We start from the raw sequence: 55,269 nt of genomic DNA on the forward strand, positions 1-55,269 counted from the left end.
GGCGGCGGCCTGCTGGGCGTGACTGCGCTCATGACAACCGCATTCTTCACAGATTTCGCCGACCTCGAAGCTCAGGTAGACGGCTCGCAGAACACCTTCGACATTGTTGTGGCGGGAAGTGTCGAGCCTGGGTGGCGACCAGCGGACGCTGACTGGGCGCAGGGAGACGACGAACCCTTCCTCATTGACCTCGGCGGTTCGACTGAGCTGCCGCCCGGCGGGACGAAGCACGTTCGAATCGCCGTGCAAAATGCGAGTCCACGGATCGCCGGTGGGCTCGAGCTCGAACTCAGCGATCCTGACCCGCAGGGAAACGCAACCGACCCGGCGACGGGCCGGTACCTGGAACTCTTCGACCAGCTCGAATTTGAGCTTGCTGCCGACGGTGCGACATTTTTTCGCACCGCGGGATCAGGCACCGCTGCTGACCGCACATACACGTGGCCGATACCGCTCGAACCTGGCGAAGTCCGCGAGATTGACGTGGCGATCTCGTTACCGCGCGACGTCGACGACCGGTGGCAGCAAGCAAGTACACAGATCCAATTTGGTTTCAAGGCGGTGAGCGAAAGTGGAAAGTAACACTCCTGCAGCCCAGGGAGCGGGCCGCACTGGCAAACTCCGGGTGCTGATCGCTGCCGGAGCGCTTCTGGGTGCCGGGGTGGCTGCGACAGCCGCCGCCTACCTCGATCAAGCAACGGTGAATTTCGCACCTGCTGGAGCGACCTACGACATCGCGTTTGCCGACGGCGACGGAACCACGCAGCAGGGCAACCCCGAACCCTTCGAACTCGACGTGACTGACGCCCCGCCAATCAACGAAATCGGCAGCGAGCCGCTACACCGCACTGAGCTCACCCTCAGAAACGCGGGCACCTCAGAGAGCGGGACGGTGACGTTGCACCTCACCTCGCTCCTTCCGCCCCCGCCCCCTGACGACGACGGGGTGCAACGCGACCCCTTTGAAGTCTTGCTCGTTTCGGCATGGGACACCAACGGGGTCTTGGTGGCGGACCAGGTCGCTGCAGCGGATCTCACCATGACACTCGATGCGTGGCCAGCAGGGGAGGATCGCACGGTAGTGCTGCAGCTCGCGTACCAGTCAGACCTTGGAACTCCGTACTACTTCGGTAAGGACACGAGAATCGGATTCCACATCGAAGGAGTCTCGTCATGAGGTATGCAGCTGTGCGGTGCTCTGCCGCCGTTGCCTGTGCGGGTGCGCTCACGCTGATCGGTCAGGCCGCAGCGGGAGCCGTCACGCCCAGAGACCCCGAGCTGTTCGTGCTCGAGGAACGGGTCATCACGGTGGAGGCACCGGCGCCCGGCGAACACTCGGACTGGGCGTTCAATGTGGGGAACGCGACCGGTAACGAGGCAGAGGTGTTCGTGCGGCTCTCGGACGCCGAGGGCCCGCTGTTCGCCGGGGCAGACCCCGGTGAAGTTGCGATCGGTGTCGATTCCGGCTCCCCGGTTCTGGCGGGTCCCGTGCAGGATCTCGTAGGCGACGCACACGTGCCGTTGGCGGTGCTGCCGGCGGCCGGAGAACTCAGAGTCACCGGCGAGATCTCGTTGCCGCGCGCCGCGGGTAACGAGTACCAGGGTGCTTCTGGGAAATTCACGATTGAGATCGCCTCGGCCCGCCAAGAGGTTGGTCCCGGCGGCGGCTCGGTTGCCGAGACCGGCGGGACGAGCCCGTGGGTCTGGGGCGTCGCAGCAGCCGCGCTCACTGCAGGCGGGATTCTCGTCGCACGTCGCGCGCGCAGTCAGGCTGAAGATCAGGGGAGGCAATCATGAACCGGCGAACCGCGAAGATCGTGCGGGCTGTCGGTGCGGCGGCGGTGGTTGCTGTCGCAGCGACTGCCACCGGCGGGGTCATTCTCAGCGATCCAACTGCGGCCGCGTACACCGACTCGGCGACTGCCGTCGAAACCACGTACACCGCCCCGGCTGTCTACCTCGCAGTCTCGTCGCAGTTCACTGCGACTTCGGCCGCGCTCTCGGGCGGTTATGTGTGGGTGTGGGGGTACAAGGGCTACGGTATGAGCGGAAACGGGCAGGAGACGGTCAGCGATGAGAGCCCGAAACCGGTGTTCGGTCTGCGCGACGTGACGAAGGTCGTCGGCGCCTCCGACCTGGGCGAAACCTATGGGACATTCGGCGCGCTCACAGAGCAGGGCGAGGTGTACACCTGGGGTTCGAACAAGCTCGGGCGGCTCGGCATCGGCTCTACGACAGGCAGCCGCGACTATCGGGCGACCCCGCAGAAGGTTGAGTTCCCAGACAACGAGCGGGTCATCGACCTCGGGTCGATGCGCGCAACGATGGCGGCATTGACTGAGAGCGGCAAGGTCTACACCTGGGGTTCCGGGCAGTACGGTCAGGCAGGCAACGGATCGACGAGCGAGTCGCGTGGCCCGGACGCACCGTACCTCGTGATGGACAACGCGCACTCGATGCATGTGGGGCAGCGGCTCACATGGGTAGTGACCCGCGATAACGAGGTCTACTGGTGGGGCCGGAGTTATCAGGGTGAAAACGGTGCGGCAACGGTCGTCAACAACCCGACGCCCGAGCTGGTCACGCAGATGGCCCCGTTTGCTGTGGGGTGCGAGGGGCCCGCGATCGCGGTTGATGACCCGGCCGACACCTGCGGTATCCAGACGATCACGTCGAGCAGGCAGGCGGGGGCGCTCATCACCGCGGCCGGCGAGGTCTACACGTTCGGTAACCGAGCCGAGGGGCAGATTGGCCGACCTGCGAGCAACACGGCTGAGGCGCGCGAGATCAAACAGGTCGAGCTCCCCGCCGCTGTCCACCAGATATCGGCTGGCAACTATCACTTCACGGCGCTCGACGAGACAGGCACCGTGTGGGGCTGGGGAGACAACGCGTCGTGGCAAGCCTCCGGCAATATCCGGCCGAACGGGCAGACGGGGCAGGGCCAGACCGATGCGACAGCGCCGATCCGCCTGCCGCTGCGGGACATTATCGCCGTGGGTGGCTCGCGCGACACGAGTTACGCCACGCGAGCCGACTCCGTGCTTATCGGGTGGGGGTCGACGAGTGAGGGAGCCATTTCTGGCTCGACCGAGCGGCGGGCAACGTTCACTCCGCTCGTGCTTCCCGGCATCCGCGTGACGGAGGTGTACTGATGTGCACGGCCGCATGCTCCCTCCGGGAGAGTCCAGGTAATCAAGTTATCGATTCAGGCAAGGGAAGATCATGAAACCGTTCCGTCACGCCGCAACTGAACGCGGTGCGCACATGGCCAGCCGGCGCCCTACACCTAAGGGCCTCGTCAGGGTGGCGCTTGCTGGCGGGGTGCTGCTTGGCGGCGGTGCGCTGTTGACCTGGGCGACGTACTCTGACTTCGCGAACGTGAACCTTGGCGGTGGCGGCGAGGGTATCGGCTCGTCATCCAAGTTTGATATCGCCCTCGTCGATGCCGACGGAACCGTCCAACAGGCTGACGATGATGCCGGTATCGACTGGCCGATCCCAAACGCCGAGAGCTTCGTGCCTGGCCGCACCATTTCGGCGGCAGTGCCAGTGTTCAATAATTCCAAGACCTACACTGGTGAACTGAGTCTTGTCGTGGAGGCAATCGGCGACGGCGCGGTCGGAAGCGCGCCAAACATTACGAAGTTCATCCGATTCTCGGCAGTAGATTCAGACTCGGGCGACGTGATATTCGGCGACCCTGAAGCCCCGCAAGACGGAGTGCCGCTCGCGCAGGCCGCGGCCGCCGTGGGCGAGCTCGCCGCACGCGGAGCCGATGCGCTCGAACAGGGAGACGCATACGTGGCTGGTGCTGCCGGTGCTGAACGCACAATCGAGGTGTTCCTGCACTACGTCGACGCAGCCGAAACCGCCGACTACAACGGCGGCCAAACAGCGCTTCGTGTTCGATTTGCCGCGCAATCGAAGTAGCGGGGTGCGCCGCCAGGCGCACCCACGGGTGACATCGCCCGAATTGAGGGGAAAGTAGACACATATGATGGTACGGATTCGCTCGGCGATCCTGACAGTTGCCGCGCTCGTTGGGGCCTTCTGTATTCTCGTTTTCGGCGCCTCGCTGGCATTCGGTCTGAAGCCGCAGATCGTTGTGTCTGGTTCGATGGAGCCGACGATCCCGACAGGTGCTTTGCTCATGGCGAAGGAGGTCTCAGTGGCCGAGATCGCCGTCGGAGACATCGTGACTGTCCAGCGACCGAACGACGCCGGTCTCGTCACGCACCGCGTGACTTCGATCGAGCAGCAGTTTAAGAATTGGGAGATCACGATGCGGGGCGACGCGAACGCGGCTGATGACCCGCAACCGTATACGGTGCGCACGGTGGGGAAGATCGTTGGAACGATCCCGGGGGCCGGGTACGTCGCTGGCGTCTTCAGAACGCCGTTCGGCATTACTGGAATTGTCGTGTTTGGACTTGCGGTGACCGTCGCGTTTCTGTGGAATCCAGAGCGCCGGGCAGGCACCGGGAAGGCGGACCAGACCGGGGCGGAGGACGACGGGCTGCCGCAGCGCCAGAGCGAGCCCGGCGAGACGGATCTCGATGGGTCGTCCGCGCGGGATGTCGACCCGCGGGCCACTCGCGTGTAGCTGGGGTGGCCCGCCGGCGATATCGGGCGCAGTGAGGGGTCGCCCCCGCGTCGAATTTGGTATACCATCGGTGCATGGATCTCGTACTCACTCAGGTCCGCCCCTGGGGCGGCGCTCCCGTCGATATCGAAATCTCGGGCGACACGATCACCGGCGTGGTTGAGAGCTCGACTGGTAGCGAAGCGCGCACCATCGACGGACGAGGGCTTCTCGCCCTGCCGGGGTTTGTGAACGCCCACGCGCACATCGACAAGAGCTGGTGGGGCAAACCGTGGGTCTCGTACGGCGGAGAAGCGGGCACCCAGGGCCGCATCGCCCACGAACGTGCAGAACGCGACAGCCTGGGAATTCCCAGCCTCGACTCGACAGTGCTCGTGCTTCGTGAGTTCCTCAGGCACGGCACAACGCGGGTTCGCACACACGTCGATGTTGACCTCGGCACAGGGCTCCGGGGCATCGAGACCGTGCAGCGGGCGGTCGACGTGCTCGGCGGAGCCGTCGACGTCGAGATCGTCGCGTTCCCGCAGGACGGAGTGCTCCGGCGGCCGGGCGTGCGCGACCTGCTCGACGCGGCTGCGGCGAACGGGGTCGCGCACATCGGAGGCCTCGACCCGGCGGCGATCGACCGTGACCCTGCGGGCCAGCTCGACGAGCTGTTTCGCATCGCCGCCGATCGTGACTGCGGCATCGACATCCACCTCCACGATGAAGGGTCGCTCGGCTGGTTCGAGTACGAGCTCATCATCGACCGCACGCGAGAGTTCTCCCGCGAAGGGCGGGTGAACGTGTCGCACGGGTTCGCGCTGGGCACCCTGCAGGCAGACAGGGTTGAGCGGACGGTGACGGAACTCGCAAGCGCTGGGATCACCTGGACGACAGTGGCCCCTGTTGGCTCGGCCCCGCTTCCGCTCGCGCAGATGCGGGCTGAGAACCTGAGGTTCGGCCTTGGCACAGACGGGATTCGCGACCTGTGGTCGCCCTACGGTGACGGCGACATGCTCAGGATCGCGCAGAACTTCGCGAGGCTTCACGGACTGCGAAGCGACGCCGAACTGGAGTACGCGGTCGAGGTTGCGTCGAGTCGGGCGGGTGGATTTGTCGGTGCGGTTACCCACGACATTGCTGTAGGAGCCCGTGCCGACATCGTGCTGCTTGACGCCGAGAACCCACAGGACGCGCTCATGCGCAGCCCGCGCCGCGAACTTGTCGTCGCAGGCGGGGTCGTCGCTGTCGAGGGCGGAGAGGTGCAGATCTAACCGCGGGCGACTGGCCCGCTGACCCGCACCTCGCCTCCGCGCTAGTTGTCTGTCGGGCTCGGGTCGGGCACCTCGTGACGTTTCACGTTAGGGAGGCGGCTCGCCGGCACGATCGCGATGGCGCTCACGCCGGCGAGGATGAGCAGACCGAGCTTCAGCGCCTGCAGCCGTGACTGCTCGTTGACCTCGATGAATGCCTCGACCTGCGCATCCGTCGCATCGGTGCTCTCGAGTGCGGCAGCGAGTTGGTCGTTCGGCACGAATGTTCGTGAGTCGATGTCTGCCTGCGCCACGAGCTCGGGGGTGAGCTCGACGTTGCTCGCGATCGCTGCGGTCACGTTCGCGCTCAGTATCCCGACGAGCAGTGCACCCGCCACGGCCGTGCCCACCGCGCTCGCGAGGTTCTGGGTCGTGCCGCGCACCGAGCCGACGTCGCCCGCGAGCTCCTTCGGCGCCGCGGTGACGAGCACGTTGAAGACGAGCGTCACGAGGGCGCCCTGCCCGACGCCGAAGACAAACAGGCCGAGGATCGTGGGGAGGGTCTCCCAGTTGTTCGTGACGACGAGCGCGAGCCAGGCGAGGGCGACCGTGGTGAGCACGAACGAGAACACCCCGATTGTGCGCGGCGAGAACCTCGTGTAGAACCTGACGACGAGGGTCGCTGTGACGAACACCGTGAGGTTGAACGGAAGCATCGCGAGCGAGGTGTCGAACGGGGTGCGACCCTGAACGATCTGGATGTATAGCGGAACCGTGAAGTTCAGGGCCGCCTCGAGGGCAACCACGATAAACATTGCGTAGATCGCAGCGCGCTCACGATGCGACCCAAACACCGCGAGACTTACGAGGGGTTCCCTCCCAAGGCTCGTGCGTCGCCGGGTCCAGACGAAGAACCCCTGCACGAACATGATTCCCGCCACGATGAGCACGGGCGCGGGGGAGAGGCCGAGGATCGACATCGGTGCGTCGTCAGTTGCGCGGACGAGGCCCCACCGGTTGAGGTTGTTCACACCGAGAGTGAGCGAGACGATGCCAGCGCCGATGAGTAGCGCGCCGACAACGTCGACGGCGATACGCGCGTCGCCGCGGTCAGACCGCAGTCTGAAACTCAGCGCGAACACCACGACGGCGATGAGCAGCACCACGCCGAATACCGGCCGCCACCCGACGAACGTGGCGAGGGTGCCGCCGAGCAGAAACGCTGTCACTCCGGCGAGCGCGCGTGCCGAGCCGAGGGAGCCAATGGCTGTCGCCTGCTGTGCGCCCCTGTAGTTCTCGGCGATGAGCGCGACAAGGCTTGGCACGATGATCGCGGCGGACGCACCGGCGAGGGCCTGCGCAAGAATCACCCAGCCGACGCTCGGCGCGAGAATCATTGTGAGTGCCGACGCCGCGAAGACCGCAACCACGATCCTGAACATTGTCACCCAACCGACCCGCTGCCCGATCTTCGCGCCGACCATGACGAGCGCGGCGACGACGAGACCGTACGTCACGATGGCGGTGCTCACGTCGGTCGCGGGCACGCCAAAGTCGCTCACCATGCCGCCGAGCGTGACGGGGAGCGCCGCGACGTTGTACGACATGAGGATCTGGGCAAGGAAGAGCCCGATCATGGGCACCCACGAACTCCGCTCGTCGGGTGCGTCCGCCAGCTGCGAGTCGGGGAGCCCCTGGGTGGCGTCGTCGGGGGCAGCGTGGGCGGGGGTGTGTGCTGCGGGTGCTGACATTGTGTTACTCCTTCGGTGTGAAGTGAGAAGCAGACGCGAAGAGGTTGAGCCCAAGCGCGCGAGAGAGGTATGCGGTGGCGATCTGGCCGCGGACGCTGTTGCCTGCGGCGTCGAGCGGTGGCGAGAACGTTGCGATGCCGCCCTTGCCCGGTGCGACGCACACGATTCCGCCAGCGACACCCGACTTGCCGGGGAGGCCGATCTCGAAGAGCCATTCACCGGAGTTCTCGTACATCCCTGACGCAGTCATGACTGCGAGCGTGTCGCGGGCGACCTCTGCCGACACGACGCGTTCGCCAGTGACAGGATTGACGCCGCCGTCGGCCAGAGTTGCACCCATCACCGCGAGGTCGTGCGCGCTCACCAGGATCGAGCATTGTCTCGTGTAGACATCGACAACCTCGGCGGGATCTTGCCTGATACGACCGTAGCTCTCGAGGAGCTGCGCGATGGCCGCGTTTCGCTGATTCGCCGCCATCTCAGACTGGTAGACGGCCTCGTCGAGCTCGAGCCGCCTGCCCGCGAACCGGGACAGGCCGTGCTGAATCGTGAGCCACCGTGCTTCTGCGTCGGCACCCGGAATGAGGGCGGTTGTGGCGAGCGCGCCGGCATTCACCATCGGGTTTCGCGGGTGCCCGTCGTTGAGCTCAATGGCAACGACCGAGTTGAACGGCAATCCTGTGTTATTGACTCCGACTGTCGCGAGCGCTTCTTCATGGCCGACTTCGTCGCACAACAGGGCGTACACGAACGCCTTCGAGATCGACTGTATTGAGAACTCGACCCCCGAGTCGCCGGCCTCGTGAGCCTCACCATGCACGTCAACGAGGCTCAGGCCGAAGAGGCTAGGGTCGGCGCTCGCGAGGGCAGGGATGTAGTCCGCGACAGCACCCTCAGAGTGGGCCGCAGCGTGTGCAAACGCGTCGGCGATGAGCGCGTCAACCCGTGAGTCTTCAGGCAGGAGCCCGGTTGCTGCGCGCTGTGCGACGTGTGCAATGTCGAGCTTCATCGCTCTCCCTCGAGTCAGGGCGCTGCACGCTCAGTGTCTTGACTGTGCACTCGCGCCGTGAAGCTAAATGTAGACCCAATGCGCTCACTGTGTCATCGAAATTCTTCCCCGTGGCGATGATTGCGTGCGGCGCCCACCATATTCAGTGGTCTCAGGAAACTGCCAGAACTATAGATTCAAAAGTAACTATACTTTCGATAGTAAGCACGATGAAAGGGAAGCAATGTCAAGAGTTGTAGTGTTTGGGTACTCGGGGTACGCAGGCGGAGCCATCACGCGCGAGCTTGCCGAGCGCGGGCATGACGTGCTCGGAGTCTCGCGAGGCGCCGACGGTGAGGCGGCTGCGGTCGCTGTCCGCGCGGGGTCGATCTTCGATGCGCAGCTCGTCGAGGAAGTCGCAGCAGGCGCCGATCACCTCGTTGTTGCGCTGCACGCTCAGGGCGAGCCCCCGCTGGCAACCGCCCTTCCGCATCTGAGCGCGAGCGCGGTCGCGCACGGGGCAACACTGAGCTTTGTTGGAGGCGCCGGCTCACTTCGAGTTGGCGAGAACGGCCCGAGGGTGTTCGATACTCCTGATTTCCCAGAGGCGTACCTGCCCGAGGCGCAGGCACACGGTGCGATCCTCGATTCGCTCCGCGAAGCCCCCGCCGAGCTCGACTGGTTCTACGTCAGCCCCGCCGCAGAGTTTGGGTCGTGGAACCCGGGTGAGCGCACAGGTGAGTTCCGCATTGGCGGCGACGTGCTCCTCACCGCACCCGACGGGTCGTCGACAATCTCGGGTGCCGACTACGCTATTGCCTACGTCGACGAGATCGAACGCGGCGAGCATCGCCGCGAGCGCTTCGGCGTCGCATACTAGATTCACCGGAGAGGGCGCCAAGATGAACGAGCCCCAGTTCGACCCATACGACCCGAATTGCCCGAGCAGGCAACTCGTGGATCGGATCGGCGATCGCTGGACTGTGCTGATCATTGGCGCCCTCGCCGACGGGCCCGCACGCTACGGGGAGCTCTCGCAGAGTGTCGCCGGCATCTCCCCGCGCATGCTCTCGCAAACGCTGAAGGCGCTCGAGCGCGACGGGCTCGTGCAGCGGCAGGCCTTCGCCGAAATCCCGCCGCGTGTCGTCTACAGTCTGACCGGTGCGGGGGAGAGCCTTCGCCCAGTCGCCCTCGCGGTCGAGTCCTGGGCGCGCCAGCATGCGTCGGACGTGCTGGCTGCGCGGGAACGCTTTGACGCGACGTAAGCCCGAGTTCAGATCGAGAACGTCTATCGCGCTGAAAGCGCTGCCCTGGTTAAGCTGGCGTCATGGGGAGATCGGTTCGCTCGGCAGGGCTGTCAGTTGCCGCATGTGCGGTGGTACTGGGAATCGTTGCATGCGCCCCAGAAGCTCCGGTGCAAACAACAGTTGATCGACAAGCAGCTTCTGCGACAACGCCTGCCCCCTCGGAAGCGGGGAGCGTTGAAGGTGTGGATGAAGCCGCAGGCGTGGCTTTCGTTCTGCCGTCTAACTGTGCCGAGATTCTGGCACCCGATTTGGTCAGGAGTTACGAACCGCGCCTTGAGCAGATGCCCGACGGGGAGGACGCGGCCGCGATAGTGATGCCGATGCTTGGGCCCGTGACTGCCTCTGTTTTTCGGGCCGCTTCGCAACAACGCTACTGCGGATGGGGGATCCCGCAGACGGATGGGTCGACTTATCTTGCCGTCGCGGTCATTGATGACGGAGCCAAAGCTGAGTTGCTAAGTGCGCTTCGTGAATCAGTTTATGAGGAGGTGGAGTCGGAGGCAGCCGAAGCAGTGTTTACTCAGACTCCATCTGTGACGCACCAATACACCGACACTCTTATTGTGGATGGCGACCTTCTGATCGTCTCCCTTCAACGCGTTACCGGTGACTATGCGTGGGACGCCTTGAGTGCGCTCCGCGCCTAGGATGACCCGCCCGTCGAGATGCCTGAAAGCCAGATCGTTGCGAGTGTCTTGCTCGCCTCGTCGAGAGGCCGGCCGGCGACGCTTGGATCGCGCAGCACGAATCGCTGAAAGGCGTAGAACTCAGTCATGCTGCCGAGCATCTCTGCCGCGAGGGCGAGGTCGAGGTCGGCTCTGATGTGTGCCGAAAGCGATGCCCTCGAGAGTGCACCGCTGATTCTGTCGTAGAACGCTCGCCTCGACGACGTCCAGATCTCGGCGATCTCGGGGTCTGTCTGTGACAGCTCGACGATGACGCCGAAGAGCGCGCGGTGGCGTTCGTAGAACGCGAAGTACTTCTGCGTCGACTCGGTGACCGAGGCGACGAGGTTTGCCGCATCGAGCGGTATCCGAATGAACTCGAAGACCTCGACCGTGAGGTCGCGCAACAGCTCGAGCGTGAGCTCGTGCTTGTCGGTGAAGTAGCGGTAGAACGCGCCAGTCGTGAGACCCGCCCGCGCGGTAATGTCTGCGATGCGCACGTTCGCGTAGCCGCGCTCGTCGAACAGCGCCTCGGCAGCGGCCGTGATTCGGGCCCGCGTATCGCGCCCCTTCGGTGTCGCTGGAAGCGGCGTTGGCGTCGCGGCCTGATCGGCCTGGCTGTCGCCCGGGTGCTGCGCCATGTGTTGCCCGCTCTCACTCGTTGAGGGTGTGCCGCGACTTACGGCACGAGACATCGTACCCGGCGTGCACACACGTCACGTGTCACCATTCCGCATAAATAAAAGTGACGTCAACTTTACTTTTGTGTAGGGTGGGTGCGTAACGCAGTGGTTGCAGTGGACGGAGCGCGGCATGGAGCATAAGAAATCGCTGATTCTTGATCAGGCCGAAATCGACTTTTGCCTCTACGACTGGCTCGATGTCGAGTCGCTGAGCCGCTTCGAGCGCTACGCGGAGCACAGTCGCGAGACGTTCGAGGGCCTTACCGGCCTCGCCCGAGAGCTCGCCGAGGAGTACTTCGCGCCCCACAACCGGAAGGCTGATCTCAACGAGCCAGCGCTCGTGGACGGCAAGGTGCAGCTCATCCCCGAGGTTGAGGCCGCACTGGGTGCCTTCGCCGAGGCCGGGTTTCTCGGCGCGACGATGGACGCCTCACACGGTGGCTTTCAGGTGCCGGCCGTCGTCTACCGGGCAGCGTTCATGTGGTTCCAGGCGGCGAACGTTGGAACAGTCTCCTACGCACTGCTCACGACGGCGGCAGCGAACCTGATTCGCGAGCACGCCTCAGAGGAACTCGCGTCAAAGTTTCTGCCGCCCATGCTCGAGGGGAGCTGGTTTGGCACGATGAACCTGTCCGAGCCTGGCATCGGCTCCGCGCTTGGCGACCTCACTACGGGCGCGACTCGATCGGCCGACGGCAGTTACAGGGTGCGTGGCGACAAGATGTGGATCTCGGCGGGCGACCACGAGCTCTCGGAGAACATCGTGCACCTGGTACTCGCCCGGACGGGTGGCCCGGGCGTGAAGGGCCTCTCGCTCTTCATCGTGCCGCGCTGGCTCGGTGAGTCAGGCGCGCTCACCGAGCGCAACGATGTGGCGCTCGTCGGCGTGAATCACAAGATGGGCTACCGCGGCACGGTGAACACCGCGCTCGCTTACGGCTCGGGCGCGTTTCCGGTCGGCGACGAACCGGGGGCCGTCGGGTACCTCATCGGGAAAGAGGGGCGCGGCCTGCACTACATGTTCCTCATGATGAACGAGGCACGCCTCGGCGTCGGCGCCTCCGCGGTTGCACTCGCGACGACGGGTTTCCTACACGCCCGCGACTATGCGCGTGAGCGGATCCAGGGAAAAGAGATTGGCGCGAAGGACGCCGCAGCCCCAGCAGTGCCGATCATCAGGCACCCTGACGTCAGGCGCATGCTTATGCTCGCGAAGGCATATGCGCAGGGCGGCACGGCCCTGATCCTCTACGCAGGCAAACTCCTCGACGAGAGCGAGGCCGAGACCGATCCGCACAGGAGCGCCGCGCTCGCGCTCCTACTCGATGTGCTCACGCCCATCGCGAAGAGCTGGTCGTCGCAGTGGGGCCTCGCGGCGAACGACATCGCGATTCAGGTGCTTGGAGGCAGCGGCTACGTGCGCGACTTTCCCGTCGAGCAGTTCTATCGCGACAACAGGCTGAACCCGATTCACGAGGGAACCCACGGGATCCAGGCGCTTGACTTGCTCGGACGCAAGGTGCTGCTTCACGGCGGGTCGGGGTTTGCCGATCTCATCGGCCGGATGCGCGAGACGTGCGAGAGGCTAGCGGCGACTGAACCCGAACTTGCGGCGCTCGTCGCAGCCAGAGTCGATCGGGTGGAGGGTGTCACCCGCGAGCTCTGGGCCGACGGCGACCCGACGACAGCGCTCGCGAACGCCGCCAACTATCTGGAGGCGGTGGGCGACATCGTCGTCGCCTGGTTGTTCCTCGATCAGCTCGGGGCGCTCGGTGACGCCACCCCGGCGTTCGCCGCGGAAAAGCGGGCGACGGCGCGGTTCTTCATCACGCACGTGCTGCCGCGGGTTGACGCAGACCTCGAGCTGCTCGCATCCAAAGACAGGCAGCTCGTCGACCTCGACGAGGCACTGATCTAGCTGTCGGCAGCGGGGAGCTCGTCAGCGGGTTCCACCGCGCGGCCCGGCCGCAGGATGAAGAACCCGAGCACGATTGCACCGAGCGTGAGCACAGTGCCGCCAAAGAGCACAGATCCGCGGAGGCCGAACAGGGAGCCGAGCACCGCGACGCTGAGACCGCTGAACGTCATCATGCCTGGACCGAACATTGTGTAGGCGCCGATCACGCGCCCGCGCTCGTCGTCGGGGGCTCGTAGCTGCACGATGCTCATCTCCGTCGCATCCGCGGTGATGCGGGCGACACCCCCGACGAGGAGCGCGGCGACAGAGAGCGCGTAGATCGAGCTCGCCGCGAACACCACGGTTGTGATGCCGAGAATGGCAGCGGCAACCACCGCGGTGCGAGCGGTTGTTGGGACGCGGCCGGTGGCCTCGAGCAGGAACCCGCCAAGCACTCCGCCGGCTCCGTTCGCGAACAGCAGGACGCCGTAGGCGAGGCCCGCGGAGCCTGCGCCGAGCCCCTCTGCGAACTCTGGCATTGCGTTCTGGATCACGGCGCCGATCGTCGCAGCGCTGAGTGCCGAGAGCAGGATCATGCCGAGCAGTTCGCGGTCACGCCGAATTGTGCCGAGGACGCTGAACGCTGAGAAGAACGTCATCGGCTTCTCGGTCGCGCGGGGTGCTTCGGCTTCGGAAGCCGCCGCCTCGGGGTCTCGCCTGTCAATCTTCACGAACCACAGGAAGAGTGTGAGCGGCAGATAGAACAGGATGTTCACGAACATGCCGGCGGCCGGACCGATGCTCAGCAGGAGCGCCGAGCCGACGACCGGGCCGGCGAGGAACGCAAGCGACCTGAACGTCGCATTCATGCGGATTGCGCCGGGCAGCTCCTTGGGGCCGGCGAACCTGTAGAGCAACAGTTGCTCGGCAGGCATCCACAGGCAGCCGGCAATGCCGTGCAGCACGAGCAGCACGCATGCGTGCCAGAGCTCGAGGCTGCCGGTGAAAAAGAGGACGCCCCAGGCTGCAGAGACCGCCATGAACAGCCCTTGGCCCACCTGGATGACGCGCCTGGGGTCGAAACGCTCAGCGAGCGCTCCGGCCGCAACTGAGAAGAGCAGATATGGCAGCCAGTGGCTGACGATCTGGAACCCGACGAGCCAGGGGGAGTGGAATGTCTGCCAGAGCACCCAGTAGGCGAGCACGTGCTCGACGTTGTCGGCCATCATCGAGAGGGCTCCGCCGCCGATGTACGGCCCCGTCCGACGATCGAGGAGGGCCCCGAACTTCCGTGGCTTGTCTTCAGGCACCTCGACGCTATTCATCAGACCACACTTTATCAATGCGCCAGCTATGCCCAGGGGGCATGGGCAGGCGCCCTTCCTTGGAGAATTCTTGGCGCGCACGGGGGAACCTGGATCAGTGGCGGGGACGAAAGCCCCGGAGGGCGGCCCCGCCACGTGATTTCTGCTCCGAGTACCGAACGGATCCACATGCACAACGCACCCCTGCTTGAGACACCCGCCCGCTCGGGCAGACCTCGCATGAGCCGGCGTCGGCGCAAGCGCCTGACGATCGTGATCGCGGCAACCGTCGCGGGAGCGCTCGTCGCGACGGGCGGTGCGATCGTCTTCGCCTATCACCAAGCAACCGACAGTATTGTGCGCTCTGACTTCGTACTGCCGCAGGTCGAAGAGGTCGCACCAGAGCCGGGCGAACAGAACATCCTCATCATGGGTATGGACAGTCGCGTTGACCAGAATGGCAACCCGCTCCCCGACGGCGTCTACGAGGCGCTGCACGCTGGCGGCGCAGACGATGGCGGCTACAACGCCAACGTGCTCATGCTGCTGCACATCCCCGAAGACCGATCGAAGACAGTTGGTATCTCGATCCCACGCGACGACTACGTCGAGATTGCTGGCGCGCCGCTCGGCGTGACCCACTCGAAGATCAAGGAGGCCTACGGCCTCGCCATGCAAGAGAAGATGAACGAGCTGTCGTGGGGCGAGGAGCCGCTCTCGGACGACGAGCTGTATCAGCAGGCGCGCGCTGCAGGCCGCCAAGCCCAGATCGAGACAGTCTCACACTTTCTCGGTGACGTGCGCATCGATCACTTCGTCGAGATGACAATGGGTGGCTTCTACCACGTCGCTGAGGCCGTCGCACCTGTCTCGGTGTGCCTGAACCAGGCGACAGAGGACTCGTTCTCTGGCGCAAACTTCGACGCCGGGGTGCAAGAGATCGACGCCAAGCAGGCGATGAGCTTCGTACGGCAGCGTCGCGACACCGGGTACGACGGCCCGTTTCTCACCGACCTCGACAGGTCGCGCCGCCAGCAGGCGTTCATGATCTCGCTCACTGACAAGCTGCAGCAGAAGAGCACGCTCATGAACCCGAAGACTGTGTGGTCGCTTGTCGACGTGACGCAGAAGCATGTGGCCCTCGACTCCGAGTTCGACGTGCTTGGCTTTCTGAAGATCGCCCACCAGGTGTCGCAGACGGGAGCCGAGTTCGTGACACTGCCAATCGTCGGGTTCGAGAATATCGGCGGCGCCGACGTCAACATCGTCGACATCGACGAGGTGCAGTCACTCGTCGCCTCGATCCTCGATGGCAGCTACTTCGAGTCAGAGGTGCAAGAGGCAGCAGACGGCACAGCTGAGGCAGCGGGCGAGGTGGCCGACCCAGCGGCCGACGCCGAAGAGACTGACGCACCCGACGACGACGTCACGCAGGAGTCGGCTGACGAACCGCAAGCCCCTGGTACCGCCCGCTACGACTCGTGGGAGGAGCCCATTCGGGCGGGCTCGATCCCCTGTGTGAACTGATTGGGGGCGTCACGTGCGGCAGCAGCGGGTCGTCCTCGACGAGCCTCGTGTCACGAGGCCGGGAATCGTTCCGGCCGGGAGCGGGAGACTGCGCACGCTGACGATCGCGCTCCTCACAATCGTGCTGCTGCTCGTCGCCGTCGGAGTGCTCATGGTGCAGTCGGCGAGCCAGGTCGCCGCGATCTCTTCTGGGAGAAATCCGCTCGGAGGCGTGCTCAGGCAGGGCGCGTACGCGGCGATCGGGATCGGCCTCATGCTTGCGATCAGCAGAGTGCCGACTGCGGCGCTGCGCCGATACTCCTGGCTACTACTCGCGATTGGCTTCTTCCTCCAGATCCTCGTCTACACGCCCCTCGGCTACGAAGCCGGCGGCAACCGGAACTGGCTGAGGCTCGGCCCGATATCGATGCAGCCAGCAGAGTTCATGAAATTCGTGCTGCTCGTCTGGGTCTCGGCAGTGCTCGCCGCGAAGCGCCGGCTGCTCGGCGAATGGGTGCACGTCGCGATCCCGATCCTGCCCGTCGTCGCGGCGTCGATGCTCATCAACATCCTCGGCGGCGATCTCGGCACGCTGCTCGTGCTCGCCGCTCTCGTGTTCGGGTGCCTCTACTTCTCGCGCGTGCGGCTCCGAATCCTTGCGGGAATTGCGGCAGTGGCGGCCATCGGCATCGCAGCCATGACGCTCATGAAGCCCAACAGGGTTGTGCGCATCATGCATTTCTTCGAAGTTGACTGCCTGCGCGACGCCGAGCATGCGTACGCGGGGTGCTGGCAGACGCTCAACGGGTTCTGGGCGCTCGCGCAGGGCGGTCTTTTCGGGACCGGCGTTGGCGGCTCGACAGCGAAGTGGCACTGGCTGCCCGAGGCCGAGAACGACTTCGTCTTTGCGATCCTTGGCGAAGAACTCGGGTTTGTCGGCGCCGCGACAGTGATCGCCCTGTTCGTCGCGCTCGCCGCAGTGCTGCTCGCGCTTGGCACCTGCACCGACAGCCCGTTCGCGCGCGCGGTGTTCGGTGGGCTCGCCGTGTGGGTGTCAGCGCAGATGATCGTGAACATCGCCGTCGTGCTTGGATTCGTGCCCGTGCTCGGCGTTCCGCTCCCATTCATCTCGGCAGGTGGCACGTCGCTACTCTCCCTCCTGCTCGCGGTTGGGGTCGCGCTCTCATGCGTGCGCGAGGCTGGCATGCACGCAGCCCCAGCCCAGGGCGTTCGCGCGAAGTGACCGAAACGTGCGAAGGTTGAGACAACACTGGTACGCGGGCCGGATGCATGGCCTCGACGCGGGGAGGGCACAGATGGCGCGAGCGCACACACACCCGCGGCCGCGGCCTGACGAAGAGGCCTACCGCCGGTCCGCCTCACAGATCGGCTGGCAGGTCATGGCGGTGTGCGCGGCGCTCGTGGTGATTGGCGGCGGCGTGATCCTCGCCTTCGTGTTCTGGCAGACGACACCATCCGAAGTAGCGAAGCCAGTCCAGCCCGGGGAAATCGAGGTGCGGCTCGACCCAGGCGAGCTCATCCTCGCGACAGCCCTGCTCGCTACCGGTGCCATCATCTGCGCCGGGCTCGCCGCGCGCCTCATCGCGCGCCGCGCCGTCTACCCGCTGGATGAGGCGTTTCGGCTGCAGCGACGCTTCGTCGCCGACGTGAGCCACGAGCTTCGCACGCCGCTCGCGGTCATCGACGCGCGCGCTCAGCAGCTCTCGGCGCTCACCCCACCCGGGGACTCGCGTCACGCAGTGCTGCTCGAGCTCAGGCAAGACGCCAGGATCATGGCCGAAGTGATCGACGCGATGCTCACGACGACATCTGGCGCTCCACACGAATCGGGAACGGCGCCGCTCGCCGAGACCATAGCCACAGTCGCCCGCGACCTCAGCGAGGTCGCCAAGCCGTACGGCGTGACGCTCGTGGCTGAAAGCGACGACCTCGTCGTCGCTGCCCCGGTGCAGGCGGTGCGGCGCTGCCTGGTCGCCCTCGCAGACAACGCGCTCGACCACGCCCCCGCCGGAAGCGTCATCACGATCACAGGCACAGCGCGCGGCGGCGAGGCGGTCGTGACTGTGCAGGACACCGGCGATGGGATACAGGGCATCACCCCCGACCGCGTGTTCGACAGGTTCGCGCAGGGTACCCAGCCGGCAACTGCCCGAGGCGCCGCGCGCACGAGCCGCGGCATCGGACTCGCGCTCGTGCGCGAACTCTGCGAGGCACACGGGGGCACCGTGCGCGTCGCGAACTCGAGGCCAGGTGGCACTACCTTCGAGCTCACCCTCCCGCTCGCTGACACGAATGGCAGGCAGTAGTGCTGCGGCTACTCATCGTCGAAGACGACCCACGCCTCGGCCCGATCATGCGCGACGTGCTCGCCGCGCACTGGGATGTTGAGCTTGTCTCAAACGCCGAGGATGCGGAGCAGCGCGTGGCCGCGACACAGTTCGACGTGGTGATCGTCGACCGCGGTCTTCCAGGAATGGCAGGCGAACAGTGGGTGCGCGAGCTGCGGCGCCGGCGGGTGGAGACTCCGGTGCTGCTGCTCACCGCGCTTGGCGAACTGCATGACAAGGTCGAAGGGCTCGACGCAGGCGCCAACGACTACCTCGTGAAACCCTTCGAATTCGAAGAACTGAACGCGAGGCTTCGCGCGCTCACCCGCCGCTACGACGGCGCGGGCCCGCGCTACGACATCGGTGGGTGGGAATTCTCGCCGGAGGATCAACGCATCGAATCCCCGTACGAGGGGAGCGTGCAGCTTACGAGCACCGAGACAGCCCTGCTCTCGGTGCTCGTCGCCGAACCTGGCCGCACGTTCTCACGCGAGGAGCTGCTCGCGCGCGTATTCGCACACGGGGAGCGCGACACGACCGTCGAAACATACGTGCATTACCTGCGACGCAAGACCGACAAAGACCTCATCGAGACTGTCCGCGGGCGAGGGTACAGGCTCGGCCGGCTCGGTTAGTCGCGCTGCACCACGACTCCCTCGCGCCGGCGGGCGTCGACCTTCAGCTCGAAGACATCGTTGCGAGCCGAGTGCCCGACGACGTCGAGATCGTGGTGAGCGCGATCGATCGCGCTCAGGTCGATGTCGCCAAGCACGATTCCCTGTCGGCCGCGCACTGGCTCGACGACGTAGTTTCCGTCTGGGCCAATGATTGACGACCCGCCGTCGAAGAGGAGGCCGGAGGTGGGAGCCTCCGGGCCCACCCCGATCCGAAACGGCTCACGGAGCGTCTCCGGAAGGTCTTCAACTGCGAGGAACAGTCCAGCCGAGAGCACAAAGCAGCGCCCTTCGAACGCGTAGCTCCGAGCTGCCACCTGGTGAATATCACTTGTTTCCGGCCACGCTGCGATATGGATTTCCTCCCCGGTGGCGTGCAGTGCCTGACGGGCGAGCGGCATCCAGTGTTCCCAGCAGACGAGGCCACCAACCATGCCAACTGGGGTGTCGACCGCCCGGAGTCCGGCAGCGTCTCCCGCCCCCCAAATGATTCGCTCGGAGTGAGTGGGCACGAGCTTCCGGTGGAGGTTGAGCGTTGAGCCGTCTGGGCCGATCGTGAGAATGCTGTTGTAGAGGGTGCCTCCGCTGCCGGATCTCTCGTTCAAGCCGATGACGATAGTCACCTGCCGGTTCGCGGCAACTGCCCGGAGGTCTGCAAGTTCGTCTTCGGAGTCAGCTCGCCTGCCGATGACCGGGCTCTCCGCAAGCAGCCGGGCATGCCAGTGGCGGGCTTCGGCATCGTCCCATCCGGCCATGCCGAACGCCCACGCTGGGTAACACGTCAGCCAGGTTTCGGGGAACACGACGAGGCGTGCGCCGGCATCAGCTGCCTCTAAGACATGGTCGACCGCGCGCGCAATCGACGCTTTCAGGTCGAGCACAACTGGCGGATACTGGACGATGGCGACGGTGTGATGCGTCATTGATGCTCCTTGGTATGCGGTGGCACGTGGCCGGTGAGGGAACTGGGCTCTGGCGTCAGCGAGGTCCTTCGAGCGTGCGTTCACTCTGCAGGATCGCTGCCGCTTCGGCGGTGCGGTCTTGCCCGCGCGTCAGGAGGAAATACAGGCCGCCGGAGACGATGATTGCTGGCACGAACGATAGATCAGCGCCTCCGAGGGCGTGTGCGACAGGGCCTGTATAAATCGGGAGCGAGAAGAACGGGATCGCGACAACGAAACCCGCAAGGTACGACACAAGTCCGCGCCACGCCCAACGGCCATAGATTCCGTTGGGGTTGAAGATCTCGGTGATGGCATAGCGGCCGTGGCGCACGAAGTAGAAGTCGACGAGATTCACCGCGGTCCACGGCACCAAGAAGTAGAGCATGAGTGTCACGAATGAGTTGAAGCTGTCGAGGTAGTCGTCTGGGATTGAGAGCGCGACGACGAGGGCGAGGGCCCCAACGAGTGCGAGGCTCACAACCCTGAGCGTGACGGTTGGCCGCATGCGCTTGAACCCATCGACTGCGCTAATGCCGGTGAGCATGGCTCCGTACGCGTTCACGCCCATGATCGTGATGAGCGCTACCGACCCCACGAGAACGACAATGGTGCCGAAGCCCGGGAACAGCAGGTCACCAGTTTGCATGAGGGCGGGAATGCCATCGACGTTCGGGATCTTGCTGCTGAGTACCGCGCCGAGGGACATCAGCCATATTGCGGAGCCGGCCGCGCCGGCGTACGTCCAGCCGATGAGCTTGCCCGCCGGAGCGTCTTCTGGAAGGTACCGGGAATAGTCCGAGACATAGACCGAGTAGCTGAGGTTAAAGCCCGCAGCGAGTGAGAACTGAACAAAGAACGCGGCGGTGTTCCAGCCTGCGCTGAGGCCCGGCGCTCCTGCGGCGGTGGGCAGCACGAAGATCGCGAGAACTGTCACGATGCCGAAGGTGACGATGAGAATGTAGGTGAGCCAGCGTTGCACGACATGCAGGAGGTCGTGGCCCACGATGGCGATCACGATCGAGACGACGATAAGCACGGGGTACCAGAAGAAGTCGCCGCCAGGCGCGACGGTCTGGATGCCTTGAGTGCCGATGATGGTGTCAAACACCATGAACCCCACGTAGACGAAGACCGTCGCGATGAAGGGAATGATTGCGCCACGTGAGCCGAACTGGGCACGAGACTGGATCATCTGGGGGAGCCCCATTCGGGGGCCCTGGTTCGCGTGAAAGGCCATGAAGAAAGTGCCAGACCCGGCGCCGAGCACGATCGCGAGCACGGTCCACGGGACGCTAAGGCCCATTGTCGGCCCGGTGAACCCAACGAGCATGGTGAGGATCACGAAGTTTCCGGTGAACCAGAAGGGGCCCTGGTGCCAGACCTTGCCTCGGCGTTCGGCTCGGGGGACGTAATCGATCGATCTCGTTTCGATCGTCGGTGGAGTGGAGTGCGTCGACATCGTTGTCCTTTCAGCGTCGGCTGTGTCGCCCGTACGAATAGTCGCACAGTTGTGCGAATTGAGATAGTAGCACAACTGTGCGAGAATCTCTGTATGGCAAGACAGCTCGACCACGAAGCGCGAGATCGAGCTGTTGTTGAGGCGGCATGGCGCGTCATCGCCCGCGAAGGGATGACGGCGCTCACCGTGCGAAGCGTGGCAAAAGAAGCGGACCTGGCGCCAAGCTCGCTCCGGTACTCCTTCCCCACACAAAGCAGTGTCCGTGAGCGCGCAATATCTGCCGTGCTCGAACGGCTGCAAGAGCGAGTCGAGGAGCTTCCGCGAGACAGCGACTGGGGCAAGAACGCGCTCCTGGAACTCATGCCTGTCGATGGCGAGAAGCACACCGAGGCGGTCGTGTGGCTTGCGCTTGAGATGGCTGCGGTCGCCGACGCGGAACTGCAGCCTGTCAGGGCGCGAGCGAACGCCTACATTCGAAGTGTGTGCCACGATGTCGCCGAGTGGCTTGGGTCGACTTCGGAGGACCTTGTCGACCAATTGCACGCATTCGTCGACGGGCTGACTTTGCATGTTGTGGTCCGTGACGAGTGCACTCCAAGCTGGGCGGAGCGCGCGCTCCTGATCTACCTGGCGGAAGTTCGCGCGCGGATCGCATCGACCGCCGCGTAGCCGCGCCCGGCGCCCCGCCGTGGAGTGGCAATGCGGCCAAGTGCGAGATACTGGTGGGTGGCAATTTTTCGCCCGCACGCACCTGGGGAGGGCACACATCATGGATCTGTCGGCAACGAATGAATCACCGCTGAATCGCTACGGATCGCTGGAGGAAGCCCTCGTGCATCGGCGCGCCCCGGTTCCGAACCGAGTGTTTCTGCGCACAATGATGAGCCGAATTCCAGTCGAACGCCTGCTGCGCGCCGACGGCGGCATCACGGTTGTGCGCTCTGACGGGGGCCCCGACATTCAGGTGCGTCAGGGATACTCGGTCGGTTTCCCGTCAGAAGAGGACGCGATCGCTGCAGCAGGCAGCGAGGCGCCGCGCTGGCGGAGTAGCCGCCGGCCGGGCATGTGGGCAGTTGACCACCCCCTGCACGGGCGCGGTTCGATCATTGAGGCCGAGGAGCTCGCGGCCGAGCGTGGCCCGGTGAAGGCATCGCGTGCAAAGGCGACCAGGGCCGCGAAGCCGAAGGCTGAACCGAAGGCGAAGCCCGCGGCTCAGCAGGAGCGAGTGCAGCCAGTCTGCCCGAACTGCTTCATGATGATGGCTCTGTCGGGCGTGTGCGGCAATTGCTCGTAGGGGGCGGCGCGGCGACGCTGTTCTGCTGGCGGTAGGCTCGTCTGGTGCCTCCGCGTTCTCCGTTGCCCCAGCGTATGGGGCTTGACGCAGCCTGGCTGAACTCTGCTGCACGCCCGGGGGAGGACCCGCGGGAGTGGGTCTCGATGCGTGATTGGTTGCACTTCAGAGTCGGCGCGCACATCGATGTAGACGCCTTCATCGAAGACGGCAGATTCGTGCTCGAGTCTGGCGAGCCTGTGCTCGCTGCCGACCCGTACCGATCAAACGTCTTCGTGTGGTTCTACCGCGATCTGCCAGACGAGGCGCCGGTGCCCGGCGACATTCCGGTGCTGTTTCGCGACGACCGAATCGTCGTCGTGGACAAACCCGCGTTTCTCTCGACAATTCCGCGCGGCCGACACGTCAGGGAGAGCGTCGTCGTGCGCCTGCGACACGAGCTCGGTTTGCCAGAACTCACCCCGATGCACCGCCTCGACAGGGTGACCTCGGGCGTACTGCTCATGTCTGTCGAGCGCAGGTATCGTGGCGCCTACCAGACGATGTTCCAAGACGGCGAGGTGACGAAGACGTACCGGGCGGTCGGGCCAGTGAGCGACGGGCTTGCGCTTCCCACGACGGTGCGAAACCACCTGCACAAGGTGCCTGGAACGATGCAGGCCGAGGTGCTGGCGGGGAGAGAGCCGAACTCCGAGTCGCTCGTCGAGTTCGAGCGCGCGCTCACTTCGCAGGAAGAGGCCGCGCTCGGCGGCGAGCCTGGCCGCGCCGTCTATCGGCTGACCCCGCGCACGGGCAAGACGCACCAGTTGCGCATCCATTTGTGGAGCCTCGGGATCCCGATCGAAGGCGACCCGCTTTACCCCGCGGCCCGAAACGTCGCCATCGATGATTTCTCGACGCCGCTCCAGTTGCTCGCGAGCGAGCTCCGGTTCACCGACCCCGTTGACGGCAGTGAGCGATCCTTCGTCAGCGGGCGGGCCCTGCCGCTCGTCTCCACGAACTAGCCTGCGCCCCTCCCCGATGGTGCGCACTCGGTGTCTAAATGCCCATCGTGCAGGTGTTACTAGGCCAACACGCGGCGTAAATCTCGGAAATTGACCATAGTTTCTAAGTTTTTTGTGACGATGTTGTGCCTCCCACCGACTTACCTGCAGAGCGACATGATGCGCTCGCACTGACGGTGCGGCTGTTCGGGCCGTACCCCGATAGGGAGGAAATTCTGATGGCAACCGAAGAGAAGAACACCACCCCAGCAGGCGCGACCCCGGCGGCACCCGCCCCACACGCGGCGTCGCCATCGTCGCGCGTCGACCGGGTCCAGTTCTCCAATGACGCAAACGAGACGAACCACGCAGGCGGTCGCACGAGCGTCGCCGAGGGCGTGGTCGCAAAGATCGCCGGAATCGCGGCCCGCGAGGTCGGCGGAGTCTACGCGCTTGGCGGTGGTGGAGCGCGGGCGCTCGGCGCCATTCGCGAAGCGATGAACGCGACCGACCTCACGCAGGGCGTCAAGGTCGAGGTCGGAGAAACTCAGGCGGCCGCCGACATCACCATCGTGGTGGACTACCCGGCACCGATCCAGACGGTCGCCGAGAACGTGCGCACTGCAGTCACCGCAGCGATCACCAAGATGGTCGGACTCGAGGTCGTTGAGGTCAACGTCGATGTGAACGACGTGCACCTGCCGACCGACGATGCTGACGACGACACAGAGTCGCGCGTCTCATGAGCGCCACACTGGCGGGCGCGCTGACCGGCGCGGTGCTCGCGTTTGCGGGGCTTATCTTCGGGTTCTGGGGATTCCTCCTCGTCGCGATCCTCATGGCCGTCGGCGCGCTGGTCGGCAGAGTGGTGTCGGGCGATCTCGACCTCCGGGCGCTCGCCGGCGTCTTCACGGGTAGGCGAACGTCGTCATGAGCCCCACGACCGTTGACGCGCCAGCTCAGCAGACGGTCGGCCCACGCCACGACGTGCGGGGCGCGATTCGCGTTCAGCCGCGCGCACTCGAGAAAGCTGTCCGCGAGTCGATCGCACACCGAGCCGGCGCACCGCGCGAGGCGGTGAACGTCGATCTCGCGGACTGGGGCGGGGCGCTCACCGTGAAGGTGGCGACGAAACTGCCCATTCCCGAGCTGTCTCAGACTGGAGCCATCCAGGCGGAGATGCCGCTCTTGGAGCGCGTGCGCGCGCTGCAGACCGCGCTCGTGAGCGAGCTCGGCCTGCTTACCGGCAGGGAGATCAGGCGTGTGTCGGTCGTGGTCACCGGGGCGATCATTCCAGAGCAGAGGCGGGTGAGGTAAATGTTGAATGGCACACTGACGCGCGTCGTGCGGCGCGAGACTCATTCCCCGCGGACCGTGCTCGCCGTCGGAGCACTCGTGCTCACGGCGGCCGCGGCCACCTATGTGGGGATCGAGCTCGTGCTGCATCTCACGCGCTCAGAACCGCTGCTCGTCACTCCGGGAGACGCAGCCAGGTGGCTCGGAGACGTGCCCGCGCTTGGTAGTGCGGGCGCCGTTGGCGCGCTAGCGATCGCCGTGCTTGGGCTCGTGCTGGTTGGCCTCGCGCTAGCGCCTGGCCGGCGATCAAAGCACCAGCTCACCGATGGCCCGTATGCGGTTGTCGCCGACAACGGCGTCATCGCCTCGGCGGTCGCCGAGCGTGTGCGGCGTGAGCTTGATGTCTCGCGCGGCGCCGTTGTCGTCGGCATCGGACACCGAAGCGCCGACGTCACTGTCCGACCCGAGCCCGGTCAGCAGATCGACGCCGGGTACGTCCGTGAAATCGCTGCCGCCGAGCTGTCGAGCTATGGGCTTTCGCCCACGGTTCGTGCCCGAGCCCGGATCCAGCGCCCCACATCGAACGGAGGCCAGGAATGAACGCGACCAACCGCGCGGTGAACCGCGGCGTCCTGCTCGTCGTCGGGCTCATCCTGCTCGCGGCAGGTGGAACGGCCTTCGTCGCCATCATCTGGCGTCCAGCGGGCCAGGCGTGGCGGGACGGTGTTGGGCAGCTGCGCGAGTGGCTCATCGCCGCTGACGAAGGCGCTCGACTGCACCCGAGCACGACGGTCAGTTGGGTGACCCTCGGGCTGCTCCTCGTGCTGCTCGCGCTCGTTGTGTTCGCGGTCGTCACCGTGGCCCGCCTGGGCGGTGGCAAGGTGCATACCGTGACTCGTGTCGAGGGGGACGAGGGAGCGCTCGGCCCCGTCACCGTGACACAGGGGTTCGTCGCCGATGCTCTGAACGAGTCGCTGTCGAGGCACGAAGAGATTCTGTCGACGAAGGTCAGCGCGAGCCGCGTGCGCGGCCAGGACGTGCTGCACGTGAGCGTCACGCCCCGTCAGAACGTCTCGCCCGCGCGCACCGCGGCCACTGTTGCCGGCCTCCTCGACAATCTCGGCACGTTGCTGGGGGAACAACCGCCGACATACATCTCGATCCACTCGGGTCTGCGCGCAAAACTTGCCGCCGACCAGCCCCGGGTCCGCTAGCTCAGCCACTAGTCACAATCAGAAAGGGGGGAACACGATGTGGAAGAACCTGTTCATTGTCGCTGTCATCGGTATAGCGGCCTATTGGGTAGGCGTCGAGTCGGCGAAGTCTCGTGGGAAGAACTACGAAGATCTTCGCCACCAGATCGAACGCTTGTGGACAAGCCCTGAAGCGCAAAAGGCTCGCCGCCGACGCGCCAAGGCCACGCGCAAGCTCGTCCAGCAGGCGCAGAAGCGCGTACTGGGCGCATAACCAGAAACCCAACCCACCATCACAGACCCCGAATCCCTCGGGGCACATCAGACAGGAGAACATCATGAGTGCAGAAGACAAGATCAAGGCGGCCGCTGACAAGGTCGCAGGACAGGTCAAGGAGACCGTCGGGAAGCTCACCGACAACGACAAGCTCGTTGCGGAGGGCAAAGCCGACAAGCTCAAGGGCGAGGCGAAGGGAGCCGTCGAGGACGTCAAGGACGCGTTCAAGAAGTAGGCACGGTGCCGGTGAGGTGGCCCAGGCCACCTCATCGGCCGTCGTGGCGAAACTGTCGAATCCTCGCGTTCTGAGCGCCGCAGGGTCGAATGGTTGCCAGAAACCTACAAAGGGTCGTGCGATTGTGAATCCCGTACCGAGGATGGGGATCGTGGTCAGTGGGGAATGGCCGCAATGGGTTTCGGGGGAAGCACACCGTGCGAGGGGAGCGACGGATGGCGGAGCAACACCACCGGGAAGTATTGGAAACAGCGCCCGACTGGATCCTTGTCGGACGGGCAACCGAGGGAGACACCGTCGCCTTCGCGGCGTTGGTGCGGCGATACGCTCCGATGATGCGGGCCTATGCGAGACGGATACTGCCTGGCACCGCCGAGCTCGACGACGTGGTGCAAGAGACATTCATCACGGCGTGGGAGCAGCTGGAGACACTGGAGAACCCCGACCGGGTGAAGAGCTGGATCATGCGCATCACGAGTCGAAAAGCGGTCGACCGTGTGCGTGCCCTGCGCCCGCACACGGATATTACGGCTCTCGAGGTACCCGGGCCGCAGCACTCGGACCCTCCCCGAAGACACGAGGCCAACGCGGGCGTGCAAGCGCTACAGGAAGCACTTGCGGATCTACCGGACACCGAGCGTCAATGCTGGGTATTGCGAGAAATCGGCGAGTATAGCTACGACGAGATCGCTGAGCAGCTCGAGCTCCCGGCCTCGACGGTGCGCGGCAAGCTTGCCCGGGCCCGGAAACACATAATCGTTCGAATGGAGGAGTGGCGATGAGCAAGACCGACCATCGCGCGCTCCTTGGGCTGCGCCCAGAAGACCTCGACGGCGTCTCAATCGAAGAACTTTCCGAGTACCTCGACAACGGTCGCACCCCGCCCAATCCCCGCATCGAGGCGTCCGCAGGGTGTCAGCGCGCCCTCGACGCGCTACAGCGCATCGGCGAGCTCTCACCCCTGCTCCTCGACGCCGATGCGGCCGCCGAACCTCCCGCGGAGGACAGCTGGGTGCAAGGGGTGCTCGCAGGCATCGCGCTGGATGTTCACGCCGGACGACGGATCCCGATCGTCCTCGACAGCCCCGCGACCGACGCCGGAATCACCGAGGGCGCGCTCCGCGGCCTTATCCGGCGGGCGGAGCGTGCGGCCCCCGGTACGCTGGTCGGCAAATGTACGTTCGCCGGCGACATCACCGAGCCGAACGCACCCGTCCGCGTGGCGATCGAACTGAGCGTCCCGTACGGCGCCGAGATTCACGCGGCAGCGGATGCCGTTCGCGCGGAGATCCGATCACTCGTCGCCTCCCACACGACAGTAACGCTGACCGACGTCGACATCGTCGTGCGCGATGTGCAGCCCGTGAACCCGCAGATAGTAGAGAACACATGACCGAACGTGCCGCTGACCGCCTCGAAGCAGCGCTCGAAGTTGCCATCCGATCTGTGCCCGGAGTGACAGGACTCTATCGGACCGGCAGTAGCGTCGCGAAGCTTATCGACGCCAGCGCGGCGCTGCTACGCGGGCAACAGCAGCGGTCATCCCTCGTGCGCGTCGACGACGGCACGTCGGGCGTGACGGTGACGGCAGCGGTCGGCGTCGACTCGGCCGTGAGCAGCGTGCAGGTGCTCGAACTGGCGAGCACCGCTGTCACAGAGGCCGTCACCGCGTCGCAGCTCGCGCTCGAACAGGTGCACCTCACCGTGGTGCACGTCAACGGAGACGGCCTTCGAAGCTAGGGCCGTCGCCGTCGCTCGTCCCGGGGCCCAGCCAGCTCGCGTAACATTGACGCAATGACCGAGACACCCGCAGGCGCAACGCCCCAACCGAGCGACATCGACCCCGCGGACCTCGAAACCGCGCTGCGCGTCATCGCCGCAGCCGCAAAGCTGCCAAGCGAGCACGCGGACGTCGTCACCATCCGCCGTGCGACATCGGCGATGTATAAGGCTGCGAAGAGCGAGCGGCGCCGGGTGCAGCGCGGCGAGATTGCTCAGGCGAACCGCGCCGTAATCGAGGCGACCGCGACGGGAGCGCCCGACAGGATCGACGACGAGACCCGCGGCCTCACCCTCACCGCCACCTCGGAGGCGAAGTACGTTGGGGAGCTGCGCAAGGCGCAGGCATGCTACATCTGCAAGCAGCCGTACACGAAGGTCGAGTCGTTCTACCACCAGCTCTGCCCGAGCTGCGCAGAGTTTAGCCACGGCAAGCGCAACGCGCGCACCGACCTCACGGGCAAGCGGGCGCTGCTCACTGGCGGGCGCGCGAAGATCGGGATGCACATCGCGCTTCGCCTGCTGCGTGACGGCGCACACACGACAATCACGACCCGTTTTCCGCGAGACGCGGCCCGCCGGTTCTCGTCGCTCCCTGACTCGGCCGACTGGATCGACCGCCTGCGCATCGTCGGCATCGACCTGCGCGACCCCTCGCAGGTCGTCGCGCTCGCTGACTCAGTCGCGGCCCGCGGCCCGCTCGACATCCTCATCAACAACGCGGCGCAGACGGTCAGGCGCTCGCCAGGCTCGTACTCGCTGCTTGCCGACGCTGAATCGCAGCCACTCCCTGCCGGCGTGTACCCCGAGACCGAGACGCTGGGACACCCGGCAGAGCTCCACCCGCGCGCGCTGCAGTCCTCGGTCGGCGACGACGGTGCCGTCTCGCTTGATGCGTTCTCACCGGCGCTCCTTTCGGGCACTGTCGCCGCGGGGCTCGAGCAGGCTCGCAGCGCCGACGACCTCACCGCGCTTGCGATGGCTGCCGGATCCTCGTCGCTCGACAAGCACGCTGATGGCTCAGCGATCGACGCCGGCGGTCTCGTGCCTGACGTCGCGCACGTGAACAGTTGGGTGCAGCACGTGCAAGAGGTCGACCCGATCGAGATGCTCGAGGTGCAGCTGTGCAACTCGACGGCACCGTTCATACTTATCAGCCGGCTGCGCGCCTCAATGGCCGCGTCGCCTGCCCGCCGCACCTACGTCGTGAACGTGTCGGCGATGGAGGGGCAGTTCTCGCGCAAGTACAAGGGCCCGGGCCACCCGCACACGAACATGGCGAAAGCCGCCCTGAACATGCTCACCCGCACCAGCGCGGAAGAGATGTTCACGACGGACGGGATCCTCATGACCGCTGTCGACACAGGCTGGATTACTGACGAGCGCCCGCACTTCACGAAGGTGCGCTTGGCCGAAGAGGGGTTCCACGCCCCGCTCGACCTCGTCGATGGCGCCGCCCGCGTGTACGACCCGATCGTGCGCGGCGAGGCCGGCGAGGACCTGTACGGCTGCTTCGTGAAGGATTACGAGCCGAGCGCCTGGTAGACCGCCGCGTTTTCCCACGTTGCGCGGCTTGCTGTGCGGAATAATGTGAGCATGCAGCCAACAACTCGACTCCCGCACGTCGTGCGGGGTTCGACGGCAGCTGCGATCGCGACGTTCGTCGCCCTGTTCTCGCACGTGCTCGCAGGCGGCGCGATGCCAGAGCCGCTCGGCATCTGCGTGCCGTTCGTGCTCTCGCTCCTCGTCAGCGTATTGCTCGCTGGACGGAAGCTCTCGCTTGCGCGCCTGTCGCTCTCGGTTGTCGCGAGCCAGACGCTCTTCCACACACTCTTCGTACTCGGCGCCCCGAGCGCGGGCGGTGCTGGCCTGGCAGTTTCCGGCGGCCACCAGCACCACGGCCAGCAAGCGGTGACCGTGCTGGCGCCTGGCGCGCAGCTGCCGGCGATGACAGATCACACAGCGATGCTCATCCATGGCGACGCCATCATGTGGCTCTCGCACCTCGCTGGCGCTGCGGTGACGATTCTGTTCCTGTACCGCGGCGAGCAGACGATCCATCTGCTTCGCGAGCTCGCCGAGCGACTCATCGCGTGGGCGCAGCACAGCCTCGCGGAGCCGCTACGGGTGCCCGCTGTGTTCCGCGAGGTGCGCGAGCGCCACGGGCAGGCCATCGCAACCGCCGGCTGGGCGGTGCTCACACAGCTCACGGCCTCAACCCGGAGCCTTCGCGGGCCACCCGCAGTGCCAGGGTTCGCAGGGTAGCACTGGCCGCCCGTCTCGGGCTGGCCGGAGCGACCCAGGCGACCCCTCTCAGCATTTTCAACCTGTGCCGCCCGGCTCACCTGGCGCGGCACTCGGCCTGCGCCGCCGTCGTGCGCGCAGCCGGAAAATTTGCATGCTTGAAAGGCACACAATGTTCAACACTCATATTCGCGCGACCCGTTTTACTGTGGCGTGTGGCATCGCTCTTCTCGCCCTCAGCGGATGCTCGGCTGGCGAGGCCGCGACCGGTTCTGGCGCACACTCCGGGGAGCACTCTGGTGCGGCCGCCGCGCACCCAGCTGCAGACTCGGTGACGATCGAAGAAGCGTGGGTCAAGTCGGCCGAGAAGGGCGAGATGACGGCGGCGTTCGGGCTGCTGAAAAACTCGAGCGACACTGACGCCAACATCGTCTCAGTTACCTCGACAGCGTCACCGATGATGGAACTCCACGAGACTGTCGCGAACGAGTCGGGGCAGATGGTGATGCGTGAGGTCGAGGGTGGCTTCGTGATCCCCGCCGCGGGGCAGTTCAGCCTCGAACCCGCAGGCAATCACATCATGATCATGGGGCTGCCGAGCGCCGTCACCGCTGGCGAGGACATCACGTTCACGCTCGAATTCGCCGACGGCTCCAAGCTCGACTTCACCGCGATCGTGAAGGACTACGCGGGTGCCAACGAAAACTACGAGGGCGACCACGGCGACCACGACGATCACGCGGCAGACGATGCGGCGGCGGGCCACGACGCGCACAGCGGCCACTAAGGATCGCAATGACAACAACGACTGAATCCCTGGGGGCGCACCCCCATGCCTCACCAGGCCAATCGCGCGAGCAACGGCCGAAACGCCAGCGAGGCTGGCTAGCCCAGCTGCTACTTCGGCTGCACTTCTATGCCGGCGTTCTCGTCGGTCCGTTCATTCTGATCGCGGCGGTGTCTGGCGGCCTGTACGCGCTGACACCCGTCATCGAAAAGGCAGTCTATGCGCACGAGCTTCGCGTTCCTGTCGCCGACGCCGAGCTGTCGCTCGCGGATCAGATTCGAGCCGCCCAGCAATACGTCGGCGGCGACGTCGCGCTGAGCGCCGTACGACCCGCCCCAGAACCCGGGGCCACAACCCGTGTGCTGTTCGCCGATCCGTCGCTCGGTGGGAGCGAATCGCGGGCGGTGTTCGTCGACCCGGCGACCGCCGAGATCCGCGGCGACCTCACGGTCTACGGCACGAGCGGCGCCCTGCCGCTTCGAACCTGGGTCGACAACCTGCATCGCAACCTGAACCTCGGCGAGCCAGGCCGGTTCTACAGCGAACTGGCCGCATCGTGGCTGGGGATCATTGCGCTCGCTGGCCTCGGGCTCTGGATCGCGCGCATCAGGAAATCGCGCACGAAGAAGGACTTCGTCCGCCCGAACCGGCGGTACACGGGTTACCGGAAGACCCTGAGCTGGCACACATCGCTCGGCATCTGGGCGCTCGTTGGCGCGCTGTTTCTGTCGGCGACGGGCATCACGTGGTCGCAGTACGCTGGCGGCAACGTCAGGGTCGTTCGCGCGGCGCTCGGCGGCGGGACGCCCGCGCTCGCGACGAGCCTTGACGGGGCCGCGCCAGCGGACGACGAACACGCACACCATCACGGGCCCGCGTCGGCTCCGACAGGCGAGGCGAACCCCGACACGTTCGATGCGATGCTCGCGATCGCGCAGCGTATCAATGTGAACACGGGCCTTGTCGAGATCAAGCCGCCAGCCGAGCCAGGCCAGGCGTGGGTGGTGAAAGAGATCAAGGCGGCGTTTCCCACAGAGGTCGACCAGGTCGCGATCAACGGGAGCACGATGGAGGTCGTCGACAGGCTCGACTTCGCCGACTACCCGCCGCTCGCGAAGCTCAGCCGGTGGGGGATCGATCTGCACATGGGGGCAATGTTTGGGCTCATAAACCAGCTCGTCTTGTTGCTGCTCGCCGCTGGCATCGCGACCCTTGTCGTGCTCGGCTACCTCATGTGGTGGCGCAGGCGCCCGACGCGCACCTCGCCGCTCGAATTCGCGAGCCCGCCGCGCCGCGGAGCCGTTCGCGGAGCACCGTGGTGGGGGATTGGGATCGTCGCCGTCGCAGCCATCGGGATCGGCATAGTGTTGCCCTTCGTCGGCTGGACGCTGCTCGGGTTCGTCGTGATTGACACTGTTGTTCGGGCAGTGCGGGAACGACGGGTTCGCAGAGCTTAGACGGTAGGGCTTCGCGGGACGACTAGGCATCGCCAGGTCGTCCCGCGAAGCCCCAGCGGCCGAGCGCGCCCTGAGTAGGTCGGCCGATGTCGAAAGACTGCCCGCTCGCACTGGGGAGGAGCCTGCTCGAGACGAGGCCGACAGTGCACCGCGTGCAGTTTGCGCAGGCGCGCGATCAAACCGCGCATACTTCGCCGACGGCGCTCCAGCCACACGCTGAGCACTACTACGCTTGCGGGATGCTCGACACTTCTCAGGCCCCCTCTCGCGCCATTTCCCGGGAGAGCCCGCTTCTTTCTGCATCGCCCGCACGCGTTCGGTTCTCGGCGCTTCTCGTGGTCATAGCCGGGCTCGTGCTTGCACTCTCTTGGGGCGGCGCTGGTGCGGCCACGCCCGCAGCTGCAGCTGATCTCCAAGCTGAGGCAGTCGAATCGACAACGACGCTCAATATGCTCGCCACTCCAACGAAGTATGGCGACCTGGCGATTCTCGGCGCCACCGTCACGCTCGCTGGGCCGGCGAACCTTTCAGGCAAGCCCATTCACTTCGAACTCGATGGTCAGCAGATCGGAAGCACCGTGCTGATCTACACCGGGGGTGGTAAGTTTTCCACGCTGATTCCCCTCACCTACTTTCCCGCCGCCGGGACGCACACGCTCGTCGCGCGTTTCGACGGCACCAACGACGACTCAACTGGCTTCGCGCTGCCCTCGGCCAGCCAGCCGCTCGAGTTCTCTGTCGCCCAAGCTCCGACTGACACCAACGTGACCGAGGCACCCAGTGTGCTCACCGCGGTCGAGCCGGTCGAGGTCTCGGCGGGTGTCACCTCGCCGGTCATCGGCCTGACAGGTGAAGTCTCCCTGTACGCAGATTCGACTCCCATTGCACACGCTAGCCTTCGCCCTGACGGGACGGTGAAGTTCACCGAGGTGACTGTCCCGTGGGGCACGACATCGCTCCACGCCGCCTTCGTTGGCGACGCGGCGGGCAACTTCGCCGCCTCCACCTCGCCAGCACTGCAGGTCACCGTCGCAGCCGTCGACACGACAACGACAGCGAACCTGAGCGTGCCTGAGAGCCGCGCCGACGAGACCACCCGCGTTTCAGCTGTGGTGCGCAACTCAGACCCTGTCCGCCTTGTCGACCCGCGCGGCGACGTGCAACTGCTGATCGACGGCGCAGTCGCTCAAACCGTGACAGTCGGCACGAGTGTCGCCGACGCCGACGGGACGAGCGAAGCATCGTTTGAGATCAACGGAACAGACCTGGAAGTCGGTGAACACACGGTCGAGGCCCGCTTCGTCCCAGAGCCAGGGTTTGCGCCCTCGGGCAGCGAACAGCTGCAATTGCAGATCTTGGGGATCGAGACCTCGCTCGTCGCTTCGACAGCAAAGACCGACTTTGCTCCAACGGAAGCGATCCTCGTCTCAGTGACGGCGAGCACCACGGGCGCAAGCGGGGAATCGGGGGAGACTCGCTCGCGAGACGAAAACGGAGACGCGCTGCCACCTGGTGGATCCCCGGTGGACGGCACCGTCCAGGCGTTCGTCAACGACCAGCCGCACGGCGACCCCTTCGCCGTCACCGATGGCGTCGGTCAGGCGGCTCTCCCTGCGCTTCACGCCGGGTCCCACGAGATCGAATTGCGGCTCACGCCAAGCGGACACGGCCAGCTCGCAAGCTCGACGACCTTGCAAATTACTGTCACTGTGCCAGACGAAGACGGCGGTGAGACCGACGGCGGTGAGACCGATGGCGGCGAGACCGACGGCGGCGAAACCGATGGCGGCGACAACGGCGAAAGCGGGGAGGGTCAAGGCCTCGGTGAACCAGGCACCGGTACCACCCCTGCTCGAGCCATCGAGCAGCCCGCCAACGTGCTTGGCGCGACTGGCAGCGGCACCCCCGCCTCGCTCGTCATTGGAGGAGTAGTGCTGCTGCTCGGAGCTGGAACCCTGGTCGGTGCTCGTCGACTGAATCGGCGGTCCTAGCGCGACGGCCACAGCGCGGCGGCCGTGCTCGCGTGCCGCCGCGCGAACGTATAGTCGAGCTGCGCGAGGCGCTGGCCCGTCGGGAATACACTGTGTTCGAGGCGAAGACGATCACGTTGCCGCTTGAGTAGCTGGTTCGCTGGGTCTGGCCCCTGCGGGTCTTACGAACCCGGAATCTGGAAGGAACAGTATGAGCGTCAACGTCGCCGACTCAATCGATCGCCAGATTATTGATGCGCTGCGCGCGGATGGCCGCCGCCCGTTTCGGCAGATCGCATCGGACCTGGGGGTGAGCGAGTCGACCGTGCGGTCGAGATTCGCTCGCCTCTCCGAGCTTGGGATCTTGCAGGTCGTTGGCCTCGCTGGGTTGCACGGAGTCGGGGCCGTCGAAGGGCATATCGCGATTCAAGTCGTCGGCGCGTCAGCGCACTCTGTCGCGCAACGGCTTGCGCAGCTCCCAGAGGTGAAGCTGGTTGCCGAAGCCGTAGGGGCTGCAGACCTGATACTCGACGTCGTCTTCCAGAACCTCAGTGACTTTCAACGCTTCATCAAGATCGAGCTGCCTGCCTACGAGGGTGTACGGAAGGTTGAATTCTTGCGGACCGGCGAGATCGTCAAAGACTCATACGTCTGGGCGAGTTAACGGGTCTCCGGCGGCGAACGTTACGTGCGGGCTCGCCGCTGCCCGCTGCCGCCGCGCAGGCCACGCCACGAGTGATCCTTCTCAAACCGGGTGAGGATCGAGGTCTGTATTTCCGAGATGCCGTCGATAGCTCGAATAGTGTCGAGCAGCCGCTGCGATTCTGGGAGACTCGCGCACGTCAGCTCAACATAGATTTCCTTTGAACCTGCACCGGCGGCAACTCGGTTCGTGTGGTGGAGTTGCGCGAGCGCTAGGCACACGCTCTCCACCCTGGACGGGTGATCGACGGTGACGAACAGTCGGAGCGCCTGCATGCCAAGCGATATCGGGTTGCAGAGCGCGACAATCACCAGAATTCCGTTGTCGAGCATTCGCTGTACTCGGTTACGAATCGTCGCCTCGCTAAGGTGAAGCGCAGCGGCGATGGAGGTATACGGGGTGCGCCCGTCGCGGCCGAGCATCGCGAGAATCGAAGAGTCGACGTCATCGAGCATGTGTCGCTCCTCCCGGTGGTGGTCGTTGCACGCAGACCACCACCGGCGCCTCAGAACCGGCTAGGCCGTCGTGGCGTGTAGCTCAGCGTAGATCCGCAATGCTTCTGCTACCTGAATACTATTCGATGCGATCGCGCCATCCTCGCTACTCACGACGTCCTCGATACCCACTCGCACCTCGACACCGTCGGCGATGGCTGCGCGGACCACGGGCCAGGTCGTTCCCTCGAGCCCGTGGTACAGCAGCGGGGCCGTGACCCCTCCCGCGCGGAGCGCCGCGGCCATCTCGCGACAGTCACGCACCGCCTGGTCGGGATCCTCAGCGAGCGGCTCGATGAGTACGCGGACGTTGTCGTGCAGCGTTGGCGACGCGAGGAGCGCGGGCACATCGTCCATTGACCAGACAGCGCTCTCAAGCACCATGCCTCGCGCGAGAACGGCCTGTGCCGCCTCGGCGGCACCCTCTTCGCAGAACGCGACCGATGCGAAGTCAGGCAGCCACTCGGCCTCCCATGCCTCGATCTTTGCCATTCTGTCCGCGTGATCGGCGCAGGTCCAGAGGCCGGTGGTTGTGCCGACGACGATCGTGGGATCCTCCTCCCGCACTGCACGCACCATGGCAGCGATGTGTTCAGGGGCAATCGTTTGACCACCATTAGCGGTGCGCGCGTGCGCGTGGATGACATCCGCCCCAGCTCGAACTGAGGCGGCGGCCTCGGCCGCAATTTCCGCGGGAGTGAGCGGGACGAGCGGGGTTTCGGCCGTCTCCCGGCCGCCATTCACCGCGGCCTTGATGAAGATCTTGGGGCGAACGGTGTAGGCGAGGTCGATTCGGCGGTTGGCGAGGGCCGGGAGTACGCGGCGCACCTGCGCCGTACGGTCGCCAGAGACCTCGGCAGCGCACCAGCCCACCTCGGGCTCTCCCGCGTCTGCGACAACGATGCCCATTGGGTCGATGATCTTGCTTCCCGCCACGCAGTCGGGCGCCGAGTTGCCGCTTGCCACGACCCATGTCGTGCTCTCGATCGCCCGCGCACGGAGCAGGGTCGACCAGTGGTCTTCCTTGTTGCGGCCTGTCATCCATGCGGCGGTGACCGCAATGACCTCTGCTCCCGCATCGACGAGTGAGCGCGTGAGCTCGGGAAAGCGCAGGTCGTAACAGTTCACGAGCCCGACGTGCACGCCGCCAAGCTGCACGACGGGTGGGAGTTCGTCGCCGGGCTGCACGCGGCCCGACTCCTGGTACGAGAACGCGTCATACAGGTGCAGCTTTCGATAGCTGCCGCTGAGCGCGCCGTCGCTGTCGACGGCAAGGATGGTGTTGAACGGGCGAGGCGTGCCGCTTGGTTCGAGGCCCGAGGCGATAAGCGCGATGCGGTGGCGGGCTGCGATGGCTCGTAAGCCGTCACTGAACTCTGCCCAGTGATCGTCCGCTACGGGAGCCAGCGAACCGGTCACGAGACCGGTCTGCACCATCGACTCCTCGGGGAGCACGAGCAGCCCCACCCCGGCGGCCGCTGCGTCTTCTGCGAGCGCCTCGGCGCGCGCAAGGTTGTCACGAACGTCCGCCGTCGGGGCGAACTGAGCGGCTGCAATTTTCATGGGGATCCGATCGTCAAGGGTGGGCCGCTAGCGCTCGGTGCGCGGCGGGAGTGGCACTCATTCTTGCGCCGGCGTGGGAGGCAATTCCGCCGAGATTGCGAAATTCGTGGTTTCAAAAACCGAAATCTCACCACATCGCAAAAGTCGCAACACAACTGCTTTCGCGCCATTGTTGGCGACCCGGGTCGCTCATATGATTGGGGCCTCCACATCTGAATGAATGTGGAGATGCACAACATCACAATGTTCGGCAATCCGGGGCCCAGCCCCGACGCCCGCGGGCCTCACCCGCGAGCGCAGCAGAAAGGTAATGGAGCCTTGACACACAAGAACAGCTCTTCCCGCAAGGCAAGGGCACTCAAGACCGCGGTGGTCGGCATCGCCGCGGCGCTCACGTTTGCGGGATGCACGAGCGCCCCCGCGAGCGAGGAAACGCCGGCCAGCGGCGGAATCGCCGTTGTCGCGTTAACGCAAGAGCCGGGCATGCTGAGCCCCATGTTCAGCACGCAGAGCGGCTCGAACCTCGCCTACGCGTTCGTCGTAGAACCCCTCTTCACGACGCTCGACACCGGCGAGCGCGTTCCCAATCTCGCAACCGAGGTCCCCACGAAGGAGAACGGCCTCATCAGCGACGATGGGCTCACCGTGACCTACAAGCTTCACGAGGGGATCACTTGGTCGGACGGCGAACCGTTCACGGCCGAGGACCTCGCGTTCACAATCGACGTCACGAAGCAGCCAGATACCCCCGCCATCCCCGACTCGGAGTACGGCGCGATCGCCTCCTACGAGGTGCTCGATCCGCAGAGCATTGCCGTCGAGTTCACACAGACGCAGCCCAACTACCTGAACCTCTTCAAGCAGGTGCTCCCGAAGCACAAGTTTGAGAGTGCGAGCATCGATTCCGACGACCCCGAGCTGCGTGAACCAACAGGCACCGGCCCGTTCGCAATCAGCGAGTGGAGCTCAGGCGACGAGATCAAGTTCACCCGAAACGAGAACTACTGGCGCGAGGATTCGCAGCCCAAGCTCGACGGTGTGACTGTGAAGATCAACCCTGACCTCACGACCGCAGTCAACGGCTTCACCCGTGGCGAGTTTGATCTCGTGTTCGGCCTCACAGCTGGCGACCTCGACGAGGTCGCGGCGGCCGTCGACTCCGGTGCGCCGATCGAACTGCACGAGAAGCCCGAGAACACGGGCTTTGTCGAGTGGCTGTGGATCAACAACTCAGACAAGGGAGCGCTCGGAACCCCGCACCCAGTTCTTGGGGACCCTGCCGTGCGGGAAGCCATCGATTATGCAATTGACCGCGAAGGCGTGCTCGCTGACGTGCTCGGTGGATTCGGCACCTTGAGCAACTCGCTCGTCTACGCGGGCTTTGGCGGCGAGCTTACTGAGACAGTCCCATTTGACGCCGACAAGGCAAACAGCATCCTTGACGACGCAGGGTGGCAGCTCGGTTCCGATGGCGTGCGCAGTAAGGACGGCGTGCGCGCATCGGTGAAGTTCCAGACGATCAGCGGCGACGAGGTGCGCGCCCTCTACCAGCAGGTGATCCAGCAGAATCTCAAGGATGTCGGCATCGAGACCGTCATTGAGAACGTCCCATCCAACCTGATGTTTGGTGACGCCAAAGACGGCGGCCTGCTCGCGACAGGCAATTTCGACATCATGATGTCGCGCGCGGGTAAGCTTCCTGATCCGACCGAGTGGATGATGGAATTCGAGTCGGGCCAGATTCCCGATAGCCCGGAAGCATCAGGCTACTCATACGCATGGTGGAGCAGCCCCGAGTACGACGCGCTCTTCGCAACTGTTGCATCGGAGATGGACCCCGAGGTCCGCGAAGACGCAGTCCACGCGGCCAACAAGTTGTTTGCGAGCGAACGCCCGGCGATCCCGATCTACGCGTCGCCGACAGCCTGGGCGTGGTCAAGCGAACTCACCGGCGTGGACGATGACTCATGGAACGGGCCATGGGACACGACAAGCTCAGTGAACTGGGCATTCGCTGGAGCGAGTGAGTAGTACCGATGAGTTCATACCTCCTGCGGCGACTTCTGCAGTCGATCCCGCTGCTTTTCGGAATCAGCGTGCTGGTGTTCCTGCTCATGCAGATGACGCCCGGCGGGCCGATGTCCGTCGGAGAAGGTAACGCATCAGCGGCCACGGCCGCGCAACTCGAGAGGTTGCGCGGCCGGTACGGCCTTGATGATCCACTGATCGTGCAGTACTTCAACTGGCTGCGCGGCGTCGTCACTGGCGACTGGGGCAGCTCCTACCTCACCGGCCGCCCTGTGCTCGAAGTAATCGGGGAGCGCGTACCAACAACGCTGCTGCTCACGCTGACCGCTTTCGTGCTCTCCCTCATCTTCGCGCTCATCATCGGCGTACAGTCTGGCGTGAAGAAGGACGGCTGGTTCGACCACCTCGCCACTGGGCTCACCTACGCTGGACTTGCGGTTCCCGGCTTCTGGCTGGCACTCATGCTCATCTTCATCTTCTCGTACAGCCTCGGCTGGCTACCAAGCTCAGGCCTTCGCGACCTGCGTGCATCGCACGAGGGCTTCACCGCGGCACTCGATCTCGCAAAGCACCTTGTCCTCCCTGTGCTCTCACTGGTGCTCGTATCGATTGCCGGCCTCGCCAGGCACGTGCGTTCATCGGTTATCGAGGTGCTCGACAAGGACTACATTCGGTCTGCCCGTGCGAGCGGACTGCCCGAGCGGATGGTGATTCAGCATCACGTGCTGAAGAACGCCTCCCTCCCCGTCGTCACGATCGCGGTGCTCATGCTGCCAGAGCTCTTTCTTGGCGCCGTTGTCACCGAGACGATATTCGGCCTCCCCGGCATGGGACGACTGTTTGTCGAATCGGCAGACCTCCGCGATTACCCGGTGCTGCTCGGCATCCTCATGATCGCCGCGCTGCTCGTGCTCGTCGCGAACCTCATCGCCGACGTCGTCTACAGCCGCCTCGACCCAAGGATCAGCTATGAATAGGACCGCAGCCCCCAAGACCGAAGTCGTCCGTGTCGCGCGACCCGCGACCGCGGGGTTCTTCGCGCTGTTCTGGCAGAGCAAGCCGGCGCGGTTCGGCCTCATCGCGTTCAGCGCGATCGTCGTGCTCGTTATCGTCGGGCCGTTTGTGCTGCCCTTCTCACCAGAGCAGATCGACCTCGCGGCGAAAGGACAGGCGCCGTCGCTCACCCACCTCATGGGCACCGACGAACTCGGACGTGATGTGCTCGCCCGCGTACTTGACGGCGGCAGGCTCACGATCCTCGTCGCTGTGATCGCCGTCGGTGTCGCAATCACACTCGGAATCATCGTTGGCGCGCTCGCGGGCTACTTTGGCGGCTGGATCGACAACCTGCTCATGCGAATCGCCGATGTGTTCTACTCGATGCCGGCGCTGTTCGTCGTGATCCTGCTCGTCGCCCTCATTGGGCCGGGATTCGGCTCGATCATCCTCGCCATCTCGGCGTTCAGCTGGATGACCACGGCGAGGCTCCTGCGCGCGAGCATTCTCAGCCTCAAGAAGGCCGACTTTGTGCAAGCAGCGCGCGGGCTCGGCGCGACGGACCTGCGGCTCATCGTGAACCACATCCTGCCAAACGCGCTCGCGCCGATCTTTGTCGCGGCGACGCTTGGTATCGCCTCGGCTGTGCTCACAGAATCCGCGCTGTCGTTCCTCGGCCTCGGCTTCCAGGCGCCACAGGCCACCTGGGGTGGCCTCCTCGAAGAGGCACAGCGGGCGGTCATTAGCGGTGGTCAATGGTGGCGGGGGCTCTTCCCGGGGATCATGATCTTCCTCGTCATCCTGTCGGTGAACTTCATCGGCGAAGGCCTCAACAAAGCAATTCAGGGCCGAAAGGAGCACAGCTCATGAGCTCGGCACACCTTGAAGTAGAACACCTCACAATCGGGTTCGAGGCGACCGGACGTGTGCTCGTCGACGACGTGTCATTGACCGTCGAGCGCGGAAACGCGACAGCGCTTGTCGGTGAGAGCGGATCGGGAAAGACGCTCAGTATGCTCGCGGTGATGGGGTTGCTCCCCGCCGGGATCAGTGTGCTCAGCGGAGACGTGAAGCTCAACGGAACCAGCCTGCTCGCCCTCGATCCGCGTGCCAGACGCCGCATGAACGGGAGCGAGATCGGGCTGGTGCCGCAAGACGCGATGGCGGCGCTGAACCCCACACTCGATATCCAAACCCAGTTCGAGCTCGTCCTGCGCACCCACCTTCGGATGAACCGTGCCGCGGCAAAGCGGCGAACCGTCGAACTGCTCGATCAGGTCGGCATCCCCGAGCCCGAGTCGAAGCTCAGGCGATTCGCCCACGAGTTTTCGGGTGGACAGCGACAGCGGGTGATGATCGCGCTCGCGCTGAGCTGCGGCCCCAACCTACTTATCGCGGATGAGCCAACGACCGCGCTCGACGTCACCGTGCAGCAGCAGATACTCGACCTCGTCGCTCGTCTGCGCCAAGAACTTGACATGACGGTCATGTGGATCACCCACGACCTCGGAGTGGTGGCTGGGCTCGCAGACGACGTTGCGGTGCTTCGGAACGGTCGTCTCGTCGAGGCAGGTACGGCCGAGCAGGTGTTCTTCACCCCGGCGCACGAGTATACGCGGCAGTTGCTCGCCGCCACCCCAACGCTGTTCGACACGGTGCCAGAGAAGGAAGGCGCGTAATGACCAACCACGAGGTGCTCGTCGACGTCTCCAACCTGACGTACTCATACCCCAAAGCCAAAGGCCTCTTCCGTCGCGCAGCTCTGCTGCCCCCTGCGATCGACGACGTGAGCTTTACAATCGCCACCGGCGAGATCGTCGCACTCGTGGGGGAGAGCGGATCTGGCAAGTCGACGATCGGTCGACTGCTGCTCGGCATGCTTCGCCCGAACTCTGGCAGTGTGATGTTTGACGGCCAGGACGTCCACGCGCTGCGAGGCAGCGAAAGCCGCAGCCACAGGCACAACTACCAGATGGTGTTTCAAGATCCGTACTCTTCGCTGAACCCGCGAATGACAATCGGGGACGCCGTTGTCGAGGCACTCACGATCACTGGCGGCGCATCCGCGAACGAGCGTGAGAGCGTCGCTCGAGAGCTCCTCAGTCGCGTTCGCTTGGGCGACGATATGTTTCACCGACGCCCGGCAGAGCTCTCAGGCGGCCAGCGTCAGCGCGTCGGCATCGCGCGCGCGCTCGCCGGGCGGCCGAGACTGCTCGTCGCAGACGAGGCGCTCGCATCGCTCGACGTGTCGATCGGCGCTCAGGTGGCGCAGGTGCTCAAGGAGCTCAACGAGCAGGAGCAGCTGTCGATGCTGTTCATCACACACGATCTTGCGATGGCCAGGCAACTGGCCTCACGAATCATCGTGCTCAACCAGGGACGCATCGTCGAATCTGGACCTGCTGCGGACATTGTCGGCGCCCCGCGCGACCCCTACACGCGCGCACTTATCGACGCCGTGCCGATCGCGAACCCGACAATTGCGCGCGCGAGGCAACGTGCTCGCCTCGATGCCCATGCTCTCGCGGCGACTCGCGCCGTCGAATCCCCCCTTGAAAGGAAAACTCTGTGACCGCTTCGTTCCCATTTCATCACTTCACCGGCTCCCACACCGAAGTCGGGAGGCAGCACGGGGCGGCGCTGAAGGACCAGATCGCGCTTCACCTCGACAGGCTGCGACGGCGGTTTGAGCGGCAGGGTTTCACCCTCTCGCAGGCGGAGGAGGCGGCACTCGAGTATCGTTCGAGCATCCGGGACGTATCCGTCGGGCTCGACGAGGAGATCGCCGGGCTCGCAGAGGGAGCCGGAATCTCGCTCGGCGCCGCGTTCCTGCTCCAGCTGCGGGCGGAGGTGTTCGTGCAGCTCGTCGGCAAGCACGGTGCCGAGCAGGAATGCACGACCTTCGCCATCCTTCCCGAACTCGGAGCATCAGATCGTGGGTTTGTCGGACAGAACGCCGATCTTCCCGCGATGTACCACGACCTCATGGCGGTCGTGCATCTCGCCGTGGACGGCGAGCCCGAGGTGCTGATGGTGATACCAGCCGGACAGATCTCCTACATTGGTCTGAATAACGCGGGCCTCGGCGTGTTCGGCAACTACCTGCACTGTGCGAGCTGGCGGCAGGGGTTCCCGCGGTATCTCTACACGAGGGTCGCGCTCCGTGAGCGGTCGGTGGCCGCCGCGGAGGCGGCACTCCGGCAGCTCGATCGAGCGTCCTCTCGCAACGTGATCATGCTCGACGCTGCGGGTTCGGCTGTCGACCTTGAGAACACGGCGGAGACGATTGTCGCCCTCCACCCCGTGAATGGATTCCTTGCTCACGCGAACCACTACCTCGAGTCGACGTTGCAGCACAATGAGTCGAATCCGTGGCTAGAGAACTCGGAGATTCGCTACGCGCGCCTTGCGAGCTCGATCGCCGGCGGCGGCACGCACATCGCGCCAGCCGACATCGCCGCAATGCTGCGCGACCGGAGCGATACCGGCAACGAACTCTCAATCTACCCGGAGGATGATGACCGCGACATCGCTGAGGACGACCGAAACATGACTGTCACATCGGTGATCGCTGAGCCTGGGCGCGGTCAGTTCTGGGTCGCGAGTGGCCCGCCGTCGCGATACGAGTACCACCGCTTCACTTTCGCCCCCATTTCGCCCGACAGCGAGCTCGCGCCCGCGGACGAGGCAGTGCTGTAGCACTTGAGAACGGATATAGGAGAAACACATGAAACCCACCACGCACGGCGACAGGCTCTCGTTCTACCAGTTCGGGGCGACGACGATGTTCGCAAGCCGCTTCGATCAACGATTTTCGTACTGCCTGTACGTTCCAGAGAGCTACGACGAGCACACGCCAGGCGACTACTCGCTCATCGTCGCAATCCACGGCACCGGACGTGACGCGCCCCGGCTTCGCAACGAGTTCATCGAGTTCGCCGAGGCCGAGCAGTGCTTTGTACTGGTGCCGCTGTTCCCCGCAGGGATCAGCACCCCTGGCGAGCTCAACGCGTATAAGTATCTTGCGGGCGATGACGCGCGCTACGACCTGGTGCTGCTCGACATGGTCGCGGAGCTCGAAGAGACCTACCGGCTGAACTTCGACAGGTTCTTCCTGACGGGGTTCTCTGGTGGTGGCCACTTCACACACCGCTTCCTCTACGTCCACCCCGAACGCCTCTCCGGGGTCTCCATCGTGTCCCCGGGTGTCGTGACCCTCTGCGACCCTGACCTGCCGTGGCCCGCGGGTGTCGGCGGTCTCGAAGACGAGTTCGGCCGCTCGTTTAACGCGGCAGCGGTTGCGGCTGTGCCAGCCAACCTCGTCGTCGGAGACGACGACACGGAAACGTGGGAGATCTCCGTTGCCCCTGACAGCCCTGCTTATATCCCCGACGTCAACGCAGCAGGGGTCACCCGGATCACCAGGCTGCGTGCGCTTGCGGCCTCCCTTGAACACAACGGGAACACCGTGAGCGTCGACCTTGTGCCGGGGGTTGCCCACGAGGGATACCACTTGCTGAAGCCCACGTTCCGAGCCATCAGGCAGGTACTCCACAGCGACGAGCCGCGCAGCGAAGGGACAACGCAGGTGCTCTCATGACTGGGGCCGATGATGACCAGCAGCTCGACAACCCGGGAGACGTGCTCACTCGGATCGGTGAGCGGCTGCCGACGCTGACCGCGGCCGAATCGAAAGTTGCCCAATACATCTCGGAGCAGCCCGAACAAGCGCTGTTGATGAGCGCTGTCCAGCTGGGGGAGGTGCTCGGTGCAAGCGACATGACCGTCGTGCGCACCGCGCGCTCCCTCGGCTTCACCGGGTGGCCAGAACTCCGCCGAGCGCTGGGATCACAGCTCGCGCTCACCGTGCACCCGGCGAAGCGGCTCTCAACCCGGCTCACCGTGACGAAGCGGGAGTCGCACAGTAGCCTGCTCGACATCGTGTTCGAGGAAGCGAGGGAGCGCCTCGCGACGTCGCGCAGCTACCTCGACTCAGATGAATTCTCGCGGGCAGTGCGGCTCGTGAGTGCGGCGGGTACCGTGCACTCCTTCGGCGTTGGTGTCTCGGCGGTGTCAGCCGAATACCTGACGACGAAGCTGTTGCGGCGCGGCATTGTGGCCCGAAACGCTGGCGGCATGGGCTTCGCGTTCGCCGACTCCCTGCTCGGTCTGCGCGAAGGCGACCTCCTGGTTGCGTTCGCGCCTGGCCGTGAGTTCAGTGAACTCGACGTCGCGTTCGCCGAGGCGAGGCGAGTCGGGGCGACGACGATCCTATTCACCGATAAATACCGCGACGCGTACGTCGACCGCGTCGACTGCCTGCTTCGTACGGCGAGCTCAGCTGGCGGGCTCACAGGCGAGAACTTCCCGCCGATGGTGGCAATTGACGCCCTCGTTCTGGCCGTCGGGCACGTCAACCCGGACGCTGCACTCGCTACCTCACGTCGGCTCAACAAGATGCGCCGGGCGCTGCGCCGCCAACCCGGCGCAGCGAAGGCACAGCCGAGCGCCACACCCACGACGGAACCACCTGAAGGAGACCCGCAGAAATGAAGATGATGGTGAATGAATTCACGCCCCCACTCGCGGCCCAGCGGGCCGCCGAACTGCAATCTCTCAGCCTTCCCACCCTTGGCCACTACCTTGAGGACGGATTCGTGGACCCTGAGATTCGCATGCTCGTCGGCACCGGAGGCAACATCGTCGGAACTGCGGCCACTGTCCGAACGACAGCGACTGATTCGACAGCCCTGCATCACGCTGCCGGACTCATTCAGCCCGGTCATATCCTCGTGATCGATACCGGGGGCGACAGGTTCCACGCTCCGCTCGGTGAGGTCGTTGCAACGCAGCTCCAGGTTCGAGGGGCGGCGGGCGTCATCGTCGACGGCGTCGTCACCGATATTGAACAGCTGCGTCGTATCGGCGTGCCCGTCTACGCGCGCGGTACGAGCCTGCTCACAACGAAACTGCATGGCGCAGGCGGCGGTGGGATCGGGGTCACCGTTGCGTGCGGCGGGGTGGCGGTCGCAGCCGGCGACATCGTCCTTGCCGACGCAAACGGCGTGCTCGCGCTGCCCGGAGCTGCGCTCGACGCGGTGTTTGCGGAAGCCGCCGCAGACGATGCAAGCGAACCCGAGCTGTTGCGCGCCATCGCCGGGGGCGAGCGGCTTGGAGATCTCACGGGGGCGAGCGCGCTCGTCGCCGGGCTTCTCGGTTCCTGACCAGCTGCGGCAACCGCGGGGTGGCGCCATGTGGGGGCTGGGGCTTTGCCCCAGCCCCCACACATCATTAGAGCGGGTTTGCGCTGAGGCTCTCGGTGTTGAAGAGCACGACTGTGCTTGCCTCGGTGAGTGAGAGCTCTGCGGCGGCAGCACTTGCGAGGCGCCGGGCCCCGGCGAGCGTCGCCGCACCGCACGGCCCCGCGTCGACGCCCGCCGACTGCAGCGTCGCGACAGCGGCGCGTGCGTCATCGTCGCTCACCAAGACTGCGGCGTCGGCGCCTGCGCGCAGCACGGGCCAGGCAAGCTCAGAGACCGTGCCGCAGTTCAGGCCGAGCATCACCGTGTCTGCAGTAGTGACGGGTTCGGGGACTCCCGTGGTGAGCGCAGCGAAGACTGCCGGGGCTGTTGACGGCTCAACGATCGCGACCGCAGGCGTGCCAGCGCCACTCTTGAAGTGGGCCACGATTGCCTGCGCCAGCGAACCCACGCCAGCGGGCGCGAGAGCGAGGTCGACCGCTGTAATTCCCTGCTCGGCGAGCTGCTCATCGAGCTCGTCAAGCATCGTGCTGTAGCCGTCGACGATCCAGCTGGGAATCTCGTCGTACCCGGCCCACGCGGTGTCCTGGATGATCAACGCGGACTCCCCGTGCCGCGAGGCCTCGGCGCGCATCTCCGCGACGACGTCGTCATACGGCAGTTCGATGCGACGGGTGTCGGCGCCCTCGTCGGCGATTGCGGCCATCGCAGCCGTCGTGAGGGTTGCCGGATAGAAGATGCGGCACTCGATGCCGAGGAGGCGGGCGGTGCGGGCGACGGCTCGTCCATGATTGCCGTCGGTTGCGGCGAATAGGGTCACTGCGGGCTGCTTAGGGGCGAGCGACTGCAGATCGGCGAGTGGCAGCGTGCGGTCGCTGCCCCAGCGGTGTGAGAGCGCACGCGCGATGGCGTAGGAGGCGCCGAGGATCTTGAATGCCGGGAGTCCGAGCCGTGCCGATTCGTCTTTCAGGAGGACTCGCCCGACGCCGAGCTCCGCGGCGAGGGATGGGAGATCGATGAGCGGCGTCGGCTCGTAGCCCGGGAGCCCCGAGTGAAACTGCCGCACCTCTTCTGTTGGGCGCTTCAGGCGTGCAGTTCGAGCGAGTGGGTTCAGGTAGAGCGAGTGAGTTATCTGCATCTCAGTAGTGTGGCAACCGATTTAGTCCAAGAAAAGCGGATAATAGTGGTGCATATGTTCCGCAATAGGTGGAGGGTCTATGTCTGAGGTACGTCGGCTGCAGACGTTTCTTGACTTCGTGCGTCTCGGAACGATCGCGGCCGTGGCGGAGGCCACTCAGTACAGTACGTCTGCGGTCTCCCAGCAGCTTGAGAAGCTTGCGTCTGAGGTAGGCGTTCAGCTCGTGCAGCAGCACGGCCGCACACTGCGGCTCACCGCTGCCGGTGAGGTGGTCGCCGAGCACGGCCCGGCGCTGCTTGACGCATGGGAGCAGCTCCGCGCAGAAGCCGCTGCGACGACCGGTGTCGTCAGCGGTGCCGTGACTGCGGCGGCCTTCCAGTCGGCCTGTCTGGCGCTGTTTCCGCCCCTGCTCCAGGCGCTGCGGCATTCGGCACCCGGGGTGCGATTGCGCTGTGTGCAGGCTGAACCGGAACGAGCGCTCGCGGCCCTCCGTGCCCGCGACATCGACGTCGCGATTATCGAACGATTCGCGACTCAGCCAGCTGAGCCGCACGCTGACCTCACCGAACGCCAGTTATGTACCGACGACATGTTGCTTGCGGTGCCCCAATCGTGGGGGCCAGTGACAGACGTTGCGCAGCTCGCGACCCGGCCGTGGGTATTTGAGGAGCGAGGTGGCCCCGAGCGGGCCTGGGCTGAGAGCCTCTGCCATGCAGCCGGGTTCACCCCGCACATCGCTCACGAAACCTCGGACGTGGTGCTGCGATGCTCGCTTGTGGCCGCAGGTGAGGCCGCCGCATTCGTGCCAGCGCTCACGCCAGCTGCCCTCCGTCATGGAATTGAGTGCGTGCAGCTTCCCGGATCCCAGTCACGTACACTCATCGCGGTGACCCGGGGGAGCTCGCACGCCGACGCAGCCGTCCAAGCCGTGGTTGAGCACGTCGCGAGCATCACCGCGGGCTCCGAGTAGTGCCGCGAGGGGCCGTCCGTGCCTCGCACGGTCCGATTCGGCGCCGACAGGCCCTAGGCGGCGCCCCCGGATTCTCGCAATACGAGCACTGATCGGTAGCGCGGCTCGCCCCACCAGGCCATTGCGTCGAGCTCCTCAAGGGTCACCGGCACGTCCACCGCGCTCACCCATGTTTCGCCCTCATCCGCGTCCACCCACGGGTCGTTGAGCAACACCACGCCATCTCGGTGTGAGTGCGCGACCACCCAGTGCGGCATAGGTTCGCCGTGGAAGCGGAGCTCGTCAATAAGCACAAGTACGCGAGACCCACGCTCGAGCTCTGCGACGATTTCGCGAACCTCACACACGCGCTCGTTCACCTGAATTCCCGCGGCCTCGGCAAGCATGTTGTCTTCTTCGTTTGCGAACGCGCGGGCGTCACGAGGCTCCATCGGAGTGACCTGTGGCTCGAGGTACTCGGTGTCAAACACCGCGATGTCGAAGTCGCTCCGGTCGATCTGCAAGCTGAGTGCTCGCACCCCGCACCCCGTGAACCGTGTTGCTCGCCGCCAGATCTGCCGTTCTTTGTCGCGGGTTATGGACTCCGAGCCGTGCCAGTGCGCCTGCGCCATGAGCAGCGAGACTGGTCCGCAGGTGAAATCAGTCGTCTGGCGGTAGTACGGAGCGTCGTCGTGCGGCCACGGTGCGGCGTAGCGAACCCACGCCGTGTGTGGGGCAGTCGTGCCCGGCCCTGAGGGTACGGGCTGCGCGAGCTTGGTGAAGCCAAGTCGCTCTGCCACCTCGGCGTGCTCCGCCTCCGCGTCCTCCAACTTGACGCTGACGAGCCCATCGGCATCCCATGTCGAAACGATGGCGGCCAAGAGCTGCTCGGCGTCGCCAGAGGACTCTGCCCAGAGACGGGAGACAGTGCGGGAGAGGGTGCCAGGTCGTGCCGACGAGACGAGCCAGGCAGTGACGTTGCCCGCTTCGCCGACGAGCGAGTGTAGCCTCGGCGAGTAGTGGCCGCCCGGCACGCGTGCCGCTGACCCGATTCGCTCGCGTATCCCCTCGGTTGACTCGGTAACGTGAACCGTCGGTTGTGTGTCGTGCACTACTGCTCCTTTGCGAGATGCTGATCAGCGGTCGACGCGGGGCGACGAAGTTCCCGGCGCAGTCCGTTCAGGTGTTGCGATGCTGTCTTCGAGGCGGCGGCGGTCTGCTGAGAGATCGCCAGCGTGAGGGCGTCTGCGGCAACGAGCGCGCTCAGTGTCTCGCCAGTGAGCCCACCCGCCGACCCCGCGCAGCGGATGACAATGTCGGCGCGAGAGTCGTACTCATGCCGATGTCGACCGGTGAACAATACTGAACAGACCCCAAGGCGCCGGGCCTCCGCCAATGCCAGATCGAGTTCGGTGAAAGGTCTCCCTGGCGCGAATAAGACCAGGGCGTCTCCGGTGCGGAGCAGCATCAGGTCGTCAGCGAAAGTGAACCCCATGCCCGAAGCCTGGCGTGCACGGAGGCCGATGCGGGCAAGCTTCGTGGAGAGATAACTCGCGCAGGCCGCAGATGCGCCGACACCGAATGTGTGGATCATACTGGCATCGCGTAGCGCCTCGACAGCCCGCTCGAACTCTGTGTCGACGATGTCGTCCTGCGAGATCTCGAGGCGCTCGCGAGCTTCCTCGAACACGGTGGCGATCAGGCTGCGGGTCGAGCCGCGCTTGGTGACGTTCAGGCGCGTACTGAGCCGTGCCGCCGGGTGGGTGATCTGCGTGATCTCCGCACCGATAGCGCGCCGAAGGTCTGTCCACCCGGTGAACCCGAGCGATCGTGACGCCCGCACTACTGTCGTATCGCTCGTGCCGGTGAGCTCGGCGACCTGTGCGGCGCTGAGGAGGAGTGCCTGCTCAGCGTGCTCGAGGATGAACCTGGCGACGCGCGTCTCGCTCGCACTGAGCTCGCTGGCGGCAGCGTCAATCCGGGCTCGCGCCGACCCTTGCTGATACTTGCTCATCGCTCGATCTTCCTGCTTCCTTGCAACTTTGTCGCGGCAACTCAGTCGCGCCGCCTACGGCGGTGGCGCGCGCCCACGACTGTGCACACGCAGCGTGATATTTGTATCACATTTGCATGAATGTCGTAAACACCACATTGCTGCGAGGTCTTGCCGAGCGACCGGAGCGAGGGTGACCTACCTGAAGAGCACCGAGACGCCGAGCGTAGCGAGCACCGCGAAGATGGCGCCCCACATGATGATCGAGATGATCTGCCACAGAATGACCTGATTCTTCGGGGCCCCGAACGACACCATGGCCGCCGAAGTGATCTGGCTCGGCAAGAAGACTTGGCCGAGCAGGCTCACGCCAGGCACCCCGTAGCGGTCGAAGCGCTCCTTGAGCTTTGCGCGGCGAGGCGTCAGCTCCTTCGCGGCCTTGCCCTGCGTCGCCTTCGACCGCACCCCGTGTGCGGCCAGGACGAAAATGAGCATCGAGATGACGTTGCCTGCGACAGCCGCAGCGACCGCGACAAGGGGGTTGATGCCGCCGAGCACGCCGATCGCCGAACCGAAGTAGGACTCGACGAACGGGATAGCCGCGATCAAAAACACGCCAAACCACTGGAGAAACTCGGGGAGAGAAGCGGTGAAATCTTGGAGAGAGTCGAGCATGACTGCCTTTCGTAGCGAGAGCGGCGAGCGCCGCGATAACCCAATCGTTTCGCAGGCTCCCATTCGCCAGTAGTGCCGCAGTGTCACGTGTCGAAAAGCCGATCCTCACGGCTTTCCCGTGACATTTGTCACACGAGACAGGATTGCGTGCGAAACCCACCGGGCGCCGCAGTCGTGGCCGTATGCTGAGACCGATGACTGCTCAGCCTGACGCCCGGGCCCCGTTCGCTGGGGTGAACGCGACGTGGAATTACACGCTCGGCTCGATCGTGTTCCTGTTCCTCCTGCTCGATCTGCTTGTCATCACTGATCTGCTCGTGCGCTACCTGAACAGCGAATCGGGCCTGCTTCTCGCGCTTATCGTGGCGTGCATTGCCGCATCCGCCACCCGAATTCGATACTGCTGGTTCTTGCGAGGTGAAGGTGAAGACGGAATGCCGCGCCTCGCCTGGACAGTAGCTCTCTTCCTGCCGGCGCTCGCCGCATGGGTGCTCGCGTTCGTGCTCCCAGAGGCGGCGGTGTTCGCTGCAGCGCAGCTCTGGTTCTCAGGCGTGCTGTTCAGCATCGTCGTGCAGCGAAAGCTGCGGTGGCAGGTCATGTCTGCGGCGCTTGTGGTGACCCTCATCCCGATCGCGACTCGGCTTCTTTCGGGCCGCGAGGCACTCGACCTCGCTGAGCGAAACGCCGCCCCCTTCGTTGTGATTTATAGCGTACTCCTGCCGCTCATGGTGATTTCAAGCCTGTGGCTGTGGCGAATCGTTCGACGGCTCGATGAGGCGCGGCACCTCGCAGCCGAGCTCGCCGTGACGCAAGAGCGACTGCGCTTCGCGGCAGATCTCCATGACGTTCAGGGTCACCATCTGCAGGTCATCGCGCTCAAGGCTGAGCTCGTTGAACGCACCCTCGCAGCGAAGCCCGACTACGCCGCAGAACAGGTTGGCGAGATCCGGGTGATCGCGAAAGAGGCCCTCGAGGAGACGCGATCCCTCGTTGCGGGCCTGCGCGAAGTTGAGCTCGGAGACGAACTCGAAAACGCCCGCGAAGTGCTGACGCTCTCAGGTGCCGAGTGCGCCCTCGAGGTCTCCGAGACCCCGGCAAGCGTCGAAGCGCGGCGGGTCCTCGGCTTCGCGGTGCGCGAGGCGACAACAAATATTCTGCGCCACAGCGAGGCGACCTCGGCCACGATCTCGCTCGGCCCGGCCCGCGGCGGCTTCGAACTCGTCGTCGTCAACGACGGCATTGCCACCGATCCCGGCGGTGCCCCCGACGCCAGCCCCGATGGTCGGAGTGGGAGCGGCCTCGCTGGTTTGCGGGCGCGTGTCTCGGTCTTGGGCGGGACGCTCTCAGCGATGCCCGTGCGCACAAGCTTTGAACTACGACTCTGGCTGCCCGAAGGGGGATCACAATGACCGGAGAATTCCGACAAGAGGCGGTGACGGCGGGCGGCGCCAAGATCCGGCTGCTCATCGCCGACGACGAACATCTGATTCGTGGGGCGCTCGAGGCGCTTCTCGGGCTCGAGCCAGACATCGAGGTTGTCGCCGGAACTGACAACGGTGCGACGGCGGCCGAGCTCGCAGCCGAATTGCAGCCCGACATTTGTCTCCTCGACCTCGAAATGCCGCGGGCTGACGGCATCGAAGCTGCCGAACGCATCGCCGTGGGCGCTCCCTCAGCGCGTGTGATCATCGTGACGAGGCACGCACGCCCAGGCGTACTGCGGCGGGCGCTTGCCGCGAAGATTGCGGGTTTCGTGCCCAAATCGACCCCGGCCGGTGAGCTCGCGAATGTGATTCGCGACGTGGCAGCGGGGAAACGCTACATCGATCCTGAGATTGCTGCCGCAGCGCTCACCGCTGAGCGCTGCCCGCTCACTGATCGCGAACTCGACGTGCTGCGCGCGACGCGTACATCGTCGAGCGTGCAAGAGATCGCGGAGGCGCTGTTTCTCTCGCCCGGGACCGTGCGCAATTACCTGTCTTCCGCTATGACGAAGCTCGGCGCGGGCAACAGACACGACGCGGCTGCACATGCCTGGCAACAGGGGTGGATCTAGCAGCCCGGCCCTCGGGTGCCCGGTTTCTCGACAGGGTGCCAAGCTCCCGGGGAATGTGGCGGGGAAGGGAAGCGCCGGGTTGAGTAAGACGCCGGCGGAAAGCTACACCCCGCCAGCCGCCTGGATGAGATCGGCCAGGGCCCACATGCCGCGCGCCTGGGCATTGGCGAGAGGCGTGTTTCCCTGCCCGTCGCGCAGGTTCGGGTCCGCACCGCCAGCGAGCAGGAGTCGCACTGTCTCCTGATGGTCGGGCCCATCGGTGCCGAGCAGCACCGCCTCTTGTAGGGCAGTCCAGCCGAGGTCGTTGATGTGGTCTGGGTCGATTCCAGCGGCGAGCAACATGCGCGTCACCTCGACGTGCCCGTGTTCGCCCGCGGGAATCAGCGCCGTGCCGCCAAACCGGTTCGTGCTCGTGAGGTCAGCGCCGTTCGCAAGCGTGAGCTTCAAGATCTCATCGAACCCTTCGGCCCCCGCATACAGGTAGGCGCTGTCTTGGATGTCGTCCTTCGCATTGACGTCGGCGCCGGCCTCGATGAGGGCCGTCGCCGCCGCGATGGCGTTCGCCTTGGTCGCAGCGACGAGCGGGGTGCGTCCGCCCTCACCTCGCAGCTCGAGATCGGCCCCGCGTTCGATCGCCGAGGTGACAGCCGCGCCGTCGTTCGCCGCCACGGCCGCCGCGAGGTCGGCGTTCGCTTGCGGGTCTGGGGTGACGGGCTCAGGCTGAGGGGTCGGAGCGGGGGTCTTCGTTGCCGCCGGGGTTGGCTTCGCCGGTGCCGGCTCGGCCGCGCACCCAGCAAGGAGGGCGAGGCCCGCAACGATCATCACGGGGGCAAGGATGCGTCGGATGCTTCGGCGTGTGCCTGCTGGAATGGTGGTGTCCATGAGTCACTCTCCTCTGAAATGGGGGAATGCCGTGAATGGTATACCACTCGGGTGGGAGGAGCCGCTGTGTGGTCGCCGCGAGCTGCCCCCGTGTGACCCTATGCAAAGTGCACACTGTGGCGGGCGAGCTGGGCCAACAACGGCCTGAAAACCCGTGAAATTGGCTCGTAGCATTGCGAATGCAACCGGACAATAGGTCAACGCGGACCACTCGGGAAAGGACGGCAATGAGGCTGAAACACCTGCTCTGGGAATCTCCTGCTGCTGGCACAGGGCGCGACTGCATCGGCGATGAGCGCGGCATGCTCAGCTACGCGGAGAGCGACGCACGAGCCCGTGTGCTCGCGCGTCAGCTCGCCGAGCGAGGCGTCGGGGAAGGCGACGTGGTCGCGCTCATGCTCGAGAACAGCGTCGAACTGCTCCTCGGGATCCTCGCGACCTGGCTGCTCGGCGCGGCCGCAACACCGATCAACCCGACGTTCACCGAGCGTGAGCTCAATTACCAACTCGCAGATTCACACGCGAAGCTCCTCATTGTCGACGCTCACGCTTCACTCGCGGCAGCGCGGCTCACGATCGCGCGGCTCGACGTCGCCGACTTTCGCGACCCAAGACATGGCGCGGCACCTGGAGCCACAGTTCCGACCCCAGCG

Annotated in this window: 60 protein-coding genes (2 of these 60 cut by a window edge); 47 read left to right on the plus strand and 13 right to left on the minus strand. The window is 65.2% G+C overall.

Features of this window, described 5'->3' with window-relative positions; all coding sequences use genetic code 11:
• The 7 genes from KI794_RS03465 to KI794_RS03495 form a co-directional block, all read left to right on the plus strand.
• Positions 1 to 582: the 3' portion of a hypothetical protein gene (locus KI794_RS03465; RefSeq protein WP_255809161.1), read on the plus strand. It extends 48 nt beyond the left edge of the window; only the last 582 of its 630 coding nucleotides appear in the window; its start codon lies beyond the left edge, outside the window; the stop codon is at positions 580 to 582.
• A complete protein-coding gene (locus tag KI794_RS03470) occupies positions 572 to 1,177 on the plus strand; it encodes a hypothetical protein (protein ID WP_255809162.1) in 606 nt (201 codons plus the stop codon). The genes KI794_RS03465 and KI794_RS03470 overlap by 11 nt, the downstream gene beginning before the upstream one ends.
• Complete coding sequence (locus KI794_RS03475; protein WP_255809163.1) at positions 1,174 to 1,797, plus strand: hypothetical protein; 624 nt, start codon at positions 1,174 to 1,176, stop codon at positions 1,795 to 1,797. The genes KI794_RS03470 and KI794_RS03475 overlap by 4 nt, the downstream gene beginning before the upstream one ends.
• A complete protein-coding gene (locus tag KI794_RS03480; protein WP_119283305.1) occupies positions 1,794 to 3,155 on the plus strand; it encodes an RCC1 domain-containing protein in 1,362 nt (453 codons plus the stop codon). Before KI794_RS03475 ends, KI794_RS03480 begins: the two co-directional genes overlap by 4 nt.
• 70 nt (positions 3,156 to 3,225) lie before the next feature.
• Positions 3,226 to 3,933, plus strand: coding sequence for a hypothetical protein (locus tag KI794_RS03485; RefSeq protein ID WP_255809164.1), 708 nt, complete (start codon positions 3,226 to 3,228; stop codon positions 3,931 to 3,933).
• Between the two features lie 64 nt (positions 3,934 to 3,997).
• On the plus strand, positions 3,998 to 4,606 hold the full coding sequence (locus KI794_RS03490; protein WP_255809165.1) for a signal peptidase I: 609 nt from the start codon (positions 3,998 to 4,000) through the stop codon (positions 4,604 to 4,606).
• A gap of 74 nt (positions 4,607 to 4,680) precedes the next feature.
• Complete coding sequence (locus tag KI794_RS03495; RefSeq protein ID WP_255809166.1) at positions 4,681 to 5,862, plus strand: amidohydrolase family protein; 1,182 nt, start codon at positions 4,681 to 4,683, stop codon at positions 5,860 to 5,862.
• 41 nt (positions 5,863 to 5,903) lie between these two features.
• On the opposite strand, the gene KI794_RS03500 is transcribed toward KI794_RS03495, so the two are convergent.
• Positions 5,904 to 7,592, minus strand: a complete 1,689-nt coding sequence (locus KI794_RS03500) for an MFS transporter (RefSeq protein WP_255809167.1) — start codon at positions 7,590 to 7,592, stop codon at positions 5,904 to 5,906.
• Positions 7,593 to 7,596: 4 nt separating this feature from the next.
• Entirely contained in the window at positions 7,597 to 8,601 is a 1,005-nt protein-coding gene (gene glsA / locus KI794_RS03505; protein ID WP_255809168.1) for a glutaminase A, read from the minus strand.
• Between the two features lie 223 nt (positions 8,602 to 8,824).
• On the opposite strand from glsA, the gene KI794_RS03510 reads away from it, so the two are divergent.
• The 3 genes from KI794_RS03510 (at position 8,825) to KI794_RS03520 (ending at position 10,534) form a co-directional block, all read left to right on the plus strand.
• Positions 8,825 to 9,460 carry an NAD(P)-dependent oxidoreductase gene (locus tag KI794_RS03510; protein ID WP_255809169.1) on the plus strand — a complete coding sequence of 212 codons (636 nt, stop codon included), beginning with the start codon at positions 8,825 to 8,827 and terminating at the stop codon, positions 9,458 to 9,460.
• A 22-nt stretch (positions 9,461 to 9,482) separates the two neighbouring features.
• A complete protein-coding gene (locus KI794_RS03515; protein WP_119283299.1) occupies positions 9,483 to 9,845 on the plus strand; it encodes a winged helix-turn-helix transcriptional regulator in 363 nt (120 codons plus the stop codon).
• A 224-nt stretch (positions 9,846 to 10,069) separates the two neighbouring features.
• A complete protein-coding gene (locus tag KI794_RS03520; RefSeq protein WP_255809170.1) occupies positions 10,070 to 10,534 on the plus strand; it encodes a hypothetical protein in 465 nt (154 codons plus the stop codon).
• On the opposite strand, the gene KI794_RS03525 is transcribed toward KI794_RS03520, so the two are convergent.
• Positions 10,531 to 11,193: a TetR/AcrR family transcriptional regulator gene (locus tag KI794_RS03525; protein WP_255809171.1), complete on the minus strand. Its 663-nt coding sequence runs from the start codon at positions 11,191 to 11,193 to the stop codon at positions 10,531 to 10,533. The two genes, KI794_RS03520 and KI794_RS03525, sit on opposite strands and share 4 nt — an antisense overlap.
• 172 nt (positions 11,194 to 11,365) lie before the next feature.
• Between KI794_RS03525 and KI794_RS03530 the strand changes: the two genes are divergently transcribed.
• Complete coding sequence (locus tag KI794_RS03530; RefSeq protein WP_255809172.1) at positions 11,366 to 13,153, plus strand: acyl-CoA dehydrogenase; 1,788 nt, start codon at positions 11,366 to 11,368, stop codon at positions 13,151 to 13,153.
• Here KI794_RS03530 and KI794_RS03535 read toward each other — a convergent pair.
• On the minus strand, positions 13,150 to 14,457 hold the full coding sequence (locus tag KI794_RS03535) for an MFS transporter (protein WP_255809173.1): 1,308 nt from the start codon (positions 14,455 to 14,457) through the stop codon (positions 13,150 to 13,152). The genes KI794_RS03530 and KI794_RS03535 overlap by 4 nt on opposite strands.
• 168 nt (positions 14,458 to 14,625) lie before the next feature.
• On the opposite strand from KI794_RS03535, the gene KI794_RS03540 reads away from it, so the two are divergent.
• The 4 genes from KI794_RS03540 (at position 14,626) to KI794_RS03555 (ending at position 18,925) form a co-directional block, all read left to right on the plus strand.
• Positions 14,626 to 15,963 carry an LCP family protein gene (locus KI794_RS03540; protein ID WP_255809174.1) on the plus strand — a complete coding sequence of 446 codons (1,338 nt, stop codon included), beginning with the start codon at positions 14,626 to 14,628 and terminating at the stop codon, positions 15,961 to 15,963.
• Positions 15,964 to 15,976: 13 nt separating this feature from the next.
• Positions 15,977 to 17,185, plus strand: coding sequence for an FtsW/RodA/SpoVE family cell cycle protein (locus tag KI794_RS03545; protein WP_255809175.1), 1,209 nt, complete (start codon positions 15,977 to 15,979; stop codon positions 17,183 to 17,185).
• 73 nt (positions 17,186 to 17,258) lie between these two features.
• Positions 17,259 to 18,269, plus strand: a complete 1,011-nt coding sequence (locus tag KI794_RS03550) for a sensor histidine kinase (protein ID WP_255809176.1) — start codon at positions 17,259 to 17,261, stop codon at positions 18,267 to 18,269.
• Positions 18,269 to 18,925 (plus strand): response regulator transcription factor, encoded by a 657-nt coding sequence (locus KI794_RS03555; protein ID WP_255809177.1) that lies wholly within the window; start codon positions 18,269 to 18,271, stop codon positions 18,923 to 18,925. The genes KI794_RS03550 and KI794_RS03555 overlap by 1 nt, the downstream gene beginning before the upstream one ends.
• Here the strand turns inward: KI794_RS03555 and KI794_RS03560 are convergent.
• Positions 18,922 to 19,887, minus strand: a complete 966-nt coding sequence (locus tag KI794_RS03560; protein ID WP_255809178.1) for a carbon-nitrogen hydrolase family protein — start codon at positions 19,885 to 19,887, stop codon at positions 18,922 to 18,924. The genes KI794_RS03555 and KI794_RS03560 overlap by 4 nt on opposite strands.
• A 55-nt stretch (positions 19,888 to 19,942) precedes the next feature.
• On the minus strand, positions 19,943 to 21,367 hold the full coding sequence (locus KI794_RS03565; RefSeq protein ID WP_119283290.1) for a purine-cytosine permease family protein: 1,425 nt from the start codon (positions 21,365 to 21,367) through the stop codon (positions 19,943 to 19,945).
• Between the two features lie 93 nt (positions 21,368 to 21,460).
• Between KI794_RS03565 and KI794_RS03570 the strand changes: the two genes are divergently transcribed.
• The 19 genes from KI794_RS03570 (at position 21,461) to KI794_RS03660 (ending at position 35,543) form a co-directional block, all read left to right on the plus strand.
• Positions 21,461 to 22,036, plus strand: coding sequence for a TetR/AcrR family transcriptional regulator (locus KI794_RS03570; protein ID WP_119283289.1), 576 nt, complete (start codon positions 21,461 to 21,463; stop codon positions 22,034 to 22,036).
• A gap of 100 nt (positions 22,037 to 22,136) precedes the next feature.
• Entirely contained in the window at positions 22,137 to 22,661 is a 525-nt protein-coding gene (locus KI794_RS03575; protein WP_255809179.1) for a hypothetical protein, read from the plus strand.
• Between the two features lie 44 nt (positions 22,662 to 22,705).
• Positions 22,706 to 23,662: a pseudouridine synthase gene (locus tag KI794_RS03580; RefSeq protein WP_119283287.1), complete on the plus strand. Its 957-nt coding sequence runs from the start codon at positions 22,706 to 22,708 to the stop codon at positions 23,660 to 23,662.
• A 218-nt stretch (positions 23,663 to 23,880) separates the two neighbouring features.
• Positions 23,881 to 24,387, plus strand: a complete 507-nt coding sequence (locus tag KI794_RS03585; protein WP_119283286.1) for an Asp23/Gls24 family envelope stress response protein — start codon at positions 23,881 to 23,883, stop codon at positions 24,385 to 24,387.
• Complete coding sequence (locus KI794_RS03590) at positions 24,384 to 24,575, plus strand: DUF2273 domain-containing protein (RefSeq protein WP_119283285.1); 192 nt, start codon at positions 24,384 to 24,386, stop codon at positions 24,573 to 24,575. Before KI794_RS03585 ends, KI794_RS03590 begins: the two co-directional genes overlap by 4 nt.
• Complete coding sequence (locus KI794_RS03595) at positions 24,572 to 24,958, plus strand: NTP pyrophosphohydrolase (protein ID WP_119283284.1); 387 nt, start codon at positions 24,572 to 24,574, stop codon at positions 24,956 to 24,958. The genes KI794_RS03590 and KI794_RS03595 overlap by 4 nt, the downstream gene beginning before the upstream one ends.
• A complete protein-coding gene (locus tag KI794_RS03600; RefSeq protein ID WP_119283283.1) occupies positions 24,959 to 25,537 on the plus strand; it encodes a DNA/RNA endonuclease G in 579 nt (192 codons plus the stop codon).
• Complete coding sequence (locus KI794_RS03605; protein ID WP_119283282.1) at positions 25,534 to 26,151, plus strand: hypothetical protein; 618 nt, start codon at positions 25,534 to 25,536, stop codon at positions 26,149 to 26,151. The genes KI794_RS03600 and KI794_RS03605 overlap by 4 nt, the downstream gene beginning before the upstream one ends.
• A 37-nt stretch (positions 26,152 to 26,188) precedes the next feature.
• Positions 26,189 to 26,404 carry a hypothetical protein gene (locus KI794_RS03610; RefSeq protein WP_119283281.1) on the plus strand — a complete coding sequence of 72 codons (216 nt, stop codon included), beginning with the start codon at positions 26,189 to 26,191 and terminating at the stop codon, positions 26,402 to 26,404.
• A 64-nt stretch (positions 26,405 to 26,468) separates the two neighbouring features.
• Complete coding sequence (locus KI794_RS03615) at positions 26,469 to 26,642, plus strand: CsbD family protein (protein ID WP_119283280.1); 174 nt, start codon at positions 26,469 to 26,471, stop codon at positions 26,640 to 26,642.
• Positions 26,643 to 26,857: 215 nt separating this feature from the next.
• On the plus strand, positions 26,858 to 27,424 hold the full coding sequence (locus KI794_RS03620) for an RNA polymerase sigma factor (protein WP_119283279.1): 567 nt from the start codon (positions 26,858 to 26,860) through the stop codon (positions 27,422 to 27,424).
• Complete coding sequence (locus tag KI794_RS03625) at positions 27,421 to 28,035, plus strand: hypothetical protein (protein WP_119283278.1); 615 nt, start codon at positions 27,421 to 27,423, stop codon at positions 28,033 to 28,035. The genes KI794_RS03620 and KI794_RS03625 overlap by 4 nt, the downstream gene beginning before the upstream one ends.
• Complete coding sequence (locus KI794_RS03630; protein ID WP_119283277.1) at positions 28,032 to 28,382, plus strand: hypothetical protein; 351 nt, start codon at positions 28,032 to 28,034, stop codon at positions 28,380 to 28,382. The genes KI794_RS03625 and KI794_RS03630 overlap by 4 nt, the downstream gene beginning before the upstream one ends.
• Before the next feature lie 54 nt (positions 28,383 to 28,436).
• Complete coding sequence (locus KI794_RS03635) at positions 28,437 to 29,966, plus strand: SDR family NAD(P)-dependent oxidoreductase (RefSeq protein WP_119283276.1); 1,530 nt, start codon at positions 28,437 to 28,439, stop codon at positions 29,964 to 29,966.
• 51 nt (positions 29,967 to 30,017) lie between these two features.
• On the plus strand, positions 30,018 to 30,686 hold the full coding sequence (locus tag KI794_RS03640; protein WP_119283275.1) for a hypothetical protein: 669 nt from the start codon (positions 30,018 to 30,020) through the stop codon (positions 30,684 to 30,686).
• A gap of 151 nt (positions 30,687 to 30,837) precedes the next feature.
• Positions 30,838 to 31,452 (plus strand): copper chaperone PCu(A)C, encoded by a 615-nt coding sequence (locus tag KI794_RS03645; protein ID WP_255809180.1) that lies wholly within the window; start codon positions 30,838 to 30,840, stop codon positions 31,450 to 31,452.
• A gap of 8 nt (positions 31,453 to 31,460) precedes the next feature.
• On the plus strand, positions 31,461 to 32,909 hold the full coding sequence (locus KI794_RS03650) for a PepSY-associated TM helix domain-containing protein (RefSeq protein WP_255809181.1): 1,449 nt from the start codon (positions 31,461 to 31,463) through the stop codon (positions 32,907 to 32,909).
• Positions 32,910 to 33,148: 239 nt separating this feature from the next.
• Positions 33,149 to 34,900 carry an Ig-like domain-containing protein gene (locus KI794_RS03655; RefSeq protein ID WP_255809182.1) on the plus strand — a complete coding sequence of 584 codons (1,752 nt, stop codon included), beginning with the start codon at positions 33,149 to 33,151 and terminating at the stop codon, positions 34,898 to 34,900.
• A gap of 190 nt (positions 34,901 to 35,090) precedes the next feature.
• The gene (locus tag KI794_RS03660) at positions 35,091 to 35,543 is read left to right on the plus strand and encodes an Lrp/AsnC family transcriptional regulator (protein ID WP_255809183.1); all 453 of its coding nucleotides are present in this window, start codon (positions 35,091 to 35,093) and stop codon (positions 35,541 to 35,543) included.
• Positions 35,544 to 35,563: 20 nt separating this feature from the next.
• On the opposite strand, the gene KI794_RS03665 is transcribed toward KI794_RS03660, so the two are convergent.
• A complete protein-coding gene (locus KI794_RS03665) occupies positions 35,564 to 36,037 on the minus strand; it encodes an Lrp/AsnC family transcriptional regulator (RefSeq protein ID WP_119283270.1) in 474 nt (157 codons plus the stop codon).
• Between the two features lie 60 nt (positions 36,038 to 36,097).
• Positions 36,098 to 37,639, minus strand: a complete 1,542-nt coding sequence (locus KI794_RS03670; RefSeq protein WP_255809185.1) for a nitrilase-related carbon-nitrogen hydrolase — start codon at positions 37,637 to 37,639, stop codon at positions 36,098 to 36,100.
• A 318-nt stretch (positions 37,640 to 37,957) separates the two neighbouring features.
• On the opposite strand from KI794_RS03670, the gene KI794_RS03675 reads away from it, so the two are divergent.
• Genes KI794_RS03675 through KI794_RS03715 form a run of 9 tightly spaced genes read left to right on the plus strand, consistent with a single transcriptional unit; the run spans position 37,958 to position 46,887 of the window.
• On the plus strand, positions 37,958 to 39,670 hold the full coding sequence (locus tag KI794_RS03675; protein WP_162921187.1) for a peptide ABC transporter substrate-binding protein: 1,713 nt from the start codon (positions 37,958 to 37,960) through the stop codon (positions 39,668 to 39,670).
• A gap of 5 nt (positions 39,671 to 39,675) precedes the next feature.
• Positions 39,676 to 40,644, plus strand: a complete 969-nt coding sequence (locus KI794_RS03680) for an ABC transporter permease (protein WP_119283268.1) — start codon at positions 39,676 to 39,678, stop codon at positions 40,642 to 40,644.
• Entirely contained in the window at positions 40,637 to 41,533 is an 897-nt protein-coding gene (locus tag KI794_RS03685; protein WP_255809186.1) for an ABC transporter permease, read from the plus strand. Before KI794_RS03680 ends, KI794_RS03685 begins: the two co-directional genes overlap by 8 nt.
• Complete coding sequence (locus KI794_RS03690) at positions 41,530 to 42,342, plus strand: ABC transporter ATP-binding protein (RefSeq protein WP_162921186.1); 813 nt, start codon at positions 41,530 to 41,532, stop codon at positions 42,340 to 42,342. Before KI794_RS03685 ends, KI794_RS03690 begins: the two co-directional genes overlap by 4 nt.
• On the plus strand, positions 42,342 to 43,235 hold the full coding sequence (locus KI794_RS03695) for an ATP-binding cassette domain-containing protein (RefSeq protein ID WP_255809187.1): 894 nt from the start codon (positions 42,342 to 42,344) through the stop codon (positions 43,233 to 43,235). Before KI794_RS03690 ends, KI794_RS03695 begins: the two co-directional genes overlap by 1 nt.
• Entirely contained in the window at positions 43,232 to 44,362 is a 1,131-nt protein-coding gene (locus tag KI794_RS03700) for a C45 family autoproteolytic acyltransferase/hydolase (protein WP_255809189.1), read from the plus strand. Before KI794_RS03695 ends, KI794_RS03700 begins: the two co-directional genes overlap by 4 nt.
• Positions 44,363 to 44,390: 28 nt before the next feature.
• Positions 44,391 to 45,263: a hypothetical protein gene (locus tag KI794_RS03705; RefSeq protein ID WP_255809190.1), complete on the plus strand. Its 873-nt coding sequence runs from the start codon at positions 44,391 to 44,393 to the stop codon at positions 45,261 to 45,263.
• Entirely contained in the window at positions 45,260 to 46,216 is a 957-nt protein-coding gene (locus KI794_RS03710) for a MurR/RpiR family transcriptional regulator (RefSeq protein ID WP_255809191.1), read from the plus strand. Before KI794_RS03705 ends, KI794_RS03710 begins: the two co-directional genes overlap by 4 nt.
• Positions 46,213 to 46,887: an RraA family protein gene (locus tag KI794_RS03715; RefSeq protein WP_119283261.1), complete on the plus strand. Its 675-nt coding sequence runs from the start codon at positions 46,213 to 46,215 to the stop codon at positions 46,885 to 46,887. The genes KI794_RS03710 and KI794_RS03715 overlap by 4 nt, the downstream gene beginning before the upstream one ends.
• Positions 46,888 to 46,954: 67 nt before the next feature.
• On the opposite strand, the gene KI794_RS03720 is transcribed toward KI794_RS03715, so the two are convergent.
• On the minus strand, positions 46,955 to 48,061 hold the full coding sequence (locus KI794_RS03720) for a diaminopropionate ammonia-lyase (protein ID WP_255809194.1): 1,107 nt from the start codon (positions 48,059 to 48,061) through the stop codon (positions 46,955 to 46,957).
• Positions 48,062 to 48,140: 79 nt separating this feature from the next.
• Between KI794_RS03720 and KI794_RS03725 the strand changes: the two genes are divergently transcribed.
• Entirely contained in the window at positions 48,141 to 49,031 is an 891-nt protein-coding gene (locus tag KI794_RS03725) for a LysR family transcriptional regulator (protein WP_255809195.1), read from the plus strand.
• Positions 49,032 to 49,084: 53 nt separating this feature from the next.
• Here the strand turns inward: KI794_RS03725 and KI794_RS03730 are convergent, their stop codons facing one another.
• The 3 genes from KI794_RS03730 to KI794_RS03740 all read right to left on the minus strand — a co-directional run bounded on the left by KI794_RS03730 (position 49,085) and on the right by KI794_RS03740 (position 51,678).
• Positions 49,085 to 50,122: a peptidase C39 family protein gene (locus KI794_RS03730; RefSeq protein WP_255809196.1), complete on the minus strand. Its 1,038-nt coding sequence runs from the start codon at positions 50,120 to 50,122 to the stop codon at positions 49,085 to 49,087.
• On the minus strand, positions 50,122 to 51,024 hold the full coding sequence (locus KI794_RS03735) for a MurR/RpiR family transcriptional regulator (protein WP_119283257.1): 903 nt from the start codon (positions 51,022 to 51,024) through the stop codon (positions 50,122 to 50,124). The genes KI794_RS03730 and KI794_RS03735 overlap by 1 nt, the downstream gene beginning before the upstream one ends.
• 177 nt (positions 51,025 to 51,201) lie before the next feature.
• Complete coding sequence (locus KI794_RS03740; protein ID WP_119283256.1) at positions 51,202 to 51,678, minus strand: small multi-drug export protein; 477 nt, start codon at positions 51,676 to 51,678, stop codon at positions 51,202 to 51,204.
• A gap of 194 nt (positions 51,679 to 51,872) precedes the next feature.
• Between KI794_RS03740 and KI794_RS03745 the strand changes: the two genes are divergently transcribed.
• Both KI794_RS03745 and KI794_RS03750 read left to right on the plus strand, forming a co-directional pair.
• Positions 51,873 to 53,087 (plus strand): sensor histidine kinase, encoded by a 1,215-nt coding sequence (locus KI794_RS03745; protein ID WP_255809198.1) that lies wholly within the window; start codon positions 51,873 to 51,875, stop codon positions 53,085 to 53,087.
• Positions 53,084 to 53,734, plus strand: coding sequence for a response regulator transcription factor (locus KI794_RS03750; protein ID WP_119283254.1), 651 nt, complete (start codon positions 53,084 to 53,086; stop codon positions 53,732 to 53,734). Before KI794_RS03745 ends, KI794_RS03750 begins: the two co-directional genes overlap by 4 nt.
• Before the next feature lie 102 nt (positions 53,735 to 53,836).
• Here KI794_RS03750 and KI794_RS03755 read toward each other — a convergent pair whose 3' ends face one another.
• On the minus strand, positions 53,837 to 54,616 hold the full coding sequence (locus KI794_RS03755; RefSeq protein ID WP_255809200.1) for an ankyrin repeat domain-containing protein: 780 nt from the start codon (positions 54,614 to 54,616) through the stop codon (positions 53,837 to 53,839).
• Positions 54,617 to 54,843: 227 nt separating this feature from the next.
• Between KI794_RS03755 and KI794_RS03760 the strand changes: the two genes are divergently transcribed.
• Positions 54,844 to 55,269, plus strand: partial view of a class I adenylate-forming enzyme family protein gene (locus KI794_RS03760; RefSeq protein ID WP_255809201.1) — the 5' portion only. It continues 1,086 nt past the right edge of the window; the window shows 426 of its 1,512 coding nt (coding positions 1–426); the start codon lies at positions 54,844 to 54,846; the stop codon falls past the right edge of the window.

It is taken from the genome of Leucobacter aridicollis (genome assembly GCF_024399335.1).
Lineage (GTDB): Bacteria > Actinomycetota > Actinomycetes > Actinomycetales > Microbacteriaceae > Leucobacter > Leucobacter aridicollis_A.

Excerpts from the sequence above, each read along its gene's own strand:
- KI794_RS03475 (WP_255809163.1), top strand. The coding sequence starts at position 1,174 with ATGAGGTATGCAGCTGTGCGGTGCTCTGCCGCCGTTGCCTGTGCGGGT.
- KI794_RS03480 (WP_119283305.1), top strand. The coding sequence starts at position 1,794 with ATGAACCGGCGAACCGCGAAGATCGTGCGGGCTGTCGGTGCGGCGGCG.
- KI794_RS03485 (WP_255809164.1), top strand. The coding sequence starts at position 3,226 with ATGAAACCGTTCCGTCACGCCGCAACTGAACGCGGTGCGCACATGGCC.
- KI794_RS03490 (WP_255809165.1), top strand. The coding sequence starts at position 3,998 with ATGATGGTACGGATTCGCTCGGCGATCCTGACAGTTGCCGCGCTCGTT.
- KI794_RS03495 (WP_255809166.1), top strand. The coding sequence starts at position 4,681 with ATGGATCTCGTACTCACTCAGGTCCGCCCCTGGGGCGGCGCTCCCGTC.
- KI794_RS03500 (WP_255809167.1), bottom strand. The coding sequence starts at position 7,592 with ATGTCAGCACCCGCAGCACACACCCCCGCCCACGCTGCCCCCGACGAC.
- glsA (WP_255809168.1), bottom strand. The coding sequence starts at position 8,601 with ATGAAGCTCGACATTGCACACGTCGCACAGCGCGCAGCAACCGGGCTC.
- KI794_RS03510 (WP_255809169.1), top strand. The coding sequence starts at position 8,825 with ATGTCAAGAGTTGTAGTGTTTGGGTACTCGGGGTACGCAGGCGGAGCC.
- KI794_RS03515 (WP_119283299.1), top strand. The coding sequence starts at position 9,483 with ATGAACGAGCCCCAGTTCGACCCATACGACCCGAATTGCCCGAGCAGG.
- KI794_RS03525 (WP_255809171.1), bottom strand. The coding sequence starts at position 11,193 with ATGGCGCAGCACCCGGGCGACAGCCAGGCCGATCAGGCCGCGACGCCA.
- KI794_RS03530 (WP_255809172.1), top strand. The coding sequence starts at position 11,366 with ATGGAGCATAAGAAATCGCTGATTCTTGATCAGGCCGAAATCGACTTT.
- KI794_RS03535 (WP_255809173.1), bottom strand. The coding sequence starts at position 14,457 with ATGAATAGCGTCGAGGTGCCTGAAGACAAGCCACGGAAGTTCGGGGCC.
- KI794_RS03540 (WP_255809174.1), top strand. The coding sequence starts at position 14,626 with ATGCACAACGCACCCCTGCTTGAGACACCCGCCCGCTCGGGCAGACCT.
- KI794_RS03550 (WP_255809176.1), top strand. The coding sequence starts at position 17,259 with ATGGCGCGAGCGCACACACACCCGCGGCCGCGGCCTGACGAAGAGGCC.
- KI794_RS03560 (WP_255809178.1), bottom strand. The coding sequence starts at position 19,887 with ATGACGCATCACACCGTCGCCATCGTCCAGTATCCGCCAGTTGTGCTC.
- KI794_RS03565 (WP_119283290.1), bottom strand. The coding sequence starts at position 21,367 with ATGTCGACGCACTCCACTCCACCGACGATCGAAACGAGATCGATCGAT.
- KI794_RS03570 (WP_119283289.1), top strand. The coding sequence starts at position 21,461 with ATGGCAAGACAGCTCGACCACGAAGCGCGAGATCGAGCTGTTGTTGAG.
- KI794_RS03575 (WP_255809179.1), top strand. The coding sequence starts at position 22,137 with ATGGATCTGTCGGCAACGAATGAATCACCGCTGAATCGCTACGGATCG.
- KI794_RS03585 (WP_119283286.1), top strand. The coding sequence starts at position 23,881 with ATGGCAACCGAAGAGAAGAACACCACCCCAGCAGGCGCGACCCCGGCG.
- KI794_RS03590 (WP_119283285.1), top strand. The coding sequence starts at position 24,384 with ATGAGCGCCACACTGGCGGGCGCGCTGACCGGCGCGGTGCTCGCGTTT.
- KI794_RS03595 (WP_119283284.1), top strand. The coding sequence starts at position 24,572 with ATGAGCCCCACGACCGTTGACGCGCCAGCTCAGCAGACGGTCGGCCCA.
- KI794_RS03600 (WP_119283283.1), top strand. The coding sequence starts at position 24,959 with ATGTTGAATGGCACACTGACGCGCGTCGTGCGGCGCGAGACTCATTCC.
- KI794_RS03605 (WP_119283282.1), top strand. The coding sequence starts at position 25,534 with ATGAACGCGACCAACCGCGCGGTGAACCGCGGCGTCCTGCTCGTCGTC.
- KI794_RS03610 (WP_119283281.1), top strand. The coding sequence starts at position 26,189 with ATGTGGAAGAACCTGTTCATTGTCGCTGTCATCGGTATAGCGGCCTAT.
- KI794_RS03615 (WP_119283280.1), top strand. The coding sequence starts at position 26,469 with ATGAGTGCAGAAGACAAGATCAAGGCGGCCGCTGACAAGGTCGCAGGA.
- KI794_RS03620 (WP_119283279.1), top strand. The coding sequence starts at position 26,858 with ATGGCGGAGCAACACCACCGGGAAGTATTGGAAACAGCGCCCGACTGG.
- KI794_RS03625 (WP_119283278.1), top strand. The coding sequence starts at position 27,421 with ATGAGCAAGACCGACCATCGCGCGCTCCTTGGGCTGCGCCCAGAAGAC.
- KI794_RS03630 (WP_119283277.1), top strand. The coding sequence starts at position 28,032 with ATGACCGAACGTGCCGCTGACCGCCTCGAAGCAGCGCTCGAAGTTGCC.
- KI794_RS03635 (WP_119283276.1), top strand. The coding sequence starts at position 28,437 with ATGACCGAGACACCCGCAGGCGCAACGCCCCAACCGAGCGACATCGAC.
- KI794_RS03640 (WP_119283275.1), top strand. The coding sequence starts at position 30,018 with ATGCAGCCAACAACTCGACTCCCGCACGTCGTGCGGGGTTCGACGGCA.
- KI794_RS03645 (WP_255809180.1), top strand. The coding sequence starts at position 30,838 with ATGTTCAACACTCATATTCGCGCGACCCGTTTTACTGTGGCGTGTGGC.
- KI794_RS03650 (WP_255809181.1), top strand. The coding sequence starts at position 31,461 with ATGACAACAACGACTGAATCCCTGGGGGCGCACCCCCATGCCTCACCA.
- KI794_RS03655 (WP_255809182.1), top strand. The coding sequence starts at position 33,149 with ATGCTCGACACTTCTCAGGCCCCCTCTCGCGCCATTTCCCGGGAGAGC.
- KI794_RS03660 (WP_255809183.1), top strand. The coding sequence starts at position 35,091 with ATGAGCGTCAACGTCGCCGACTCAATCGATCGCCAGATTATTGATGCG.
- KI794_RS03665 (WP_119283270.1), bottom strand. The coding sequence starts at position 36,037 with ATGCTCGATGACGTCGACTCTTCGATTCTCGCGATGCTCGGCCGCGAC.
- KI794_RS03670 (WP_255809185.1), bottom strand. The coding sequence starts at position 37,639 with ATGAAAATTGCAGCCGCTCAGTTCGCCCCGACGGCGGACGTTCGTGAC.
- KI794_RS03680 (WP_119283268.1), top strand. The coding sequence starts at position 39,676 with ATGAGTTCATACCTCCTGCGGCGACTTCTGCAGTCGATCCCGCTGCTT.
- KI794_RS03685 (WP_255809186.1), top strand. The coding sequence starts at position 40,637 with ATGAATAGGACCGCAGCCCCCAAGACCGAAGTCGTCCGTGTCGCGCGA.
- KI794_RS03690 (WP_162921186.1), top strand. The coding sequence starts at position 41,530 with ATGAGCTCGGCACACCTTGAAGTAGAACACCTCACAATCGGGTTCGAG.
- KI794_RS03695 (WP_255809187.1), top strand. The coding sequence starts at position 42,342 with ATGACCAACCACGAGGTGCTCGTCGACGTCTCCAACCTGACGTACTCA.
- KI794_RS03705 (WP_255809190.1), top strand. The coding sequence starts at position 44,391 with ATGAAACCCACCACGCACGGCGACAGGCTCTCGTTCTACCAGTTCGGG.
- KI794_RS03710 (WP_255809191.1), top strand. The coding sequence starts at position 45,260 with ATGACTGGGGCCGATGATGACCAGCAGCTCGACAACCCGGGAGACGTG.
- KI794_RS03715 (WP_119283261.1), top strand. The coding sequence starts at position 46,213 with ATGAAGATGATGGTGAATGAATTCACGCCCCCACTCGCGGCCCAGCGG.
- KI794_RS03720 (WP_255809194.1), bottom strand. The coding sequence starts at position 48,061 with ATGCAGATAACTCACTCGCTCTACCTGAACCCACTCGCTCGAACTGCA.
- KI794_RS03725 (WP_255809195.1), top strand. The coding sequence starts at position 48,141 with ATGTCTGAGGTACGTCGGCTGCAGACGTTTCTTGACTTCGTGCGTCTC.
- KI794_RS03735 (WP_119283257.1), bottom strand. The coding sequence starts at position 51,024 with ATGAGCAAGTATCAGCAAGGGTCGGCGCGAGCCCGGATTGACGCTGCC.
- KI794_RS03740 (WP_119283256.1), bottom strand. The coding sequence starts at position 51,678 with ATGCTCGACTCTCTCCAAGATTTCACCGCTTCTCTCCCCGAGTTTCTC.
- KI794_RS03745 (WP_255809198.1), top strand. The coding sequence starts at position 51,873 with ATGACTGCTCAGCCTGACGCCCGGGCCCCGTTCGCTGGGGTGAACGCG.
- KI794_RS03750 (WP_119283254.1), top strand. The coding sequence starts at position 53,084 with ATGACCGGAGAATTCCGACAAGAGGCGGTGACGGCGGGCGGCGCCAAG.
- KI794_RS03755 (WP_255809200.1), bottom strand. The coding sequence starts at position 54,616 with ATGGACACCACCATTCCAGCAGGCACACGCCGAAGCATCCGACGCATC.